The organism is Streptomyces monashensis (assembly GCF_001866665.1).
In the GTDB taxonomy this organism is placed as follows: domain Bacteria; phylum Actinomycetota; class Actinomycetes; order Streptomycetales; family Streptomycetaceae; genus Streptomyces; species Streptomyces monashensis.
In genome coordinates this window covers 1-46,076 of sequence record NZ_MLYO01000077.1, presented here as the reverse complement: position 1 = coordinate 46,076, position 46,076 = coordinate 1, and the positions used below count along the sequence as shown (strand labels likewise).

Annotated in this window: 28 protein-coding genes; 6 read left to right on the top strand and 22 right to left on the bottom strand. The window is 73.9% G+C overall.

Annotated features, from left to right (window positions below; all coding sequences use genetic code 11):
• Nucleotides 1-304 (top strand): adenosylhomocysteinase (locus tag BIV23_RS38275; RefSeq protein ID WP_143079199.1); only part of this gene is annotated, 304 nt, incomplete at its 5' end.
• Nucleotides 305-328: 24 nt separating this feature from the next.
• Here the strand turns inward: BIV23_RS38275 and BIV23_RS38270 are convergent.
• The 11 genes from BIV23_RS38270 to BIV23_RS38220 all read right to left on the bottom strand — a co-directional run bounded on the left by BIV23_RS38270 (nt 329) and on the right by BIV23_RS38220 (nt 19,595).
• Nucleotides 329-1,726, bottom strand: coding sequence for a condensation domain-containing protein (locus BIV23_RS38270; protein ID WP_071385601.1), 1,398 nt, complete (start codon nt 1,724-1,726; stop codon nt 329-331).
• Nucleotides 1,727-1,833: 107 nt separating this feature from the next.
• Nucleotides 1,834-7,122, bottom strand: coding sequence for a non-ribosomal peptide synthetase (locus BIV23_RS38265; protein WP_071385600.1), 5,289 nt, complete (start codon nt 7,120-7,122; stop codon nt 1,834-1,836).
• 104 nt (nt 7,123-7,226) lie between these two features.
• Nucleotides 7,227-7,943 carry a gamma-glutamyl-gamma-aminobutyrate hydrolase family protein gene (locus tag BIV23_RS38260; protein WP_071385599.1) on the bottom strand — a complete coding sequence of 239 codons (717 nt, stop codon included), beginning with the start codon at nt 7,941-7,943 and terminating at the stop codon, nt 7,227-7,229.
• Nucleotides 7,940-9,283 carry a PLP-dependent aminotransferase family protein gene (locus BIV23_RS38255; RefSeq protein WP_071385598.1) on the bottom strand — a complete coding sequence of 448 codons (1,344 nt, stop codon included), beginning with the start codon at nt 9,281-9,283 and terminating at the stop codon, nt 7,940-7,942. The genes BIV23_RS38260 and BIV23_RS38255 overlap by 4 nt, the downstream gene beginning before the upstream one ends.
• Before the next feature lie 37 nt (nt 9,284-9,320).
• Nucleotides 9,321-11,654 (bottom strand): carbamoyltransferase HypF, encoded by a 2,334-nt coding sequence (gene hypF / locus BIV23_RS38250; RefSeq protein WP_071385597.1) that lies wholly within the window; start codon nt 11,652-11,654, stop codon nt 9,321-9,323.
• A gap of 23 nt (nt 11,655-11,677) precedes the next feature.
• On the bottom strand, nt 11,678-12,709 hold the full coding sequence (gene hypE, locus BIV23_RS38245) for a hydrogenase expression/formation protein HypE (protein ID WP_245790841.1): 1,032 nt from the start codon (nt 12,707-12,709) through the stop codon (nt 11,678-11,680).
• A gap of 159 nt (nt 12,710-12,868) precedes the next feature.
• Nucleotides 12,869-13,456, bottom strand: a complete 588-nt coding sequence (locus BIV23_RS38240) for a cysteine hydrolase family protein (RefSeq protein ID WP_071385596.1) — start codon at nt 13,454-13,456, stop codon at nt 12,869-12,871.
• Between the two features lie 88 nt (nt 13,457-13,544).
• Entirely contained in the window at nt 13,545-16,328 is a 2,784-nt protein-coding gene (locus BIV23_RS38235) for a non-ribosomal peptide synthetase (RefSeq protein ID WP_245790840.1), read from the bottom strand.
• 23 nt (nt 16,329-16,351) lie between these two features.
• The gene (locus BIV23_RS38230; RefSeq protein ID WP_071385595.1) at nt 16,352-17,182 is read right to left on the bottom strand and encodes an SDR family oxidoreductase; all 831 of its coding nucleotides are present in this window, start codon (nt 17,180-17,182) and stop codon (nt 16,352-16,354) included.
• The gene (locus BIV23_RS38225; RefSeq protein WP_071385594.1) at nt 17,179-17,886 is read right to left on the bottom strand and encodes a thioesterase II family protein; all 708 of its coding nucleotides are present in this window, start codon (nt 17,884-17,886) and stop codon (nt 17,179-17,181) included. Before BIV23_RS38225 ends, BIV23_RS38230 begins: the two co-directional genes overlap by 4 nt.
• A 53-nt stretch (nt 17,887-17,939) precedes the next feature.
• Nucleotides 17,940-19,595, bottom strand: coding sequence for a condensation domain-containing protein (locus BIV23_RS38220; protein ID WP_071385593.1), 1,656 nt, complete (start codon nt 19,593-19,595; stop codon nt 17,940-17,942).
• A gap of 220 nt (nt 19,596-19,815) precedes the next feature.
• On the opposite strand from BIV23_RS38220, the gene BIV23_RS38215 reads away from it, so the two are divergent.
• From BIV23_RS38215 to BIV23_RS38200, 4 genes are read left to right on the top strand one after another with little or no spacing between them, the layout of a single operon-like run.
• Complete coding sequence (locus BIV23_RS38215; protein WP_245790839.1) at nt 19,816-20,574, top strand: 2OG-Fe dioxygenase family protein; 759 nt, start codon at nt 19,816-19,818, stop codon at nt 20,572-20,574.
• Nucleotides 20,571-23,978 carry a non-ribosomal peptide synthetase gene (locus BIV23_RS38210; RefSeq protein ID WP_071385591.1) on the top strand — a complete coding sequence of 1,136 codons (3,408 nt, stop codon included), beginning with the start codon at nt 20,571-20,573 and terminating at the stop codon, nt 23,976-23,978. Before BIV23_RS38215 ends, BIV23_RS38210 begins: the two co-directional genes overlap by 4 nt.
• A 3-nt stretch (nt 23,979-23,981) precedes the next feature.
• Entirely contained in the window at nt 23,982-25,325 is a 1,344-nt protein-coding gene (locus tag BIV23_RS38205; RefSeq protein WP_071385590.1) for an MFS transporter, read from the top strand.
• A 30-nt stretch (nt 25,326-25,355) separates the two neighbouring features.
• Nucleotides 25,356-27,740 (top strand): M28 family peptidase, encoded by a 2,385-nt coding sequence (locus BIV23_RS38200; protein WP_071385589.1) that lies wholly within the window; start codon nt 25,356-25,358, stop codon nt 27,738-27,740.
• Between the two features lie 96 nt (nt 27,741-27,836).
• Here the strand turns inward: BIV23_RS38200 and BIV23_RS38195 are convergent, their stop codons facing one another.
• From BIV23_RS38195 to BIV23_RS38150, 10 genes are all read right to left on the bottom strand, one after another.
• Nucleotides 27,837-29,126, bottom strand: a complete 1,290-nt coding sequence (locus BIV23_RS38195) for a diaminopimelate decarboxylase (protein WP_071385588.1) — start codon at nt 29,124-29,126, stop codon at nt 27,837-27,839.
• The gene (locus BIV23_RS38190) at nt 29,123-29,872 is read right to left on the bottom strand and encodes a B3/B4 domain-containing protein (protein WP_071385587.1); all 750 of its coding nucleotides are present in this window, start codon (nt 29,870-29,872) and stop codon (nt 29,123-29,125) included. Before BIV23_RS38190 ends, BIV23_RS38195 begins: the two co-directional genes overlap by 4 nt.
• On the bottom strand, nt 29,863-30,885 hold the full coding sequence (locus BIV23_RS38185) for a fatty acid desaturase family protein (protein ID WP_143079198.1): 1,023 nt from the start codon (nt 30,883-30,885) through the stop codon (nt 29,863-29,865). The genes BIV23_RS38190 and BIV23_RS38185 overlap by 10 nt, the downstream gene beginning before the upstream one ends.
• A gap of 26 nt (nt 30,886-30,911) precedes the next feature.
• Nucleotides 30,912-31,853, bottom strand: coding sequence for a GNAT family N-acetyltransferase (locus BIV23_RS38180; protein WP_071385603.1), 942 nt, complete (start codon nt 31,851-31,853; stop codon nt 30,912-30,914).
• A 47-nt stretch (nt 31,854-31,900) separates the two neighbouring features.
• A complete protein-coding gene (locus tag BIV23_RS38175; RefSeq protein ID WP_079173662.1) occupies nt 31,901-32,908 on the bottom strand; it encodes a TauD/TfdA family dioxygenase in 1,008 nt (335 codons plus the stop codon).
• Entirely contained in the window at nt 32,905-33,897 is a 993-nt protein-coding gene (locus BIV23_RS38170; protein WP_071385585.1) for a TauD/TfdA family dioxygenase, read from the bottom strand. Before BIV23_RS38170 ends, BIV23_RS38175 begins: the two co-directional genes overlap by 4 nt.
• A gap of 33 nt (nt 33,898-33,930) precedes the next feature.
• The gene (locus BIV23_RS38165; RefSeq protein WP_071385584.1) at nt 33,931-37,266 is read right to left on the bottom strand and encodes a non-ribosomal peptide synthetase; all 3,336 of its coding nucleotides are present in this window, start codon (nt 37,264-37,266) and stop codon (nt 33,931-33,933) included.
• 34 nt (nt 37,267-37,300) lie between these two features.
• A complete protein-coding gene (locus BIV23_RS38160; protein ID WP_071385583.1) occupies nt 37,301-37,519 on the bottom strand; it encodes an MbtH family protein in 219 nt (72 codons plus the stop codon).
• A gap of 155 nt (nt 37,520-37,674) precedes the next feature.
• Nucleotides 37,675-40,059 carry a LuxR C-terminal-related transcriptional regulator gene (locus BIV23_RS38155; RefSeq protein WP_218161909.1) on the bottom strand — a complete coding sequence of 795 codons (2,385 nt, stop codon included), beginning with the start codon at nt 40,057-40,059 and terminating at the stop codon, nt 37,675-37,677.
• Between the two features lie 253 nt (nt 40,060-40,312).
• Nucleotides 40,313-41,374, bottom strand: a complete 1,062-nt coding sequence (locus BIV23_RS38150) for an aminotransferase class I/II-fold pyridoxal phosphate-dependent enzyme (protein WP_071385581.1) — start codon at nt 41,372-41,374, stop codon at nt 40,313-40,315.
• 256 nt (nt 41,375-41,630) lie between these two features.
• Here BIV23_RS38150 and BIV23_RS38145 point away from each other — a divergent pair, with 256 nt between their 5' ends.
• A complete protein-coding gene (locus BIV23_RS38145; RefSeq protein WP_071385580.1) occupies nt 41,631-42,212 on the top strand; it encodes an HD domain-containing protein in 582 nt (193 codons plus the stop codon).
• 55 nt (nt 42,213-42,267) lie between these two features.
• Here BIV23_RS38145 and BIV23_RS38140 read toward each other — a convergent pair.
• A partial coding sequence (locus BIV23_RS38140) for an SDR family NAD(P)-dependent oxidoreductase (protein WP_143079197.1) occupies nt 42,268-46,076 on the bottom strand: 3,809 nt, incomplete at its 5' end.

Genomic DNA, 46,076 nt, shown 5'->3' with positions numbered 1-46,076 from the left:
CGGCAAGACGATCATCGTGCTGTCCGAGGGCCGTCTGCTGAACCTGGGCAACGCCACCGGTCACCCGTCGTTCGTGATGTCCAACTCCTTCGCGGACCAGACGCTGGCCCAGATCGAGCTGTTCACCAAGCCGGACGCGTACCCGGTCGGTGTGTACACGCTGCCCAAGCACCTGGACGAGAAGGTGGCCCGTCTCCACCTGGACTCCCTCGGTGTGAAGCTGACGACGCTGCGTCCGGAGCAGGCCGCGTACATCGGCGTCGAGGTCGAGGGCCCGTACAAGCCCGACCACTACCGCTACTGACGGCGGCGCGCCCGGCCTCCCGGGTCACGGGATCGCCGGGCGTTCCGGGTGCAGCGCCAGCTCCTCGAAGAGGTCGACGTACTCGCGGAGCAGCTCCGTTATCCGTTCGTCGGAGAAGAGGCCCGAGCGGTACGCGACGATCACGCGGGCGCTCGCGTCGTCGTGGCGCAGGCGGACGCTGAGCGGGCGCGCGACGGTGGTGGCCGTGGGGGAGAACGGCTCGGCGCTCATCGGGCCGAGCCGCTGGGCCGCGCTGACGTCGTGCTCGCGTTCCGCGGTGAACTGCACGTGGAACAGCCGCTCCAGCAGGCCCGGGTCGGCCATGTGCGCGGCCACCAGGTGCGGGGGCACGTCGTGGTGGGCGAAGTCGCGCGCCGTGCTCACCCGCACCTGTTCCACGGTCTCGCCGAGTGTCGTACGGCCCGACAGGTCGGCGCGCACCACCACGTCGTTGGAGAAGTCGGCGACCAGGTCGTGCACGTCGCTGCGGTCGCGGTAGGAGACGGGGGCCCGTACACAGATGTCGCGCTCGCCCGACCGGCGTGCCAGCAGGATCTGGAAGGCGGCGAGCCCGACCACGTAGAAGGTGGTGCGGTGGCGGGCCGCCACCTCGCGCAGGTGGGCGAAGGTGTCGGACGACAGTGAGAAGGAGCGGGTACGGCCCGCGATGTCCGGGGAGCTCGCGGGCGCGCCCGACCGGTCGCACGGCAGTACCGCGGGCTGCGCCCCGGCGAGGCGGTCCACCCAGTACGCGACGGTACGCGCGCCGTGCTCGCCCTCGACCCGGTCCCGGTGCCACTGCGCGAAATCCGCGTACTGGACCGGGAGCCGGGGGAGCGCCGGCCCGGCGCCGGTGACGGTGGCGGCGTAGTGCGCCGTGAGCTCGGCGGTGACCACCTCGAGGGCGCGGGCGTCGCCGATCATGTGGTGCAGGCAGACGACCACGAGATGTTCGCCGGGCGCGCGCCGCAGCACGCGCAGCCGGGCCGCCGGGCCCCGGTCGAAGTCGAAGGGCCGGGCCAGTTCGTCGTCGGCGACGGAGGCGACCCGTGCCCCGTCCGCGTCGGCCGTCTCCATGAGCGGGTCCGCGCACGGCGACACCACCTGGGTGAGCGCGCCGTCCACCACGCGGTAGGCGCTGCGCAGCGTCTCGTGCCGCTCCGCGATCGCCCGCCACGCCTCGCGCAGCGCCCCGGTGTCCAACGGCCCCGACACCCTGAGTCCGCCGACGATGAGTGGCTGGCGGGGCGTCGATGCCAGTGAGGCCCACATGCCCTCCTGGCCGAGCGAGGCGGCGAACCGCCACGGGGATCCGGCCGGGCGGTCCAGCAGTGGCAGCGGCGTGCCGCCCCTGCGCCGGCCGAGCAGCCGCGCCTCCAGGCGGGCCCGCTCGGCGAAGTCGTCCTTGAGCGTCGCGGCCATGGGCCGGTGTTTCCCTTCGTACGTGGACATCGGTTCGTGGGTGAAGACGTCGGCGGCAGCGCGCGCTCGGGCACGCCGGACGCCGGCAGTGTCTGACGCGGGCTCGCTCAGCCCTCCTCCCGGAGCAGGGCGGCCACTTCGGCGTCCGACAGCCCGGACAGCTCGTCGAGAAGGCGGGCCACCTGGTCCGGATCGCTCTGCTCCACCTGGCGTTCCGTCAACAGCTGGGCGGTCTGCTCCACCGTCGGCGCCCCGCTCAGCAGGTCAGTGACGGAGAACGCCACCCCGAACGCCTCGCGCAGTCGCAGCGCGATCCGGGTCGCCTGCAGCGAGTGTCCGCCGAGCACGAAGAAGTCCGTGGTCACCGAGATCTCCTGAAGACCCAGGACTTCGCACCACGCCTCGGCGACCGCCTGCTCGGCCGCGTTGCGAGGCGCCACGTACGCGCCCGTCGAGAGGTCCTCGTCCGGCTCCGGCAGCGCGTCGCGGTCCAGCTTTCCGTTGGCGCTCGTCGGCAGTGCGTCCAGCCACACGTACGCCGTCGGGATCATCGCCGGCGGCAGGCTGTCCGCCAGATGCTCCCGCAGCCGCGCCGACGTCGGCCGTTCGGCGCCGCCCGCGGCCACCAGGTAGGCGGCCAGGTACGTCTCGCCGTTTCGCCGGCGGGGCACGACGGCGGCGCTGCCGACGGCCGGGTGCCGGGCCAGCAGCGTCTCCGACTCGCCGGGCTCCACCCGCTGCCCGCGGATCTTGACCTGGTGGTCGATGCGGCCGAGGTAGTCGAGCGTGCCCTCCTCGGTCCAGGCCGCCCGGTCACCGGTGCGGTACAGCCGCCCGCCGGAGCCGAACGGGTCGGGGACGAAGGCGGCCGCCGTCAGCGCGGGCCGGCCGAAGTAGCCGCGGGCCACCTGGAGGCCGCCGATGTGCAACTCGCCGGGGACGCCCACAGGCTGGGGGTTGCCGCGCTCGTCGAGCACGTACAGGCGGACCCCGGGCACCGGGCGTCCGATCGGAAGCCGCGGTCGGTCGGTCGCGCCGGGCAGGACCGGCTGCGCGGTGACGTCGATGGCGGCCTCGGTCGGACCGTACAGGTTGTGCAGCTCCACTCCCGGCAGCAGCCGGTGGAAGCGGTCCGCCACGTCCGGCGGCAGCGCCTCGCCGCTGCAGACCACGCGCCGCAGGATGCCCGCGGCCGTCGTGGCCGTGGGCTCGTCGAGGAAGGCGCGCAGCATGGACGGCACGAAGTGGCAGGTCGTCACCGCGTGGTCGACGACGGACCGCACCAGATAGCCGGGGTCCTGGTGGCCCCCCGGCCGGGCGAGCGCGATCGTCGCGCCGGAGCGCAGCGGCCACCAGATCTCCCAGCCGGACACGTCGAACCCGATGGGCGTCTTGTGCAGCACACGTTCCCCGGCCGACAGCGGATACATCGCCTGCATCCAGGCCATCCGGTTGGCCACCCCGGCGTGCTGGTTCATCGCGCCCTTGGGGGTGCCCGTCGTCCCGGAGGTGTGCAGGACGTACAGCAGGTTCTCCGGCCGTGCCACCTCCTCGAGGGGGCCGTCAGCAAGACCGTCCAGGGCGGGGTCGTCGACCTCGACGATCGTCAACCCGGACTGGCCGGCGGCGAGTTCGCCCGCGCCGCCGTGCGCGCCCTCGCGCGAGGTCACGAGGAGGGACGGACGTACGTCCGCGAGCTGCAGGGCGAGCCGGGGGCGGGGATGGTCCGGGTCGAGCGGCAGGTAGGCGCCACCCGCCTTGACGACCGCGAGGAGTGCGGTGACCAGTTCGGGCGAGCGCGGCAGGTGTACCGCCACCACCTGGTCGGGGGCCGTGCCGAGGGCGCGCAGCCGTCGGGCCAACCGGTTCGCGCGGGCGTCCAGAGCGGCGTACGACAGCTCGCCCCCGTCCCACACGACGGCCGGTGCGTCGGGGGTGAGCCGGGCCTGCCGCTCGACGGCGGTGTGCACCAGACCGTCGTCGAGCGGGGCGTCCGAGCAGCTGAACTCCCTCACCACACGGTCGAGTTCGGCCGACCGCAGGGTCGGCAGGTCCGTCGCCGCCGCGCCCGGAGGCCCCGGCACGGCTTCGAGGGCCAGCGCCAGCGCCTCCAGGAGGCGGCGCGCGCTCTGTGCGGACAGCAGGTCGGCGGCGTACACGGCGTGGCCCGTCAGGCTGCCGTCGCTCTCCTCCGCCAGATGCAGCGACAGTTCGAACTGGGCGCCCGGTGCGGGCAGTTCGAAGGGTTCGGCGCGCACCTCGCCGGACTGCCAGGGCGCCAGCGGCAGGTTCTGCAGCGCGAGCGCCACCCGCACCAGCGGGGCCCGCCCGTCGGCGCGGTCCGTGCCGGCCAGCCGGACGATCTCCTCCAGCGGGACGTCCTGGTGTGCGTAGGCGGCCAGGCACGAGGAGCGTACCCGGGACAGGAGCTCGCCGAAGGCGGGGGCGCCGGAGGCGTCGATACGCAGCGGCAGTGTGTTGACGAGCAGCCCTATCCGGTCGCCGGTGCCGGGGCGGTGGCGTCCGGCCGCGACGGCGCCGACCACCAGGTCCTGCTGACCGGTCCATCTGCTCAGCACGGCGGACAGCCCGGTGAGGACCACCATGAACAGAGTGGAGCGGCGCACCGCCCCGTAGCGCTTGAGCCGGGCCACCAGGGGCGCCGGCAGAGCGAAGGGCAGGGCGGCGCCGCGGAAGGCGTTCGGGTGCGGGGTGGCGTCCAGCGGCAGCGCCACCGCGTGCGCCCCGGCCAGGGTCTGCCGCCAGAACTCGGTGGCCGCCGCGTCGTCGCCGGCGTGCGGTTGCGCAGCCTCGACGACGGCACGGGACGGGGTGCGCCCCGCGAGGCGTTCGCGGTAGCAGACCCCGAGCTCGCGCAGCAGCAGGCCGAGCGACCAGCCGTCCACGGCGATGTGGTGCGCGGCCAGCGCCAGGGTCCACTCGGTCGCTCCGGCCCGCACGAGGACCGCCCTCAGCAGCGGCCCCGCCGCCAGGTCGAACGCCGCGTCGGCGAGGTCGGCCGCCACGTCACGGGCGTCCCGGTCCGACGTCCGCTCCACCACCGGCAGCTCGAAGCGGCGCGGCGCCAGCGGGGTGCGCAGCAGCGTGCCGTCGGTGTCGGAGGTGAAGCCGCAGTGCAGCGCGGGGTGGCGCGCCACCAGGTCCTCCAGGCTCGCCCGCAGCAGCTCCGGGTCGACGGGGCCGTGCAGGTCGATGCCGCCCGCCACGTGGTAGGCGGCGCCGCCGCCCATGGCGTTCAGGAGCCACATCCACTCCTGCGCGCGGCTCGCGGGTGCGACGGCGGTGGTGTCCGGGCCGGGGACGTCCGGCGCGGCACCGGCGTCCTCCCCGGTGGACGCGGCACGGCCGGCGGCCACGGCGTCCTCGCCCTCGGCGCCGGCCGATCCCCCTCGGGCACCGATCAGCGCGCTGAGACCGGCCACGGTCAGCCCGTCGAGCAACTCGGTGGGGGACACGAGCACCCCGAAGCGTTCGCGCACCGCGTCGGCGAGCCGCACCGCCCGCAGCGAGTCCAGGGCCATGACCACCAGCGGGACGCGCGGCGATATCTGCTCGGCGGACAGGTCGAGTTCGAGGGCGACCGCCTCCACGACCGCCGCTGCCACCGGGGCCGCCTCCGCGCCGTCCCCGGCTGCCTCCGTGTCCGCGCCGCCGGTCGCGACGGCCTCCAGGGCACCGGCCAGCCACCGCTCGCGGCAGGTACTGCGGCGGATCTTGCCGCTCGTGGTGCGCGGGATGGCCCCCGGCCGCACCAGCACCACCTCGTGCAGGGACAGCCCGTGTTCGACCGCCACCGCCTTGCGCACCGCGCTGATCACGGCGGGCGCCTGCTCGGCGTCGAAGCCGCGCACCACCTCGTGGACCAGGACGGCCCGCTCCTCGGTGCCGTCGTCGTACGAGAACACCGCGGCCCGGGTGGGCTGCAGCATCGGGTGGGCGTGCTCGGCGCTCTGCTCGACGTCCTGCGGGTAGTGGTTGCGGCCACGCACCACCAGGAGGTCCTTGGCGCGGCCGGTGACGAACAGCTCCCCGTCCAGGGCGAAACCGAGGTCGCCGGTGCGCAGGAAGTGCCGGCCCGGGTGGGAGTCCAGCGTGGCGTGGAAGACCTCCTCCGTCAGCTCCGGCTTGTTCCAGTAGCCGCCGGTGACGGTCGGGCCGCTCACCCACACCTCGCCCGTCTCGCCGGGCAGGCACGCGCGCCCCTCGGCCGGGTCCACCACCACGACGACGTCGTCGCTGCGCGGGCGGCCGCAGCCGGTCAGCACCGCAGCGGCCGCTTCGCCCGAGGAGGCCAGCGCGGCCTGCCCCAGCTCCAGTTCGCGGCGGTCGGCGCGCAGCACCCGGGGCTCGCCCCGCTCGGGCGCGCCACCGGTGACGAACAGCGTCGCCTCGGCGAGCCCGTAGCAGGGGTGGAAGGCCGACCGGTCGAACCCGCTGTCGGCGAAGGCGCGGGCGAAGGCGTCCAGCGTCGCGGGCCGCACCGGCTCGGCTCCCACCATGGCGTGCTGCCAACTGCTCAGGTCGAGTTCGGCACGCTTGTCCTCGGGGATGCGGCGCACGCACTCGCCGTACGCGAAGTCGGGCGCCGCCGACACCGTGGCCCGGTGCCTGCTGATCGCGTCCAGCCAGCGGTACGGGCTGCGCATGAACCCCATGGGGGAGATCAGGGTGCAGGGGAAACCCGCGTAGAGGGGCTGCAGGATGCCGCCGATCAGTCCCATGTCATGGTACGGCGGCAGCCAGCTCACGCCCCGGCTGTCCGGCCCGACGCCCAGAGCGGTGCTGATGGACGCCGAGTTGTGCACCAGGTTGTCGTGGCGCACCATCACGCCCTTGGGAGTTCCCGTGGACCCGGACGTGTACTGCAGGAACGCGAGGTCGTCCGGGGCCGGGCCCGGGCCCGCCCAGTCGTCGGCCGCCGCGTCCGGGATGTCCTCGGTGATCAGCCACTGGATCAGCCCCGACGTCGTCAGCTCCGGGTAGGAGGCCGCGATCGCCTCCGTCACCTCCCGGCTGCTCAGCGCGAGCACGGTGCCCGCGTCCGCCGCGGTGGCCAGCACCGCGGACAGGCCGCGTCTGCCGGTCGGCACGTACACGGGCACGGCGACGGCGCCCGCGTAGAGGCAGCCGAGGAAGGCGGTCACATAGTCCTCGCCCGGCGGGAAGAGCAGCAGGACACGCTCCCCGCGCAGGCCGCGTTCGGTGAGCGCGGCGGCGACCGCGCGGACCCGGCGGTCCAACGCCGCGTAGCCGAGGGCGTGTTCGCTGCCGTCGTCGAGCACGAACTCCAGGGCGGTGCGGTGCGGAGTGGTGTCCGCCCGGTCGCGCAGGATGCCGACCAGTGTGCCGCCGACGGGACGGACGTGAGTGTGCACGGTTGCCCTCCTGGCAAAGTCCTGCGGTGAGTTCCGGGCCCGCGCCGCGGGCGCGGGCGGGGGTGTACGAAGGCGCTGTCAGATGCCGGTGACGGGGCGTGTCGTCACCGCGATGCGGCACCTTGCAACGACCGGGCGGCGCAGGCCGCGACGAACGCCGCGAACAGCTCCGGGTCGCCCGAGACCTCGGGGTGCCACTGCACACCGAGGACGAACGGCAGGGACGGGTCCTCGGCCGCCTCCACCACGCCGTCGTCGGCCCGCCCGGTCACGTGCAGCGCGCCCGGGTCGAGCACGGCCTGGTGGTGGTGCGAGTTGACGACGGTCCGCTCCCCGTACACCGCGGCCGCCCGGCTGCCGGGAACCAGGTGCACGGGGTGCTCGCCGAAGACGCCCTCGGCCGGGCAGTGGCTGCTGTGCCCGACCAGGTCGGGCAGGTGCTGGTGCAGGGTGCCGCCGTAGGCGAGGGCGAGCAGCTGGAGGCCGCGGCACACCCCGAGGACGGGCAGGCCGGCCGCGAGCGCGGCGTCGAGCAGCAACAGCTCCCCGGCGTCCCGGTCGGCACTCGGGGTGTCGGTGTGCGCATGGCGGGCGGCGCCGTAGCGCGCCGGATCGATGTCGGCGCCGCCGGGCAGCAGGAGCCCGTCGAGGCGGGCCAGCACGTCGGCGTCGGTGTCGTCGGGCGGCAGCACGACGGCGCGTCCGCCCGCCCGGTGCACCCCGTCGACGTAACCCTGCTGCAGCACGGTCGCGTCCGTGTCCCAGATGTTCCAGCGCGCGCGGTCGCGGTAGGAGGCGATGCCGATGACGGGACGGCTCACCGGGCCGCCTCCGTCAGGATGCGCTCCGCGGCCGTGCCGGTGCGCCGCAGGGCGCCCTCGCACAGTTCGAGTGCCGCGGCGAGCAGCGGGCTGCCCTCGGTCGCGCGGGCGCCGTACGGGGTACGCCTGCGCAGCGCGGCGGTGCGCTCGGCGAGCAGGGCGGGCGGCTCGGTGTCGCGCACGGCCGCGACGAAGACGTCGGCGAGCTCGTCGATGTCGTCGCCCGAGAGACCTTCGTACGTCGCCTCGTTGAGGCCGATGCGCACACCCTGCCCGGTGAAGCCCGGCAGCCCGGACATGAAGTTGACCTTGAGGCTGGCGGCGGAGAGCCGGGCGGCCGCGGTCTTCGCCGGGATGCCGTCGGCCTCGGTGTCCAGCCACAGCTGGTGCCCCGCGGAATGGCCGCGGTCGGCGGCGGCCAGGGTCAGGCCACGCTCGGTCAGGAGCCGGCCGAAGCGGCGGGTGTGCTCGAGGACCGCCCGGGTGTAGTCGGGGCCGAAGTCACGGAACTCGAGCAGGGCGATGCCCAGCCCGATGGTGGCGGCGAAGTGGTGGTTGCTGATGAGGAAGTCCTGGGTGTCGCGGATGAGCTGCTCCACGGCCGGGTCCCGGGTCAGCACGACTGCCTTCTGCGGGCCGGGGAACGTCTTGTGGGTCGAACCGCCCCAGCTGTCCGCGCCCTGGTCCAGGGGGTTCGGGAACGCCCCGCCGAGCACCAGCCCGAGCCAGTGGCTGGCGTCCACGTGCACCAGCGTCCCCGGCGAGGCCGCCCGCACCGTGTCCACCAGGGCCTTCACGTCGACGGGGAACAGGCAGTGCGACTGGTCCACGTACACCAGCGAAGGCCTTGTCCGGGCGAGCAGTTCGGCGGCGTGCGCGAGGTCCAGGGTGTGCGGGTCCGGGCCGCGCAGGTACTCCACCCGGAGCCCGAGCCGGCCGGCCACCTTGGGCGTCGCGTAGTGGCCGCCCAGCTCCGGGGCGATGGTGACCACCGTGGAACCCGGATCGCCGCCGAGCGCCGCGAGCACCAGCGTCATCCCGTTCAGACCGCTCAGCGGCCGCACCGAGGCGTACGACGCCCGGCCCAGCTCCCGCAGCAGCGGGACGGTCAGCTCCATCTCCAGGTCGCGGAGCCGCTGGGCGCCGCGGAAGTGCCAGCGGTCGGGGTCGTCGTCCTCGTTGAAGAAGTAGCGGTGGTACGGGTCGAGGAGCATGGGCAGTTTGGCCAGGCCCGACATGGAGGTTTCCGAAGGCACCATGCTCAGGGTCTGCCGTGCGCTCGCCTCGTTCTCACTCAGCAGGCGCACGACCGTGTCCAGGGTCAGATCTGTGGTCCACATCGGGCAGTGCCTCCGTCGTCGGTCGAGCAGGGGTCGGTCATGCGGGCGTCGGGGTGTCGCGCAGCCGGGCGTTGGCCACCATCACCTGGCCGAGCGCGATCCCACCGTCGTTGGTGGGCACCAGCCGGTGAGCGTGGGCGTCGAAGCCCGCCCTGCGCAGCTCTACGAGGCAGTTGACCTGGAGGAACTCGTTGAGGAACACGCCGCCGGAGAGCACCACCTGGCGGATGCCGGTGCGCTCGCGCAGCGCGGTGCACCGCTTGACGACCATGTCGACCACCGCGGAGTGGAAGCGGCGGCTGATGTCCGCCACGGCGGTTCCGCGCGACAGGTCCGCGGCGATGGCCCGCACCACCGGCCTCGGGTCGAGGACGTCGGCGTCGCCGCCCGTGTCGACACCGAAGGCGTACGGCGCGGTCAGGGTGAGGTCGCGGTCGAGCAGTCCCTCCAGTTCGATGGGGCCGTGCGCCTCGTACTCGGCGTAGGCGCAGACGCCGAGCAGGGCGGCCACGCCGTCGAAGAGCCGGCCCATGCTGGACACCGGCGGGGCCTGGATGCCGCGAGCGGCCATCGTGGCGAACACGGTGCGTTTTCGTTCGTCGAGAACCTCCAGGGCGGGGAAGGCGGCGACGGCCCTCTCCGGTGTGTCGAGGGCCTGCAGTGCCAGCGCGTAGCCGGTGCGCACCGGTTCCGCCACGGCCTTGTCGCCGCCGAGCAGCGGGATCGCCCGCAGATGGGCCGCCCGGCGCACCGCGGTGAAGTCACCGACGAGGAACTCGCCACCCCAGATGGTCCCGTCCTCGCCGTAGCCCGCGCCGTCGAAGACGACACCGATGGTGGGGCCCGAGAGCCGGTTCTCGGCCATGCAGGACGCCATGTGGGCATGGTGGTGCTGGACCTCGACGACGTCGTCGGGCCGGTCGGTACCGGCCAGCACCCGGGCCCGGAAGGCGGGGTGCAGGTCGCAGGCGGCGTGCCGGGGTTTCAGCTCGTACAGTTCGCACAGGTGGGCCGCGGCCTCGCGGTGCGAGGCGTAGGTCTCGTCGTTCTTCAGGTCGCCGATGTGCTGGCTGACGTACACCTCGTTGCCGTCGCCGAGGGCGACCGTGGTCTTGAGCTCCGCGCCGTAGGCGATGACCGGTCCGCAGATGTCGTCGACCTTCACCGGGTAGGGGGCGTAGCCGCGCGAGCGCCGCAGGAAGGTGACGACCGGCTCGTCCAGGGCGGGGTGCACGGAGCTGCGCACCACCGAGTCGTCCACGCGGACGTGGATGTCCCGGTCGTGGTGCAGGACAAGGTCGGCGACCTCGAAGAGCTGGGCCAGCGCGTCCTCGTTGCGGTAGGCGATCGGGTGGCCGGAGATGTTCCCGCTGGTCATCACGAGGACGTCCAGCCCGGGCCGGTCGAGCAGCAGATGGTGCAGCGGTGCGGACGGCAGCATCACGCCGAGGTTCGGGTTGCGCGGGGCGACCTCCTCGGGCAGGGCGCCCGGCAGCTTGCGCAGCAGCACGATGGGCCGGGCCGGGGAGCGCAGCAACTCCTGCTCGGCGTCGGTGATCCGGGCGATCCGGGCCGCCTCCGCGAGGCCCGCGGTCATCACCGCGAACGGCTTGGAGTCCCGCTTCTTGCGCGTGCGCAGCCGGGCCACGGCCGCCGCGTCGCGCGCGTTCACCGCGAGGTGGAAGCCGCCGACGCTCTTGACGGCGACGATCTTTCCCTCGGCGAGCGCCCGCGTGGTGCGCGTCAGCGCCTCCTCGGCCCCGGCCAGCACCCCCTCGGGGCCGGAAAGGGTCACCTGGGGACCGCACCGCGGGCAGGCGGTGGGCTGCGCGTGGTAGCGGCGGTCCGCGGGGTCCACGTACTCGGCGCGGCAGTCCTCGCACATGACGAAGACGGCCATCGTGGTCTGCTCCCGGTCGTAGGGCAGCGCCTTGATCAGAGAGTAACGGGGGCCGCAGTGCGTGCAGTTGGAGAACGGATAGCGGTGGCGGCGGTCGGCGGGGTCGAACACCTCGCGCAGGCAGTCGTCGCACACGTGCGAGTCAGGAGCCACGATGGTGTTCGCCCGACCGGTGCGCCGGCTCTCGCGGATCTCGAAGCCCGCCGGCGGCTTCGTGCCGGGCCGGGGTGTCCGCCGCTCCACGCGTACCTCGTCCACACGGGCGAGCAGCGGGGCGCGGTCCTTGAGAGCCGTCGTGAACGCGGCGAGCGTGTCGGGTGCGCCGCACACCTCGGTCTGGACGCCCAACGTGTCGTTGAGGACCCAGCCGGTCAGGTCGAGGGACGTGGCCAGGGTGTGGACGAAGGGCCGGTAGCCCACGCCCTGGACCACGCCGGACACGCGGATCAGCCACTGCTCGATGTCTGCCATGACTCCTCGTCCCACTCGTCAGATCAGCACAGGCGGGGGAGCTCGGCGCCCTGCAGTTCCTCGACCTCGCTGACCCGGCCGTCCTTTCCGGTCAGCTCCACGACGGGATCGGGGCGTTCGGTCACCTCACCGATGACGACGGCGCCCTTGCCGTAGGGGTGGGCGCGCAGCGTGCGCAGGACGTCGTCCGCGTGCTCGGGGGCCACGAACAGCGCCAGGCAGCCCTCGTTGGCGCAGTTGATCGGGTTGATGCCGAGCATGTCCGCGGCCATCGCCGTCTCGAAGCTGATCGGCAGCGCCTCCTCCTCGACGCGCAGCGCATGGCCGACGGCGGACGCGTACTCGTGCAGCACCGCGTTGAGGCCGCCGCGGGTCACGTCACGCATGGAACGCACCGCGGACTCGGGCACCGCGCCGCGCACCGCGTCGATCATGCCGTTCAGCGGGGCGCAGTCGCTGAGCACGTTGGACTCGAAGCCGAGGCCCTCGCGCACCGACAGAAGGTGGATGGTGTGGTCGCCGATCGGCCCGCTGAGCAGGATCTTGTCGCCGACGGTGACGTCCTTCATGCGCTTGGGCGGGGAGGTGAAGACGCCGACGCCCGTGGTGTTGAGGAAGATGCCGTCGGCTTCGCCCGCCCCGACGACCTTGGTGTCACCGGCGACGATCTTGATGCCCGCCTCGCGCGCGGTGTCCCGGACGGACTCCAGGGCCCGGTGCAGCTGCGCGAGGGGAAGCCCGCTCTCCAGGATCATGGCGAGGGTGAGATAGCGGGGCTGGGCACCGGCCACCGCGAGGTCGTTGACGGTGCCGCACACCGCGATCTTGCCGATGTCGCCGTTGCCGAAGAACGGCGGGTCCACCACGAACGAGTCGGTGGTCATGGCGAGCGCGCCGTCCAGCGGCGGGAGGATGGCGCTGTCCTCCATCTCGCCGAGGTAGACGTCTGCGAGCACCTCCACGACGAACTCGACGAGCTCCCGGCTGAGCCGGGCCCCGGTCCCGTGGTCAAGGACGATCTGCTGGTCCAGAAAGGACGTCGTGGCCGTCGGCAACGTGACTCCCGGTGGGGTCGAGGACGTACGCGCGTCACAGGGATCGGGCGTACGCGGATGAGGGGTGAGATGCGGTGCGGGGCGACGCCGGGCGGGCCCGGGGGAGCGGACCCGCCCAGGTCGCGGAGGCCGCCCGGCGAGGGCGGGACGAGCGCGGGCTCAGGGGGTGCGGAACACCTTGCGCGGCAGGTCGCCGTCGGTGTCGAGGATGCGCACGATCTCCTCGGAGGGCGCCACGGTCGCGCAGTAGCCGTCCAGCCAGTCCAGGGCGCGCACCTTGTCGTGCTCGCGGGCCGAGACCACGCAGTCGCTGGGGACCCAGACGTTGTAGCCGCGGAAGAAGGCGTCGGCGGCCGTGGTCTGCACGCAGATCTGCCCCTGCATGCCGGTCACGATGACGGTCTCGACGCCGAGCGCCTGCAGCCGGTCGTGCAGGTCGGTCTCGTAGAACCCGCTGTCCTTGTTCTTCTCGACGAGGATGTCGGTCTCGTCCAGGAAGACGGGCAGGATCTCGGCGCCCTGGGTGCCCTTCTGCGCCGGCAGCCGGCCGCCCTCGTAGCGCTCGGCGACCGGGTCGTCGGGCTTGTTGATCAGCTGCAGGTGGACCACGTGGTGGCCGCGCTCGCGCATGTCCTTGAGGAAGGCCGAGAAGCTGGGCGTGGCCTCCGTCACGGCGTCGATGCGCTCCTGGTTCTTGTTGACCAGGTCGTACTGGAGGTCATTGGTGAGGACCGCGACCTTGCTCATGAACAACTCCTCGGGTCGGTGTCAGGTCTCGAACATCCCGCCGCCGGCGGCGTCCTGGACAGTCGGGCAAAGCCCTTACACGGCTCGGTCAGGCGCTTCTCGCCTGGTCCGCGGGGGCCACGGAGGCGGCTTCGGCCAGCGCGGACGGGGTGCGCAGCCGGTACACGTCGCGCACGTCGACGCGGATGCCCGCGTCGCGCAGCAGGTGCACGACGCGCAGCGCGCGCAGCGAGTTGCCGCCCAGGTCGAAGAAGTTGGCGTCGGGTGTCACCGGTTCCCCGAACGTGACGCGCCAGGCCGCGAGCACGGCGGCCAGCGGTCCCTGCCCGAACTCGCCCTCCACGGCCGCGGGTTCACCCCCGTCGGCCAGGGCACGCGGCTCGGGCAGCGAGGCCACGTCCACCTTGCCGTTGACGGTGAGCGGCAGCTGGGCGAGCGCGGTGACGGTGGCGGGCACCATGTACTCGGGCAGCAGCCGGGCCGCGTGCCGGCGGACCTCGAGCGTCTCCGCCCCGTCCAGGACGACGTACGCGTCGAGGGTGGCGTCCTCGTCCGCGGGCCGCGTCAGCACGACCGCGGCGGCGCGCACCGCCGGGTGGGCCAGCAGCACCGAGCGGATCTCGTCGAGTTCGATGCGGTGGCCGCGCACCTTGATCTGGCTGTCGAGGCGCCCCAGGTGTTCCAGCTGGCCGTCGGGCAGCAGCCGCCCCTTGTCGCCGCTGAGGTAGAGGCGGCCGTCGCCGTCCGGGTCGTCGACGAACCGCTCGGCGGTCAGTTCCGGGCGTCCCAGGTACTCCAGGGCGGGGCCGTCCCCGCCGACGGCTATCTCGCCCGCGCAGCCGGGCGGCAGCAGCCTGCCGCGCGCGTCGAGGACGCGCACGCTCCAGCCGGGCAGCGCGCGGCCCACCGACTGCGCGGCGGCGAGTGCGTCGGCGCGGGTGACGGTGCGGGCCGTCACATGCACCGTGGTCTCGGTGATGCCGAACATGTTGACCATCCGGCAGGTGGACTCGGGGTGCGTGTCGAACCACGGCAGCAGGGCGCGGGTGTCGAGTGTCTCCCCGCCGAAGACGACGATCCGCAGGGCGAGAGGCGCGGGGTCCGCGACCTCCAGGCGCAGCAGCCGGGAGAAGGCCGACGGGGTCTGGTTGAGCACCGTCACCCGTTCCTGGAGCAGCAGGGCGCGGAAGTCCTCGGGGGAGCGGCAGGTCCAGTACGGTACGACGACCAGGCGCCCGCCGGTGCCCAGGCAGCCCCAGATCTCCCAGACGGAGAAGTCGAACGCCGCCGAGTGGAACCACGTCCACACATCCTGCGGGCCGAGGCGGAAGTCGTCGGCGGTGGCGTCGAGGAGGCGGCCCACGTTCCGGTGCGGCACCACGACGCCCTTGGGGCGGCCGGTGGAGCCCGAGGTGTAGATGACGTACGCCGGATCGTCCGGCCCCACCGCCGGTGCGGGCGCCAACGCCCGCTGTGCGGAGGCGAGTTCGCGCAGCCGCGACAGCGTCACGGTGGAGCGGCCGGCGAAGGCGTCGCCGTGCTCGCCGTCGTCCTCGACCACCACCAGGGACAGATCCGCGTCCCGCGCGGTGTAGGCGAGGCGGTCCGCCGGATAGGTGGGGTCCAGCGGCACGTAGGCGGCGCCCGCCGTCATCACCGCGAGCAGCACCGCCACGAGCCGCGCCGAACGGTCCAGGCACACCCCGACCCGGTCGCCCGGGCGCACGCCGAGTTCGTGGAGCGCGGCCGCGAACCGTTCGCCGGTGTCGACGAGTTCGCGGTACGTCCAGGTGGCGGATTCCTGCGGGTCGGTGAGGGCGATGGCGTCCGGGGCCTGCTCGGCGCGCGCCCGGACCAGCTGGTCGATGCGGCGCGGCCCGCTGTCCGTGCCGCGCGGGGTGCGGCCGAGGGCCAGCAGGCGCGCCCGCTCGGCCGGGTCGTGCAGCGTGATCGCGGCCAGCGGAACGTCCTGGTCCCCGGTCAGCAGCTGCCGTGCCACCGTGGTCAGCCGGTGCCGCAGGTCCGCGGCCCGCCCGTCCGGCGGCGTTCCGGGCGCAGTCCAGCACTGCACCTGCGGGGCGCCGTCCGGGCCCCCCGCGGAGACCCGTACGGTGACCGGGCGGCCGGCGTCCAGCGCGGGCACGCGCAGCAGCGCGGGCACCGCCCGCGGCCGCAGGTCCACCTCGAGGGCGAGCCGCGGCCCGGTGCCGCCGGCCGTGGCGAGGGGCCGTGCCAGTTCCTCCCGCACCCACGTCCGGTAGGCGGCCACCGGCTGGTCCTCGTCCAGCGCGTCCGTGCCCAGCGACACCCGGTGCACCCCGTCGGCGGTGTGCACGGCGACGTCCAGGACCGGCTCGTCCTCGTGCGTGCGGGCGGCCACGAGGAGCAGCGCGCCGGCCAGGTCCGCGGCCGTGTCCCCGGCCCCGTCGAGCCCGGGAACCGTCACGGTCCGGCACCGGGGCCACGGCGCGGTGCCGTCCTCGGCCTCGGGCACCCGCACCGCGGGGAAACCGGTGTCCGACCGGGCCGCCGTGCCGCCGAGTACGGCCAGCGCGGCGCGGTCCAGGGTGTCGGGGCCGTCGTCGCCGGGCCCGGTGACGGCCACCAACTCCCGTACGCCGTCGGTGTATTCGAGCAGGGTGAGCCGCACGGCCGGGCCGCTGTGACGGCCGTACAGTTCGCGCTCGCGGCGGCGCAGGGCGGCCGGGCTGCCACAGGCCGCCGGCACCGACTCGGTCCACAGGCGCGGCCGGCCGGGGCCGGACCACGGGTCGGCGGCCAGCGCGGCGCGGCAGTCCTCGGCCGTGTATCCGGCCGCGACCGGATACACGGCCGCGTGCCGGGCGGTGACCGAGGTGGGGTTGGGCGACACGTGCGTCTCCTGACCGGTCCGGGTCAACGGGCGCTGTAGCCGGCGTCGACGGTGATCACGCCCCCGGTGGCGTGGCGGGACTCGTCGGAGGCCAGCCACAGGGCGGCTCCCGCCACGTCGTCCGCCTCCACCAGGGCGTTCATGGGCATCTGTGTGATGAACTCGGCCTCGTGGTCGGCGGGCGCGATCTCCATGCTGCGGCCGATCTCGACCAGCATCCGGCCCTCCCACTCCTCGCTGTCGCGGACCGAGCCGGGACAGACCGCGTTCACCCGCACCCGGTACGGCGCGTAGTCGAGCGCGGCGGCCCTCGTCAGACCGACCAGTCCGTGCTTGGAGGCCACGTAGCCCGCGAAGTTGCGGTATCCGACGAGGCCCGCAGTGGAGGCGACGTTGACGACGGAGCCGGAGCGCTGCGCCACCATCATGGCCCCCACGGCCTTGAGCATCCGCCAGGCGCCGTTCAGGTTGACGTCGATCATCACCGCCCACTCGTCCTCGGTGACCTCGTGCACGATCCGCCCCGAAGGGCCCGCGATCCCGGCGTTGTTGACCAGCACGTCCAGCGAGCCGAAGCGCTCGACGGCATCGGCCGCCACGCGTGCGCACGCGGCCGGGTCGCGCACGTCGGCCTTGACGGTGAGCACGGCGGCTCCCCGCTCGCGGCACAGCTCGGCCGTGTGGTCGAGCTGGCTGGGCGTGGCCGCGGGGTAGGGGACACCGGGAAGGTCACCGGCGATGTCGACGAGGACCAGGTCGGCGCCCTGTGCGGCGAACGCGACGGCGCAGGCCCGCCCGATGCCCCGCCCGGCGCCGGTGACGACCGCCGTCCTGCCCGCGAGCCGTCCGCTCATGACGACGCCCTGGCGGTCGACAGCCGCCCTGCGATGAGGTCGAGCAGCGCGGGCCACTCCTCCACCAGGTACATGTGCGCGCCCGTCAGCTCCGCGACGGTCAGCGGGCCGGAGGTGACCCGCTGCCACTCGGCGAGGTCGGCGGCCGACACCAGGTCGTCGGCGTCGCCGCGCACCGCGAGGACCGGCACGTCGAGGGGCTCGTGCGCGCGGTACACGTAGCCCTCGTGCATCGCCACGTCGGTGCGCAGCGGGGGCAGCACCAGATCGCGCAGCTCGGGCTCGTCGAGGGCCGGGTGGTGGTACCCGGCGATCGACTGGACGCCGGCGATGAACTCCTCGTCGCCCAGGCCGGTGATGCGTCCGCGCCGCTGTGCGCCCGGCCACGTCGCACCGGAGACCACCAGGGTCAGCCCGTCCCGCTCGGCGGCGAGGACCCGGGTCGCCTCGTACGCGAGCAGCCCGCCGAAACTGTGGCCGAAGACGGCGACCTCGTCGAAGGCGGCGGTGGCGGACCGCAGCTCGGGCAGGATCGTGTCCATCAGGGCGCCCAGCTCGGTGCACTCCGGCTCGGAGTACCGCTTCTCCCGTCCGGGCAGTTCCACCGGGAGCACCGTCAGCCCTTCGCGCTGCCCGAGCCACGAGTGGAAGAAGCCCGCGCCCGCGCCGGCGGGCGGGAAGCACACAACCGCCGCACTCAACATGTCTCTCCAAAATCCTTGGGTCCGCTGGGTGGTGGGGAACGGATGCCGTCGGCTCAGGCGCTCGCCTGCTCCTCGTCGGCGGTCATCCGCTGCAGGACGGTCCAGGCGACCGCCTCGACGGTGAAGTCGGCGTACAGGTCACGCGTCGTCAGTTCGACGCCGAACTCGTCGCGCAGCCGGGCCGCGAGTCGCACCGCGATCAGGGACTGGCCGCCGAGGTCGAAGAAGTTGTCGCGCACGCCGACGCGTTCCTTGCCGAGCAGCGCGGACCAGACGGCGGCGACCTCCTCCTCCAGCGGGGTGCGCGGCGCGACGTACGCGGGTGCGGGCGCGGCGGGCCCGCCGGTGTCCGCGGCGCCGGCCCGCACCGTGGGGATCTCCCCGTCCGGGACGGCGGTCGCGAGCAGGTGGTCCAGGGGTGCCTCGGGCCGTGCGCAGACCGCCTCCAGGACCGCGACGAAGTGGCGCGCCATGCGTTCGGCGGTCGCGGCGTCGTACAGCGCGGTGCGGTACTCCAGGACCGCCGCGCAGCCGCCGTCCGCCTCGGGACGCACCTCCAGCACCAGGTCCGACTTGGCGTTCGACGTGTCGGCGGGGATCAGCTCGAAGTCGAGGCCGGCGCTGTGCCAGTGACTCGGCCGGGCGCCCTGCAGCACCAGCATCACCTGCGAGCGCAGGCCCTCGGCGCCGGGCCCGCCGTGCCGGCGCAGCAGCTCGACGGCCTGCTCGAAGGGCAGTTCCTGATGGTCGAACGCGTCCAGGGTGGCGGCGCGGGCCTCGCCGACCAGAGAGGTGAAGCCCGCGGTGCCGGACACCCGGGTGCGCAGCAGCAGGGGATTGACGAAGTAGCCGATCAGCCCCTCCAGTTCGGGGCGGGTGCGACCGGACACGGGGGAGACGATCGTGATGTCGTCCTGCCCGCAGTAGCGCGCGAGCAGCGCGTCGAGACCGGCGAGCAGCACCATGAACAAGGTGGCCCGCTCGGCGCGGGCCAGCTCCTCCAGGCGCGCGGTGAGCCCGGCGGGCAGCGCGAAGTGGTGCACGGCGCCGTGCCCCGCGTCATCGGCGGAGCGCGGCCGGTCCGCGGGCAGCGCGAGCGGTGCGGCGTCCGCCAGGACCCGCGACCAGTGCCCGGTCAGCCGTGCCAGGGCGGAGCCGGCGAGCGCGTCGCGCTGCCACGCCGCGAAGTCCGCGTACTGGATGGGCAGTTCCTCCCACAGCGGGTCCACCTGGGCCAGTTCGGCGGCGTAGGCGTGGGACAGCTCCTGCAGCAGGATCGCCGAGGACGTCCCGTCGGTCACGATGTGGTGCAGCGCCAGGAGCGCGATGTGGTGCTCCGGTTCGAGCCGGAGCAGCTCCAGCCGCAGCAACGGCCCCCGACGCAGGTCGAACGGCGCGAACAGCACGTCGTCGGCGTACGCGTCGAAACGGTCGGGCCCGGCCTCGTGCACCGGAACCGTCAGCGCGCGGACCGGCCCGATCACCTGCACCGGGTCCGCACCCTCCAGTGCGAAGACCGTGCGCAGCACCTCGTGCCGCGCCACCACCGCGTTCAGCGCCCGCTCCAGGGCGGGCACGTCCAGCGGACCGCGCAGCCGGACCGCCGCGGTGATGTTGTACGCGGCGCGCTCGGGGTCCACCTCGTGCTGCAGCCACAGGCTCTGCTGGGCGAACGAGGTCACCACTGTCAGCGAATCGTCGGCCGTCACCGTCCACCCTCCCTGTCCGACTGCCAGGGCAGCCCTTTCTCGGATGGTGGGCCCGTCCGGCGCGCGGGGGCAGTCAGGCAATGTCCTGACTGCCGCACGGGCGCGGGGGCCTGTTGCATCCAAGGACGGCTCGCGGGGCCATACCCAAAAGACGCATGCCGATGCGATCCGACCGTGCCGCCGTGGCACCGGGCCGTCCACCGAAAGGGGACCGGACGCCGTGTCCGACACCACTACGGCCACCTCTCAGGCAGTGACCGCCGCCGTCGACGGCCTGTCCGGGTGGGGTGGCCATCTGCTGACCGCGCCCGAGGTGCGCCGGATGACCGGCACCGGTCCCGAGGACTGGGAGCGCTTCGCCCGCCACTGGGACGACCTCACCCTCGACACCTTCATGAAGGACGGGGGCACCTACCGGTACCGGCGCTACGGGCACTTCCACCTCGACGCCGGGAACGGCCGGCTGACCGGGCAGCCGCACGCCCCCTACTACCAGGACAGCGCCGTCAACCCGCTCAACGGCGGGGTGCGGCGCCACTTCGACCCGCTCACCGAGGCGTTCCTGGCGGACCCGCTGACGTTCGCCGTCGTGCGCCGCCTCGGCGACGTGTTCTCCCGCGTCGAAGGGGTGCGGCACTGGGACGTCAAGCTGCACCCGTTCCGCATCGTGACCAGCCGCGACCAGCTCGGCAGGCCCGCCCCGCAGGGCCGCCACCGCGACGGTTCGACGTACGTCACCTCGCTCCTGGTCTCCCGCGCCAACATCACCGGCGGCGAGAGCTCCCTGTACGACGACGACGGCACCCGGCTGTTCGCCACGACCCTCGGCGAACCCGGCGACCAGCTGCTGGTGGACGACCGTCGGCTGCTGCACGACGTGACACCGCTGACCCCCGTCGACCCGGACCGCCCCAGCCACCGCGACGTACTGATCGTCGACTTCGACCCCGCTCCGGCCGCCGTGGAGGAACAGCGATGACCGAGACCCTCTCCCCGGAGCCCTCCGGCCTGCAGCGCGCCGTGGCCGACCTCAGCCCCGAGCGGCGCGCCCTGCTCGCCCGCCGCCTCGCCCAGGGCCGGGCCGCCTCACACGTCCCCGTCACCGCCGTGCCGCGCACCGGCGGAACCCAGCGTTTCGTGGCCGCCCCGGGCCAGCAGCAGCTCTACTACCAGTACGAACTCGACCCGACCGCGGTGAACTACCTGCTGCCGATCGCGGTCCGGCTGCGCGGCGACCTGGACGCCGGGGCGCTGGAGCGGTCGCTCGCCGCGGTCGTCGCCCGCCACGAGGCGCTGCGCACCGGCTTCGAACTCGACTCGGAACGCGGCGTGATACAGGTCGTCCGCGCCCCTGACGAGGTGGACGTCACCCTCGGCACCGGACGGGCCCGCGCCGACGAGGTGCCCGCGCTCCTCGGCCGGATCGCCCGTCCTTCCTTCGACCTGTCCGCGGCGCCGCTGCTGCGTGCCACGCTGTGGCGGCTGACCGACGATCCCGAGGCCCCCGACGGGCGCTCCTGGCTGCTGACCCTGTGCGTCCACCACATCGTCGTGGACGGCTGGTCGCTCGGAGTCCTCGTCGACGAACTCACCGAGTGCTACGCGGCGCAGGTCGCCTCCCGCCCCGCCGACCTGCCCGAACTGACGGTCAATTTCCCGGAGTTCGCCGCCGCCCAGCACGCCTGGCTGGCCGGCGACGAGGCCGCCCGGCAGCTCGCCCACTGGCGCGAGCGGCTCGACGGGGTGGCTCCCCTGGAGCTCGCGGGCGACCGGCCCCGCCCGGCCAGACCGACCTTCCACGGTGCCGCCGTCCGCATCGACCTGGACGCCCAGCTGGTCGAGCGGGCGGGCCGGTTCGGCCGCAGCGAGAAGGCCACCCCGTTCATGGTGCTGCTCGCCGCCTACGCCGTGGTGCTGCACCGCTGGTCGGCCGCGCGAGACCTGGTCATCGGCACCGCCGTGGCCGGCCGCAACCGGCCCGAGTGGGAGCCGCTCATCGGCTTCTTCGTCAACACCCTCCCGTTGCGTGTGCCCGTCGACGGCGCCGCGTCCTTCCGGGAGCTGCTGCGCGCCGCCCGCGACAGCAGCCTGGACGCCTTCGCCCACCAGGAAGTGCCCTTCCCGCGGATCGTGCGCGAGGCGGGAGGCGAACGCAGCAGCGGCCGCTCGGCCCTGGTGCGCGCCCTGTTCGCGTTGCGCAACGTGCCCCTGAGCCGGCTGGAGCTGCCCGGCGTCCGCACCGAGACGCTCAACCTGCCCAAGACCGGGTCCGACATCGACCTGTCCCTGGAGTTCTCGCCCGCCGAGCAGGGCGGCGGCCTGACCGGCTGGCTGTCGTACTCCTTCGACCTGTTCGACACGGAGACCGCCGAACGCATCGCCCGCGCCGTCCGTCAGGTCCTGGTCGCGGCGCTCGCCGCCGACGGCGACGTCGCCGTGCGCGACCTTCCGGTCATGACCGAGGAGGAGCACACCCGGCTCACCCTGCACTGGTCGGGCCGCGGTGTGCCCGCTGTGGCCGACGGCGGTCTCCTCGACGCCTTCCACGCCCACGCGGCGGCCACACCCGAGGCCACGGCCGCCGTCGCCGACGCCCCGCCGCCCGCCACCGCGCACCACCTCACGTACCGCGAACTGGACGAGCGGGCCAACCGGGTGGCGCACCTGCTGCGTGCCCGCGGCATCGGCCCCGAGGACCGGGTGGCCGTCCTGCTGCCGCGCGGTCTCGACCTGATCGTGTCCGTTCTCGCCGTCCTCAAGGCCGGCGCCGTCCTGCTGCCGTTGGAGAGCGAGCATCCCGCCGGGCGTCTGGCCGGCATCGTCACCGACGCCGTGCCCCGCCTCGCCCTCACGGACACCCGGCTCGCGGCCCGGCTGCCCGAGGGCACCGCGGTGCTCGCCGTCGAGGACCTGCCGGCCCTCACCGCAGACCTGCCGACCCACCGGCCCGACGTGCGCGAACTGCCCGCCGGCGGCGCGTACGTGCTCTACACCTCGGGCTCCACGGGCGCCCCCAAGGGGGTGCTCGTCAGCCGCGCGGGACTCGCGAACCGGCTCGCCGGCATGTGCGCAGACCTCGCCCTCGACGAGGACGAGCGCGTCCTGCACAAGACCCCGCTGAGCGCCGACACCTCGATGTGGGAGCTCCTGGTCGCGCTCTGCTCGGGGGGCCGCGTGGTGCTGGCCGAGCCGGGCAGGGGCAGCGACGCCGACTATCTGTACTCCGTGCTCACCCGGCACTCCGTCACCACCTGCTTCTTCGTGCCCTCGGCGCTGCGCCCCGTCCTCGCCCTCGGCGGCCTGTCCCGCGCGGCGACCGCCCTGAAGCTCGTGATCAGCGCGGGCGAGGAACTCCCCGCCGACCTCGCCGACGAACTGCTCGCCCAGGCACCGCACATCCGCCTGGTCAACTCCTACGGTCCGACCGAGACCACCATCAACATCGCCGAGTACACCGTCACCGCGCCCGCCGAGGCCCCCGTGCCCATCGGACGGCCCGTGCCGGGCAGCGAGCTCTACGTCCTGGACGGCGCCGGCCGGCTGCAGCCCGTCGGCGTTCCCGGCGAACTCCACGCGGGCGGCGTACAGGTGGCGCGCGGCTATCTGGACCGCCCCGGCCAGACCGCGGAGGTCTACGTCCCCCACCCCTTCGTCCCCGGCGCCCGCCTCTACCGCACCGGCGACCGGGCCCGCTGGCGCGGCGACGGGACGCTGGAGTTCCTCGGCCGCGCCGACCACCAGGTCAAGATCCGCGGTTTCCGGGTCGAACCCGCCGAGGTGGAGAGTGCGTTGCGCGCCCACCCCCAGGTCGCCGAGGCGGTGGTCCTCGCCGCCGCGGCGCCCGACGGCGGCACCCGCCTCGTCGGCTACGTCACCGTGCCGCCCGGACCGGACGCGCCGGACACCGCGGTGCTCCGTGCCCACCTGCGCGCCCTGCTGCCCTCGCCGATGGTCCCGGATCTCTTCGTCGTGCTCGACGCCCTCCCGCTCACCCCCTACGGCAAGGTCGACCGCGCCGCGCTGCCCGAGCCCGGCCCCGTCGCCGCCCCGGAGCGCCGGGCACCCGCCGACGACCTCCAGCACGTCCTGGCCGGCATCTGGGAGCAGACGCTGGAGATCACCGACGTCTCGGTCGACGACGACTTCTTCGAACGCGGCGGCCACTCGGTGCTCGCCACCATCGTCGTCTCCCGGATCCGCGAGCTGTTCCGGCTCGAACTGCCCCTGCACTTCTTCGTCGAGGCACCCACCCTCGCCACCCTCGCGACGCTGATGCGCGCTGAGGGCGCCGAGGCGGGCATCGACGTGGACCGGGTGGCCGCCCTGGTGCGGCAGGTGCAGGCCATGTCGCACAGCGAGGTCCGGCAGAAGCTGGAGGGCTGACCCGTGGGGCTGCTCAGGTCGCGCTTCGCGTACGGGTACGGGCGGCTGTGGGCGGCCACCACCGCCTCCGGGGTCGGCGACGGCACGCGCACCGCGGCGCTCGCCCTGTACGCGGCCACCCTCACCCACGACCCGTTCGCGGTCGCGCTGGTGGCGGTGGCGGGGAAGCTGCCGTGGACGTGTGTGGGCCCGTTCGCCGGCGCCCTGGTCGACCGGCTCGACCGGTGGCGCACCCTGTGGATCTGCGATGTGGCCCGAGCCCTCGTCACCGGTTCGCTGGTGCTGGTGATCCTCACCGGCCAGGCGGGTGTCACCGTGCTCGCCGTCGTCTCGTTCGTGCTCACCTCGATCACGACGCTCGCCGAGAACCTGTCGCAGGCCGTCGTGTCCGACGTGGTGGGCGACGGCTCCCTGGAGTCGGCCAACAGCCGCCTGATGGGCGGCCAGTTGGTGAGCAGCGAGTTCCTGGGGGCTCCGCTGGGCACCGCGCTGTTCGCGCTCGGCCACCCGGTTCCGTTCGCCCTGGACACCCTGTCCTTCGCCGTCTCGGCGGTCCTGGTGTGCAGCGTCCGGCTGCCCGGCGCCCGACCCGCGACGCCCGGGGACGGCGGGCTGACCGCGCGCGCCGTGGTGTCCGAGACGGCCGAGGGCATCCGCTGGCTGTGGCGTCATCGGGTGCTGCGTACGGTGTGCGTGCTGGTCGGCGCGCTCAACTTCGCCGTCGTCGCCGTTCTCGGCATCGCCGTCCTGTACGCGCTGAACGTGCTGCACATCAGCCAGCGCGCGTACGGCATGCTCCTGGTCGTCCTCGCGGTGGGCGGCCTCGCCGGGGCGCTGCTCGCCCCCCTCGTCACCCGGGCCCTGGGCCGCGCCCGCACCCTCCAACTGGCCCTCGCCCTGTGCCCGTTGCCGTTCCTGATCGCCGGCACCACCTCGCACCCGCTGCTCGCCGCGGGAGCCCTGGCCTTCGTCGGTGCCGCCATCTCGCTGGCGACGGTGGTGACCACCTCGCTGCGGCAGGCGCTGGTGCCCGCCGACCTGTTCGGCCGGGTCAACGGCGGCTACCGGTTCGTCGTCAACGGGGTGTCGCCGCTGGGCGGCCTGGCCGGCGGCGCGCTCGCCGGGGTGGCGGGGCTGCGCGCGCCGTTCCTGTTCGCCGCTGCCCTGCTCGCCGCGGCCACCGTGACGGCGCTGCTGCGGCTGTCCCCGGCCGCCCTCGACGCGGCAGGGCAGGACGCGGGAGACGAGCGCGGCGAGCACACCGTCACACGGCCGCCGCGCGCCGCGCACGCCACGCGCGCCGACGCGGCGGCGGGCGAGCGGACCGAAGCGCCGGAACGGACGTGAGTGTCCCCATGACAAGGAAGCAGTCGACCGATGGCCGATACCCGTACTGACCCGGCGGACCTCACCGCCCTCCGGGCCCCGCGACCGTCCGTGCCCGGCCCGCACAGCCCGGCACGGACGGTGCGGGTTCTCGCCCGTCTCCTGGTGCCGGTACTCGCCCTGGCCGCCGCCCTCGGCGGCGTGCTGTGGACGAGCCTGACACCTGCCCCGGCGCCGACGTCCGCGCCGGTGGACTCCTTCTCCGCGGCGCGCGCCTACGTACACGTCGCCGCCGTGGCGGGCAGCCCGCACGCCACCGGCACGGCGGAACACGACCGGGTACGCGACGAACTGCTGCGCCGGCTCCGACAGGTGGGGCTCGACGCCCGGATCGAGCCGGGCACCAGCAGCGCCACGGGGCACGGCGCGGCCGTCGCCGCCTGGACGCAGAACATCAGCGCCACCCTGCACGGCACCCACCCCAGCGGCCGGTTGCTGATCGTCGCCCACTACGACTCGGAGAAGAACAGCCACGGCGCGTCCGACGACGGCATCGGCTTCGCCACCCTCCTGGAGGTGGCCCGCGCCCTGAAGGCGGGCCCGGCACCCCGCAACGACATCACCTTCCTCATCACCGACGGCGAGGAGCCCGGCCTGCTCGGGTCCCGCGCCTTCGTGGCCCGCGACACGGCAGCGGCGGCCTCCACCGTCGTACTCAACCTGGAGGCCCGCGGCACCTCGGGCCGGACGGTGATGTTCGAGTCGGGAACCGGGAACGCCGCTCTGGTCCCGGCACTCGGTGACCGTCCTGCGGTGGCCACCTCGCTGTCCGACGAGGTGTACCGGATGCTGCCCAACGACACCGACTTCACCGTGCTGCGCAAGGCCGGTATGACCGGTATGAACTTCGCGGTGATCGGCACCTCCGCGAACTACCACACCCCGCAGGACGACCTCGCCAACTTCAGCCGCGCGAGCCTGCAGGACATGGGCGACACCGTCCTGGCCGCGGCCCGCCGGCTGGACGGCGCCGACCTGCGCAGCGCCCGGCACGCGGGCCGGGCGACGTACTTCACCCTGGGACCGGTCCTCGTCCGCTACCCGATGGGTCTGGTGCTGCCCGGCGCGGGCCTCGCCGTCGTCGTCCTGGGCGCCGCCCTCCGGTACGCGGTCCGACGCGGCGCCCTGCGGCCCGCGAGGACCGCGACGAGCGCGGCCGCGCTGGCCCTCGCCCTGCTGGGCACGGCCGGCGCGGTGAGCCTGGTGTGGCCCGTCGCGACGTGGCTGCGGCCGCAGTGGACCGGGTTCGCGCTGGGCAGCCCCTACCGGCCCGGACCGCTCCATCTGGCGGCCGTCCTGCTGACGGCGACCGCCCTGTGGGTGTGGGCGGTGGTGCTGCGCCGCCGGGCGACCGCCCTGGAGGTGAGCGCCGCGGCGACCGTGTCGCTGACCCTGTGCGCGGTGCTGACCGCCGTGTGGCTGCCGGGTGCCTCGTACCTGTTCCTGTGGCCCGCGGTCACCGGGGCGGCGGGCCTCGCGGCCGCGGCCCGCGCCGGCTCCGGCTCGGTGTGGCGCGGTGCCCTCGCCACGGCGCCCCTGGTGCCGTGCGCGGCGCTGCTGGTGCCGGTGGGCGTGCTGCTCTTCGACACCGTGCCCGTCGCCCTCGCCGCCGCCCCGGCGCTCCTGCTCGCCCTCGCGTTCGCCCCCGCGCTGCCCGCCGTGCCCGGCCGGACCCGGCGCCGGTGGGCCGTCGGTGCCACCGCGCTCGGTACGGCCGGTGCCCTGTCCGCGCTCGGCGTGGCGGTGCTGTCCGGCGCGCCCACCGCCTCCCGGCCCGCGCAGGTGAGCCTCGTCTACGCCCTGGACGCCGACACCGGCCAGGCCCGTTGGGCCTCCAGCGGTGCGGGCAGCTCCAGCTGGCTGGACCACTACGTCGGCACCGCCAGGGGCTCCGTGGAGGACGTCTTCCCGTCGCTGGACCAGCCGGCTCGCTGGCGCACCGGCTCCGCGCCCGCCGCGACCGTCCCCGTCCCCGTGGTGAAGGTCGTCGCCGCCACACGCACGGGCGACGTCCGCCGCATCACGCTCTCCGTGGCCGCCACGGGCCCGCGGGCCGCCGAGATCGACCTGTACGCGGACGCCGGCGGCGCCACCGTGGTGCGGGCCACGGCCGCCGGGCAGCGCATCCCCGGCGGCGTCAACCGGCCTTTCGCGCACGGCGGTTGGTGCTGGGGGCTGCTGCTGGCGGCGCCGCCCGCCGGGCCGGGCACCCAGGTGCAGCTGGAGGTCCGCGGCACGCAGCCGTTGCGGCTGCGCGCCGTCACCCAGACGCCTGGGCTGCCCGAGGGCACCCTGAGCGTGCCGCGCCCGGCCGCGGTGACCTGGGCCGCGGACAACGCGGGACTGACCCTGGTGTCCCGCCGCTACGTGCTGTGAACGGCGGCGGCGCGGCCTCGACCGCGCCGCCGCCGGGCATGAGGAAGGCCCCGGATCACCCACTCCGGGGCCTTCCTCATGCCGCTGCCCGGTCCGTCACAGGCCCTCGGGGATGCGCTCGTTCACGATGACCTGCTCGATGCTCTGGCGGGCCCGGATCAGGTCGAAGCTGCCGTCGGCGCGGCGCAGCACCTCGGCGGCCTCCGGGTAGGAGTTGAAGTTCTTCATCGACATCGAGGAGCAGTAGCTGCCCGCCCGCTCGACGACCACGTAGTCGCCGATCTCGGTGCGCCCCAGCGCAACCGGCGCCAGCTGCTCCTGCTTCGCGGTGAGAATGTCACCGGCGATGCAGCAGTGGCCGACCACGTTGAACTCCTCGGCGTCGTCGGCCGGCCGCTCGACGTCGCCCGTGGCGGGGACGGACACGATGGGGTGCTGCACGCCGTAGTACGACGGGCGGGCGATCTCCGTCAGACCGCTGTTGATCTTGAGGAAGGAGTTGCCGTTCGCGCCGGTGTCCGTCTTGTCGATCACCTTGGTGACGAGCGAACCGGCCAGCGCCGTCAGGTAGGTGCCGGGCTCCACCTCCGTGTGCAGCCGCCGGCCGGTCTCCTCGGCGAACTGCTTGAGCTCGTCGGCGACGACCCGTGCCCACTCGGTGTGGTCGTAGACCGGGTCGCTCCGCAGGGCCGAGACCCGGTAGCCGCCGCCGAGGTCCAGGGTGTGCACGTCCTGGAAGTCACGGGCGAAGGACAGCATCGTGCGCACGGCGTCGACGAGGATGTCCCAGTGGTGACCGGAGCCGATGTGCGACTGGAGCCGCACCAGGCGCAGACCGTACTGCTCCACGATCTGCTTGACCTCGGGCAGCTGCTCGTGCCAGATGCCGAAACTCGACTGCGGGCCACCGCTGTTGAGGCGTCCGACCAGGCCCGAGCCGAAGCCCGGGTTGATGCGGATCGCGACCTCGCCGCCCGGGTAGGCGCGACCGTACTCCTCCAGCTGGTGCAGCGAACCGGCGTCGAACTGCAGGCCCTGGTCGATGAGTTCGCGCAGGTTCTCGTCGAACACCGCCTCCTGCGCGGTCATCGAGATCCGCTCCGGACCCACCCCGGCCAGCACCGCACGGCGGGCCTCCCACACCGAGCTGGCGTCGAAGGAGAATCCCTGGCGGTCGAAGAGCCGGATGATCGCCTGGCTGGGGCACGCCTTGAGGGAGTAGCGCACCGTCAGGCCGAAGGCGTTGGGGAGGGTGGACATCGTGGTGGCGGAGGCACGCACGGTGGCCTCGTCGTACACGAAGACCGGCGTGCCGAACTGCGCGGCGACGGCGCGCACGTCCTCCGGCTCAAGAAACTTCAGCTGCTCCATTGCGACCTCGCTCATGTCAGGCTCATTCCTCGAAGGTGGGTCAGAACAGGGGTCAGGGGCGTGCGTGCCTCGATCACGGCGCGCGAGACCTCGCGCGCGTGCGGGGTCACGAGCGCGGCAAGGTCGTCCTGGGCGCGGACCATGAGGGCGTCGGGGACCGCCGCGCGCGAGACGCGCTCGAGCAGGAAGACGACGTCCCGGGAGTCCTCGGTGACCTTGCTGATGTCGGAGTCACGGTGGTTCCAGTGCCGGGTCAGCACCTGGCTGCCCTGGGCGTACACCACCTCGCCGGGACCCGGGTGCTCCGCGCCGTCCGTGCCGTCCGCGCCGAGCGGCACGAACACGTCGCCGTCGACCGCGTGACGGATCGTCACGGGGCCGCTGAGGCGGGCGAGGTCGAAGGCCCCGGCCGGCAGCGCGTGGCGCACCGAGACCAGGTTGTACGCGTCGACGGCCGGGTTGATCCGGGGCAGGCGCCCCGTGCGCCGCAGCCGTCGGATCAGCGCGTCCACGCTGGGGCGGCTGCGGCGCGGGTTGGTGCCGAAGGCGCGGTACGCGGTGAACCAGGAGGCGATCGCCGGGTGCTGCTCGTCGGGCAGGTCGTGGAGGCCGGCGGACACCTGCTGCTCCAGCGCCGCCGTCTCCCGTGCGGCGTCCGGCCAGGGCACGTCGCCCGCGAGGCCGCGGGCGACGACGAACCGCACCTGTGCCTCCGGGTGGGCGGCCAGGACGTCCGGGTCGAGCGCGAAGGTCACGTCCATGGTGTGCTCCCGGGCGGCGTGAGGGGGGAGGGCTCGGCCACGATCCGGCGCCGGATGCGCAGCCGCCCGGCGAAGCCCTGTGGGTCGTCGGCCGTCAACTTGTCGTGCAACAGCCGAAGTTGGTGGTGCGGAGCGCCGGGCCACAGGTGGTGGACCGTGTGGTAGCCGTCGCTGTGCGGGTGGATGAGCCGGCGCTGCAGCGGACCGAGGTTGGTGACAGTGGAGTCGAAGACGGTGTCCGCGTCGTGGTAGCTGTGCTCGCTCGACTCCCCGATGAACCGCAGCACGGGGAGCACCAGCGCGAACCCGGCCAGCCACACCGCGGCGGCCGTCACCGCCGCACCCGTTCCCCACAGCAGGGCCGCGGGGAGCACCGCCACCGCCGCCGCCCAGGCGACCGGGAGCAGCAGCGCCGGCAGATCCGTGGACGTGGACCGGTACCAGCTGCGCTGGTGGGCCGCGAGCCGCACGAGCAGCGAACGGGCGTACCGCGTACGGCTCGTGCGGTCCAGGCCCGTGATGTCCAGCTCCGCGTAGCGCCGCAGGTCGGGGTCGTCGTCGGTGCCGAGCCTGCTGTGGTGCAGCAGGTGCTCGGCCCGGTAGCGGGCGATGCGGATGCCGGTGGGCAGCCCCGCGAGGACCGTCGCGCACCGGTCGTTGGCCCTGCGGTGGTGGCGGCTCCAGTTGAAGTGGCTGGCCTCGTGGACCAGACATTCCAGCGCCCGTATCTGGCGGCCCGACAGCACCAGGGCGGCAAGGACCACCAGGGTCCCGGCGGCGGCCCGCGCGGGACCCGCCCACCAGCCGGGCCAGGCCGCCGCCAACACCCCCGCGATCAGCACGAGTTGGTCACCGGCGGCGACAGCCGCCGTGACGGCGAGGCGGGTGCGGTGGGCCGCGCGCACCGCGGGGCGCACGGCGGCGGGCGCCCGGTAGCCGCGGGCGTAGGGCCGGCCCGCGGGCCCTGGGGGGCCCGGGCGCGCCCTGCGTGGCGAGGCGACGGTCTGCGTCATGATGTGCTCCAAGAGGACACAGCGGATCAGTCGGCCGGGGCCGAGAAGAGCATCCGGATCTGGGTGTTGCGGTAACCGGCACGGGCGAAGGCCGCCGCCATCGGCGCGTTTCCGGTGTCCGTGGTGGCCGTGATCAGCTCGGCGCCGCGCTCCGCGTGGCTCCGGGTGATCTCGGCGAGCAGCTCGTCGACGTGGCCTCGGCCGCGCAGTTCGGGAACGACTCCCAGGTAGCCGACGTTCGGGCCGTACGGAGTGGCCGAGGGGATCGCGAACCCGGCGACGGCGCCGTCGCCGGTGCGCGCCAGGCGCCACCAGGAGCGCTCGCCGGGGCAGCCGAGGTAGAACTCCAGCTCCTTGCGGGCGGTTGCCGCCGGGCCGTGCGCCGCGAGGTTCTTGCGGGTCTCGGCGTCCAGACTGCCCTCGGCGACCCGGCGGAACACGTCGAGGAACGCCTCGTCCGGCGCCTCCTCGAAGACGAGCCGCCCCGCGGCGGCGGGCACCCCGATCTCCGGCGTCCACTCCAGGCGCAGCCGTTCCACCTCCTCGGTCAGCCCGGCGGCGAGGGCCGCCTCACGGCGCCAGGCCAGCGCGGCCGACACCTCGGCGTCGTCGCGCCAGCCGTTGGGCAGCGTCAGGTTGTACAGCGGCGGCTGCGCGGCGCCCGCCTCGGCGAAGGCCCGGTGCCCGGCGCGCAGCAACTCGGTGGCCAGGCCGACCCGGTCGTCCACCGACGGCGCCACGTGCAGGCAGTCCAGGGCGACCGGATGCTCGCTCGTGGCCTGGCCCCACCACAGTGCCCGCGCCACGATCTCGCCGTCCGCCTCGGCGATCCACGACCACTGCGGCCGGTACATGCCCTGGGCGAGCTCGTCCCGGTAGCGGTCGGCGGGGATCCAGCTGATCGGATCCTCGACGGTGAAGGCGGTGACGCGCTCGAGGTCGGCGTCGGTGGTGGGGCGTGGCTGCATGGTTCCTCCGGTGGTGCGGATGGTGCGGTGACGGCCGGCGGCAGCCGTCATCGACCGGCCGGCGACTCGGTGTACAGGTCGGACATGGCGACGAGGATGCGGCGGTCCCCGCGGAACGGCTCCCGGGCGTGGGTGGCGAGGAAGTTGTCCACGACGAGCACGTCGCCGCGCCGCCATGTGAAGGACACGGCGGCCTCCCGGTACAGCGATCGGATCAGCTCGGCGACCTCGTCCTCGATAGGCGCGCCGTCACCGTAGTAGGCGTTGCGGGGCAGACCCTCCTCGCCGTACTCCTCGACGAGGATCTCGGCCACCTCCGGCTCCACGTTGGAGAGGTGGAACAGATGCGCGTGGTTGAACCACACCGTCTCGGCGGTCCGCGGATGCCGTGCCACGGCCTGCCGCACCGACGTGGTGCGCAGCCCGTCGCCGCCGGTCCACTCGAAGTCGGTGCCCGACTGGCGGCAGTACGCCTCCACCTCGGCCCGGTCGGTCGTCTGGAAGGCCTCCTGCCAGGACTCGTTGACGTCCGGGCCGTAGTTGCGCACGTACCGCACCCCGTGCCGGGTGAAGCGCTCCCGCACCTCGGCGGGGATCAGCGGGAACACCCTGCGCTCACTGGCCACCGGTGTGGCACCGCCCACCGGTGCGGGCAGATCGCCGTAGAAGTACAGCAGGCTGGGCCAGTTGTGGGAGTACGACATCTCGTGGTGGAACGGGATCCACTGGTCCTCGCCCAGCTCCGTCGAGGTGAACACCTTGTCGGCGACCTCGGTGCGGGTCGCCGCCCGCTCCAGGTAGCCGAGCAGTTCGGGGGAGAAGGCGCGGGCCGCCCGCCCGAACTCCTGCGGGTCCGCCACGTCGAAGCCGCGCAGCAGCACGGCGCCGCACCGGTCCAGGGCCGTCCGCAGCTCCTCGCGCCGGCCGGCCACCCACCCCGGCAGGGCGAGGCCGGGCTCGCGCGCCTCGATCTCGAGCAGGAACGGCTCCTCGTGCAGCGGACGGACGGTGACCGCCGCGTCGGACAGTGCCGAGGTCACATCGGTGAGCGTCATGCGGGCACCTCGTCGGCGTCGATGGCGTCGGCCATGGCGGTCAGGATCCGTCGCGGGCCTTCGAACGGCTCCCGGGCATGCGCGACCAGCATGTTCTCCACGACGAGGACGTCACCCGGCTCCCAGTCGAAGCCCGTCGTCTCCGCCGTGTAGGCGGCCCGCAGCTCGGCGAGTGTCTCGGCCTCGATCGGGGAGCCGTCCCCGTAGTACGTGTTGTAGGGCAGGTCCTCCTCGTCCAGCGCCTCCAGGAGGCCCGCACTGACCTCCTCGTCCAGCGACGTCACGTGGAAGAACAGCGCGTGGTTGAACCAGCTGCGCTCCCCGGTGACCGGATGCCTGCGCACCGCGGGCCGGGTCTGCACGGTCCGCAGATGGTCCTCGTCCACCCACTCGGGGGTGATGTCGGCGCGCGCGCAGTAGTCGGCGACGTCCTCGGCCCGGTCCGTCTGGAACGCCTCCTGCCACGGCAGGCTGATGCCGGGCAGGTAGTTGCGCACGTACCGCACGCCCAGGCGCTCGAACCTGGCGACGGTCTCCGGGCGCAGCCGCGCCAGGATCCTGCGCGAGTCGGCGAGCGGGGTGCGGCCGCCCCTGGTCGCCGCCCGCTCGCAGAAGAAGACGATCCGCGTCGGCCACCTCGAGGTGTACGACTGCTCGTTGTGCAGCAGGATCGGCTGGTCCGCCGGGTACTCGGTGGACGTGTAGACGCCGTCGGAGACCTGGCTGCGCGGTGAGGACCGCTCCCCGTACGCGAGGACCTGCGGCGACAGGGCGTCCATCACGGCCCGGAAGTCGTCGGCGCCGCGCACGGCGAAGCCGCGGAAGAGGACGGCCCCGGCCCGCCGGGCCAGCGCGTCGACCTCCTCGCGGTGTTCGGCCACCCATGCCGACAGCGACGTGTCGGGGCGTGCGCAGCGCACCAGCGCCGGCAGCGAACGGCCCTCCCATGCCTGGCTGACGGCCACGCCGTCGCGCAGTTCAACGGTCATGCTGAAATCTCCCTCACGATGGGTGGCGGCCGGTCAGCGGCGCAGCGCGCCGCGGTCGATCTTCGGGATCGAGGCCTGCTCGGCCGGCTTCCCCGGCGCGGCCGCCCGCTTCGCCTCGACGGCGTCGGCGAGGCCCGCGAGCGTCGGAGCCTTGAAGAACTGGCCGATCTGCAGCCCCACCCCGAACTCCTTGCGGATGCGGGAGATCGCCCGGATCGCGAGCAGCGAGTGCCCGCCCAGGGTGAAGAACGAGTCCGTCAGACCGACCCGCTCCACCTCCAGCAGCTCCGCGCACAGCGCGGCCAGCCGGATCTGCACATCGGTGACGGGCGCCACGAACTCCGCTGCCGCGGCGGGTCGTTCGTCCGAGGGCCGCGGCAGCGCCGCCACGTCGACCTTCCCGTGCGCGCCGGTCGGCCACTGCCGCAGCACGAACACCTGGGCCGGGACCATCGCGTCGGGCACCCGGTCGCGCAGGAAGTCCCGCAGCTCGGCCGCCGGCGCCCCGGCGTTCGCGGCGCCGTCCGCGTGCTCCGCGTCCGCCGTGACGTAGCCGATCAGACGCGGGCCGGCACCGGTACGGTCCACGGTGACAAGACTGCCCGTCACCCACGGGTGCTCGCGCAGCACCGCCGCGACCTCCGCCGGCTCGACCCGGTTGCCGCGGATCTTGACCTGGTCGTCGGCGCGGCCGAGGAACTCCACGGAGCCGTCCGCCAGCAGGCGGGCCCGGTCCCCGGTGGCGTAGAGCCGCCGTCCGTGCGCGAAGGGATGCGGCACGAACCGTTCGGCGGTCAGCGCCGCGCGGCCCGCGTACCCGCGTGCCACCTGCACCCCGCCGAGGTACAACTCACCTGCCACGCCCAGTGGTTGGGGCCGCAGGCGCGAGTCGAGGACGTACACCTCGGCGCCGGGCACCGGACGCCCGATCGGTACGCGCCGCGGCACGGGCCGGGCGACCCGCCCGGAGGTGACGTCGATGACGGCCTCGGTCGGCCCGTACTGGTTGACGAACTCGGCGTGGGCGAACCGGTCCAGGACACGGTCCGCGAGCCCGGCCGACAACTCCTCGCCGCCGCTGAGCAGCAGCCGGAGCGAGGGATGCGCACCCGCCGGGGCGTTCGCGAACTCCTCGAGGAGGGACGGCACGAAGTGGCAGACGGTCACCTCGCGGCGGTCGATCAGCTCCCGCAGGTACTCCAGGTCACGATGCCCGCCCTCGCGGCACGCCACCACCGTGGCGCCTGTGACCAGCGGCAGCAGCAGCTCCCACACCGCCACGTCGAACCCGAGCGGCGCCTTGCGCAGCACCCGGTCGCCCACGCCCACGGACAGCTGCCGCTCCATGCCCGAGAGCCGGTTGACCAGACCCGCACGCGTGGTGAGCACGCCCTTGGGACGGCCCGACGTGCCGGACGTGAACAGCAGATGAGCACCGGCGTCCGGCAGATCGGCGACGGCGGGCGGCCGGTGCCCGGGACGGGCCGCGACCTCCTCGCCCGTCACGTCCACCACGGCGGCGCCCGGCAGCAGCCGCCCCAGCTCGTCGGTGGTCAGGACCAGCCGCGGTGCCCCGTCCTCGATCAGCTGCGTGAGCCGCGCCGGCGGATAGCCCGGGTCGAGCGGCAGCACCACCGCGCCGGCCTTCAGCACCCCGAGCACGGCGGCCGCGAGCGCGCCGCCCCGCGCGCACAGCACCCCCACCCGGTCCTCGGCGCCGACGCCGCGTGCGGCCAGCAGGTGTGCGACCCGGTTGGAGAACACGTCGAGCTCGCCGTACGTCAACGACTCGCCGTCGTCCTCGACGACCGCGACCGCGTCGGGGCGGGCATCGGCCTGCGCGGCGAACCGCTCCGGCACCCACGGGCCGGTCAGCGCGTCGGTCGCCGCACCCGACAGGTCGCGCACGAGGTGCTCGCGCGCCGCGTCCGTCAGCACCTCCAGCTCGTCCAGCGGGCGGTCCGGAGCGTACGCCGCCGAGGCGAGGAGCGTCTCGAACGCCGACGCCAGAGCCGTCGCGGTGGAGCGGTCGAACAGCTCCGTGGAGAATTCCAGACGGCCGCTGAGGCCGCCGTGCCCGTCCGGCGCCAGCTGCACCGACAGGTCGCAGCGCACCGTGCCGATCAGTGCGGGCAGCGCCTCGCAGTCGAGGCCCGGCATCGTCAGATCGGGTGCGGGCGTGTTGTGCAGCGCCAGCCAGTGCCGGGCGATCGCCGTCTGCCCGGACGCGTCGCGCCCCGACTGCAGCTCCGCCACGATCCGTTCGAACGGCACGTCCTGATGCGCGTACGCCTCGGTGCACACCTCGCGGGTGCGCCGCAGCAGTGTACGGAAGGTGTCGCCGTCCTCGATGCGCACCCGCAGCGGCAGCGTGTTCACGAAGAACCCGACGACGTCCTCCAGCTCGGCGCGCCTGCGCCCCGCCACCGGAGTGCCCACCACCACGTCACGCCGGCCCGCGAACCGGCCGAGCACACTTGCCCAGGCCGCGGTCAGCGCCATGAACAGCGTCGCCTGCCCGCTGTCCGTCAGCGCCCGGACAGCCTCGGTCAGCGGCCGGGCCAGCGAGAGCGGCACCGTGTCGCCCGCGTAGCTCCGCTCCGCGGGACGCGGCCGGTCGGTGGGGATCTCGGTCGCCTCGATCCCCGCCAACTGCTCTTTCCAGTAGGTCAGTTGCTCGGCGATGACGCCCTGTTCCAGCCAGCCGCGCTGCCAGGCCGCGAAATCCGCGTAGGTCAGGGGAAGTTCGGGCAGGGAGGGCTCCTGTCCCTGTACCAACGCGGAGTACAGCACGCCCAGTTCGCCCATCAGCAGCCCGAGGGACCAGCCGTCGACGGCGATGTGGTGCACGGACAGCACCAGTACCCACTCCGGCCCGGCCGCGTCGGAGATCTCGAGCAGCGCCGCGCGCAGCAACGGCGGCGTCGACAGGTCGAAGCCCTCGGCGGCCGCCTCCCGCACCCGGTCCGCCACGGCGCCGGAGGGAGTGGACCGCACCGGCACCTCCACCTGGACCGTCCCGGCCCCGTGGATGCGCTGCTCCAGGACGTCGCCGTCCTCCACCACACCGGTGCGCAGTACCTCGTGCCGGTCCACGAGCAGCGCGACCGCGCGGCGCAGCACCGCCACGTCGAGGGCGCCGCGCAGCCTGAGCGCCCCGGAGCCCACGTACATCGGCGACCCCGGCCGCAGCTTGTCCACGAAGTACAGCCGCTCCTGCCCGAACGACAGGGGCGCCCGGGACAGGTCGCCGGTGCGCCGCGTCACCTGGCCCGCGTTCCTGCCGATGCCGTCCGCGTCCAGCAGCTGGTCGAGCAGTCGCCGCTGTTCGGCCGAGAGCTGAGCTCCCTGGGGAAGCTGGGTCTGCATGAGTCCTCCAGATGTCGATGAGGCGTCGGCGGCCTCAGTTGCCGCTCGCCTGCTCCATCGCGCGCCGCAGGCTCAGCGGCCGCATGTCCGTCCACACCTCGTCGATCCGGGCCAGGCACTCCTCGCGCGGCCCCGTGGTGCCCTCGGCACGCCACCCCGGCGGCAGGTCGGCGTCGGCACGCCAGATCGAGTACTGCTGCTCGTCGTTGACGACCACCGCGTACGCGACGGCGGCGCTGTCCTGGTCGCTCATGTGCTTCCTCCGTGGTGATGGGGAGGCCCAAGCCATGACCGCCCCTCCCGTGTCCGGACCGTCCCAACCTGAACCATCCGGCCCCTGCTTGTGGTGTCGGGAGATTTCCCGACCCCGGTCCGCGCGGGGACCACCGTCCGCCGGACGGCCCCCGCTCAGGAGCCCACGGCCACACCGAGCCGGTCCGAACGGCCCACCATGGCCGCCACTTCGGCCCGCGACTGGACCTGCAGCTTCTGGAATATCCGCCCCAGGTACGTCTCCACGGTCTTGTGGCTCAGCTCCAGGACGCGAGCGATCTGCTGATTGGTGCGGCCCGCGCTGACCAGGAGCGCCACCTCCTTCTCCCGCCGGCTCAGCCCCTCCAGCGCCACCGTGGTGCCGCCCGCCGCGTCGTCCGCCGGCCGCCGCCGGCCGGGCAGCGCGGCGCCGCCCGCTCCCGCGGCGGTCTCCCGGCGCAGCCGCAGCGCCTGCTCCCGCAGGTGCTCGCTGTCCGTCGCCGCCGCGACGGCCTCGGCGCACGCGGCGTGCCGCGCGGCTCCCGCCTCGTCGCCGGTGTGCCGCTGCAGGGCGCTGAGCGCCATCGCGAACAGCGGCACATGAGGGGTGAGGCGGCGCGTCTCGGCGATGCGCAGCCCCCGCTCGTAGTGGGTGCACGCGGCGCCGGGCCGCCCCAGGGCCGCCTCGGCGGTCGCCAGCCAGTACAGGCCCTCCAGTTCCCCGGCGACCTCGCAGTCCGGCGCCGCGTCCAGCAACTGCCGGGCAGAGAGCGCGCGTTGCTCGGCGGGACCCTGCTGGTCGCCCCGGACGGCCGCCACCGCGAGCTGGGCCAGCAGCCTGCCGCGCAACGCGGCGGGTGCCCCCGCGGGTATCGCCGGTTCGCCCTCGTCCTCGCCCGCTCCCTCGCCGGTCGACGGCACCGGGCGGCGGGTGTGCAGGGTCAGCTCGATCACCGCATGCCGCACCTCGTCCCGCAGCACGCTCCCCGGCGCCAACTCGCCCAACAGGGAGTCCAGTTCGGCGTGCGCGCGGTCGGGGCGGCCGAGCAGCCGGTACGCCCGCGCCCGCCACTGTGCCGCCTCCACCCGCAGCCCTGTCTCCTCCGCGCCGCTCTCGCACAGCGGCCCCAGCGTGGTGAGCGACGCGGTGAGCCGGCCGGCGAGCGCCAGCGACTTGCCGAGCAGCAGCTGCTCGCGCGGCTCGGTCCCGCCGCCCGCCCGCGACGCCTGCGCCGCCCTTATCCAGGAGACGGCCTGCGCAGGGTCCTGCCACAGCCGCCGCGCCGCCGCGTCCCAGAGCACCCGTGCGCCGCTCTCGTCCCGCAGCGCGGCGCCGCGCTCCAGGTGCCGCGCCAGGTGCGCGGACGAAGAGCCGGGCCGGTCCAGCATCCGTGCCGCCTGCGCGTGCGCCCCCAGCAGCCAGCCGGGGCCCGCCGACTGGTAGGCGGCCACCCGCAGCAGCGGATTGGCGAATCGCAACTGCCAGGCCAGCTCGTCCGGGCGCAGCAGTTCCTCGTGCATCAGCTCGTCGAGGGCCCGCCACAGTGGCGCGTCGTCGACCTGGGCGATCTCCTTGAGGTCGTCGGGGGCGAACGGCTCGTGCAGCACGGCGGCGGCGCGCACCACCTGCCAGCCTTCCGCACTCAACGAGCGGAAGTCGCGCAGGACGTCGGCGAGCAGGTCCGGCGGCAGCGGCGGGACCCAGGCGCCGGTGAGTCCGGGCACTTGGCGCAGTCTGGCGAAGGCGCGCAGCAGCCCCGGGTTCCCGCGGGACTCGTCGAGGAGTGTCTCGCAGTGCACCCGGCTCAGGTCCTCCGGGAGCAGGGCGATCGCCTCCTCCTCGGTGAGCGGCGCGGGCCGCACCCGCAGCACACCGCCGCGGGCGGAGCGCCGGGCGGGCATGTCGTGCAGGGTGGGATCAGCGGGCCGGTCCCGGCTCGTGAGGGCGATCACGACCGGACCGTCGACGGGGTGTTCCCGCAGGTGGCCGAGGAGTTGCAGCGACGCCCTGTCCGCCTGGTGCACGTCGTCCAGGGCCAGCAGCAGGGGTCCGTCGGCGGCGAGCGTCCTCAGCAGGGCCCGCATCGAGCGCCAGATCCGGTACGTGTCCGCAGGCACGGGAGGAACGACGTCGCGTGCGGTGGCGGCCAGCACCGGGAACAGCGGCGCGAGCCAGGCGGCCTGGCCGGAGCCGTGGCCGTCGAGCCGGTCGGGGTCCAGGTGCTCGACCAGGTCCTCGAGGGCCTCGACGAACAGCCCGAACGGGGCCTGGGCCGTTGCAGGCGAGGCCGCGCTCGCCGCGACCGTCCAGCCGTGGCCCGCCGCGGCCGAGCACAGGCCCTCGAGCAGGGTGGTCTTGCCGGACCAGCGGTCGCCGGTGATCTCCACGACGTGCCCGCCGGCCGCTCCGGCCGCGTCGAGGCCGAGCGCTGTGACGATCTCCTTGGCGCTGCGGGCCGGAAGCGGTGAGGTACGAGTAGGGGACGGGGACGTCCGTTGCGAGCTGAGTTCCATGAAGACCGCTTCCAGCGTTTCTGCCACAGAGGCGACGGGCGATCAGGGTGATCAGGCGGGGAAGGAGCGCACGCGTGACCGATCCACGGATGCTAGCCACGGCACGCGGCCCGACCCGGAAAGCTCCGGCGGATCTCAAGGAGGCCTGGGTCCGCGGTGCAGCGACACCGGCCGGGCACCGCGGTCGGCTGTACCGGGATTCAAGTGATGCTTGGCCGGGCGGCGCCACTCTGATCCCGGACGGCCCGCCCTCCTCCGCCCCCCGTCAGGAGGGCGGGCATCACGCGGTGAAGCCGTGCAGCGACGCCTCGAGACGGGCCAGCTCCTGGGCGCCGGGGGCGAGAACGCGCAGACCCCGCACGCGGCCCGGCTCATCGTCGAGCAGCAGACGGGTCGCGATCCCGTCGGCCAGCAGATGGGCGTGCAGACGCTCGGGCCGCTCGTCGTGGACGAAGCGGTAGTGGACCGGCACGCCGGTGACGACCGCGTCCCCGAAGTGCCCCACCAGAACCGCCTCGAGGCGGCGGGCGTCCTCGCGGGCACCCGCGAGCGCCCCGTCGATCCAGCCGGTGTCACCCAGCGCCGCACAAGCCACGTGGGCGTCGTACGCGGACAGCGGCCACTCGGGCAGCCGCCGCGCGACCAGCTCGCGCAGCGTCTCGTCGGCCGACCACAGCGCGCCGGTGCGGGTACCGGCGATGCCCAGCGGCTTGCCGGGCGAGGCGAGGACGGCCAGGTTGCGGTGGGGGAGCGTCATCGCGGACTGCCGACGGTCACCCAGGTAGTCGACGTACGCCTCGTCGACGATCAGCGTGCAGTGCGGGTGCCGGGTCAGCAGCTCGGCGAGCGCGTCGCGCGGCACGGTCAGGCCGAGCGGATTGTTCGGGTTGGAGAAGACCACGAACGCGTACCGGCGCATGGCCGAGTCCAGGCGCCGCACCCGCAGCTCGACGGTGTCCCGCTCGCCGACCGGCGGCGGCAGCTGACGGGACCACCTGCGGATGGTGCCCGTGTAGTCCGGGGTCAGTGCCGCCGAACGGTCCGCCGGAAGCAGCGAGGCGAGCACCGACAGCGGCTCACTGATCCCACGGGTGATCACCAGCTGACGCGGGTCCGTACCCAGATACGCGGCGTAGGCCGCACGGAAGCGGTCCTCGACGCCGTACGGATGGACGGTGAGGGACGCCGGGTCGAAGGCGGCCGCGGCCGCGCGCGCCGCGGGCGAAGGCCCGGAGCGGGTGACGCACGTGCTCAGGTCCAGCACCCCGTCGAGCCCGGACGGCAGATACCGCAGATCCCCGCCCGAGTGCTGGGACGCCTCGGCATACGTGAGCGTGGTCAAGAGAGCCTCCTGCTGAACCGATGCGGTACGGCAGGCCGTCGCACCTGCCCGGGAAGCGCCCTGGCCCGGAAGCCGCGGGCCGGCCGGGACCGGGTCCACGGCGCGAGTGGGAGCGTCCTACCCCCGACTCGAGCTGCGCTCGGGCGCGCGTGGGAAGACATCAAATACCCAACGGAAGACGCCCGTTCTGGAAGGAGGCTGGGATCCGGCTCGAACCGGCGCGCGGCTCGGCCGCCCGCGCGCCATACTCCCCGCCATGCGACTCCCCGACACACCCGTCTGCGTGGCCGCTCTCGACGTGGCGTCCTCCTACTGCTCGCCCGCGCTGCTCAACCACTGCGTGCGGTCCTACATCTGGGCGGCCGCCCACGGCACCGCCCGGGGCGTCCGGTTCGACCCCGAACTCCTGTTTGTGGGCGCCATGTTCCACGACATCGCCCTGGTGCCCGAGTTCGACAGCCACACGGTCGGCTTCGACCACGCCAGTGCCCACGTGGCCCGGGTCTTCGCCCTGGGCGCGGGCTGGCCGCCGCCCCGCCGCGAGCGTCTCGCGGAGGTCGTCCTGAGCCACATGCTGGACGAGGTCGACGTGACGGTGGACCCCGAGGGCCATCTCCTGGAGCGTTCCACGAGCCTGGACATCTCCGGTCGCTACCTCGACGACTTCTCCGCCGCCTTCAGGTCCGAGGTCCTCGGCCGCCATCCGCGCGCCGGCATCGCTGAGGAGTTCCTCGCCTGCTTCCGCGCCCAGGCCGAGCGCAAACCGGACAGCTCACCCGCCGCGGCCCTGCGCGACGGCATCGCCGACCGGATCCTCGGCAACGAGCTGGACCGCTAGACCCGCGTTCCGGCCGTGGCGGCCGTCGCCGATCGGCGACGGCCGCCACGTGCACTCATGCGTCGAGCGTGAGCCCGCCGGAGAAGGCCGCGGCCGCCAGCTCCAGGGCCATGGCCGCCGGGTTCTCGATCGGTGCCGAATGCGCGCCCTCGATGCTCCGCATCACGAACGTCCCCCGGGTCAGCGCGGACCAGCTCTCCATCGTGCCCGCGGGCAGCACGGGGTCGGCCGTGCCCGACACCGCCGTGATCGGGATGTCCAGCGGACCCCTGCGGTCGGCACGCAGCATGAGCTGATGCCGGTTCCACATCTCGGAATCGTTCCGCAGGTTCTCCAGGTAGCGGCCGAAGACCTCCTCGCTGGCGAGGATCTCGTCGGGCAGCACACCCCGGAACACCTCGAGCAGGGTCTCGGGCGCCTCCGTGTCCCACCGTGTCGACACCTCCTGGAACCGCTTGAGCGGCTCCGGCACCTCGCTGAACGGCGGCAGCGCACAGGCGACCACGAGGGACAGTTCCGGTGCCCCCACCCTGCTGCTCAGCCGGTGGGCGAGTTCCCATACTCCGTACGCGCCCTGGCTGTGTCCGTACAGGACGGTCGGCGCGTCGAGACGGTCCGACATCTCGGCCACGACCCGGTCGACGAGGATGTTCACATCGGTCACCGGGGACTCCCCGCTGTGTCCCTCACGGCCGGGAACCCGGATGCCGAGCAGTTCCACGTCCTCGGGAAGGTGCGCGATGAGCGGCACATGGGCGCTGGTCGTGCCCCCCATTCCCGCCAGGCACAGGATCCGCGCCCTGGGGCGTGGCGCCGGCTTGAGCACCCGCACCAACGGGTCGTGCGCGGCCTCGGCGACGGGCCCTCGCCGCCCGGTGAGTTCGCCGACCAGGTGTTCCGCGACGGCCGCGCAACTGCCGTGCCGGAACAGCACGTCGGTGGCGAGCGGCAGTCCGGTTCGCCTGGCCAGTTTGCCGCGCAGGCCGACCGCCGTCAGCGAGTCCATCCCGAGCTGCTGGAGAGGCTGTTCGGCCGGGATGCCGGCCACCCCGAGAGCGGCGGCGGCCTCGAGGCGGACCAGCTCCAGCACCGTACCGAGCTGCTCGTCCCGGCCCATGCCCGCCAGCCGCTCCGCGAGCCCGCTCTCCCGGCGCCTGCCGGACATCTCGGCGCGCGCCTGCGGGATGCCCAGCAGCAGCGGACGCCGCCTGGCGACACAGAACGCGGGGGTGAAGCGGGACCAGTCGATGTCGGCCACCCCCAGCGCCACCCGGTCCGTGCCGAGCACCAGGTCCAGTGCACGCAGTGCGCGGTCCGGGGGCATCATCCGCAGACCCCGTGCCCGGAGCTGCTCCTCGGCTTCCGCCGTGACCATGCCGCCGTCGGCCCAGCCGCCCCAGTGCACCACGGTGGCCGTGCGACCGCTCGCCACCCGGTGCCGGGCGAGGGCGTCCAGCGCGGCGTTGCCGGCCGCGTAGGTCGCCCCGCCGCCCGCCCCCCACAGGCTGGCGCCGCTGCCGTAGAGCAGGAACGCGTCCAGCGACCGGTCGCCGAGCAGTTCGTGCAGGTGCCAGGCGCCGGACACCTTCGCGGAGAGTTCCTCGACGACCTGCTCCCCGGCGAGCTGTGCCAGGAGCGCCGTCCGGGAGAACCCCGCGAGGTGTGCGACGACCGTCAGCGGCGGGCCGTCCGCGTCGATACGGTCGATCAGTTCGGCCACCTGCCTCCTGTCACCGACGTCGCAGGCGGCCGTCACGACCTCGGCCCCGGTCGCCTCCAGTTCCTCGCGGCATTGGGCGGAGACCTCGCCGGAGCGGGAAGCGAGCACGACGCGCCGCGTCCCGCGTTCCGCCAGCCAGCGGGCGAGCCGCTGACCGAGGGCACCGGTACCACCGGTGATCAGAGCGGTGCCGCTGGTCGCCCACCGCGGTCGCGGTGCGGGTGTGGCACGACGCAGCCTGCGCACGTACCGGCCGTCGGCGCGGAGCGCGATCTGGTCCTCGTCGTCACCGGCGAGAACGGCGCGGACGAGTTGCCCCGCCCAGTCCGGGTGCGGCTGTTCGGGCAGGTCCGCGGTGCCGCCCCAGCCTTCGGGGCGTTCCAGTGCCGCGACCCGGCCCAGTCCGTTGACCAGGGCCTGCTCGGGACGCGTGACCGGATCGGCCTCGTCCACGCCGACAGCACCCCTGGTGACCAGCCACACCGGGGTCCGCGGATGACGTGCTCCGAGTTCCTGCAGCAGTCGCACGGTGCGCAGGAAGCCCTGCCGGCTGCCGTCCTCGTCCAGTGGCGTCAGGATGATCACGCCCTGCGTCGCCGCAGGCAGGGAGGCCAGGTCGGTCGGATCCGGGCCGGCCCGGTGCGTGCCGGCACCTGCCTCGCGCAGGGCCGTCACCAGCTCCGTGGCCGGTGACCCGGGGTCCCCGAGGACGGCCCATACTCCGTGTGCCGGTGCCGGTGCCGGTGCCGGTGCCGGCTCGGCGAGCTGCCAGGTTTCCTCGTACAGCCAGTCGGCGATCTCGGCATGCTCGTCGCGGCCCTCGTGCCAGCGCCGCAGCAGCGGGAGCAGGTCCACGACACTGTCCCTGTGCTGCCCGGACGCGCCGAGCAACTCGGCGATCCGGTCCGCCTCGCCCGCTCCGACGGCATCCCAGAACCGTTGGTCGGTCGTGCCGCGGCGCGCGGGTTCCTTCCAGTAGCGCTGCCGCTGGAACGCGTAGCCGGGCAGGCCGGCCAGGCGTCCGTCGGGGACGGCCGCCGACCAGTCGATCGCGACGCCGTGCGCGTGCAGGGCACCCAGGGTGCGCTGCAGCCGGTCCAGGCCGCCGTGGTCGCGTTCCATGGCCGACAGGACCACCACGTCCTGGGCGGCGCCGCCGTCGGCCAGCGGCATCGCCAGCACGGGGTGCGGACTGACCTCGACGAACACGGTGTACCCATCGGCGATCAGCTCGTGCTGTGCGAGGTCGAGCCGGACGGGTTCGCGCAGGTTCCGGCACCAGTAGGCGGCGTCCAGCTCCTCGCCCGCGGCGCGGCGGCCCAGCACCGTCGAGTACAGCGGGATCCCGGACGGGCGGGGACGCAGCGAGGCGAGCTTCTCCCGCAGACCGGGCAGCAGCGAGTCCATCTGCGAACTGTGCGACGCGCAGGCGGCGTTCAGCTTCCCGCACATCACATCCTGGTCGTCCCAGGCGTAGAGCAGCTCTTCCACGGTCGCGCGATCGCCCGAGACGACCGTGGATCCCGGGGTGTTCACCGCGGCGACCGAGACGGCGTCGCCGTAGGGGGCGAGTGCCGCCTCCACCTCGGACACCGGGAGTTCCACCGTCGCCATCTCGCCGTCGCAGGACAACGCGGCCAGGGCCATGGCGCGTTCGGCCACGATCCGGGCGCCCTCCTCCAGGGTGAGGGCTCCGGCGACCACGGCGGCGGGAATCTCGCCCTGGCTGTGTCCGACCACGGCCTGCGCTTCCAGGCCCAGATCCCGCATGGCCGCCGCCAGGCCGAGGTACATGGTGAACAGCACCGGCTGGGCGACATCCAGACGGTCCCACGCGATGCGGTCCTCGTCCTGGAGCAGTGCGAGGACCGACCAGCCGGTCCAGGGGCGCAGGGCCTCGTCGCAGCGGGCGACGGTGTCGGCGAAGGCCGGGCTCTCGGTGAGCAGACGCCGGGCCATGCCCGGCCACTGCGAACCCTGGCCGGGGAAGACGAACACGACCTTGCCCGGCCGTGCCGTGGCAACGGTGACCGACGCGTCCGGCCGGTCACCGGCGATGGCGGTCAGGCCTTCGACGACAGCGGACAGACCAGGTCCGGACACCGACGCGCGTTCGGCGAAGTGCTGGCGGTGGCGGGTGGTGG

Coding starts and splice junctions, on each gene's coding strand:
- BIV23_RS38270 (WP_071385601.1), bottom strand. CDS start 1,726: ATGGCCGCGACGCTCAAGGACGACTTCGCCGAGCGGGCCCGCCTGGAG.
- BIV23_RS38255 (WP_071385598.1), bottom strand. CDS start 9,283: ATGTGGACCACAGATCTGACCCTGGACACGGTCGTGCGCCTGCTGAGT.
- hypF (WP_071385597.1), bottom strand. CDS start 11,654: ATGGCAGACATCGAGCAGTGGCTGATCCGCGTGTCCGGCGTGGTCCAG.
- BIV23_RS38240 (WP_071385596.1), bottom strand. CDS start 13,456: ATGAGCAAGGTCGCGGTCCTCACCAATGACCTCCAGTACGACCTGGTC.
- BIV23_RS38230 (WP_071385595.1), bottom strand. CDS start 17,182: ATGAGCGGACGGCTCGCGGGCAGGACGGCGGTCGTCACCGGCGCCGGG.
- BIV23_RS38225 (WP_071385594.1), bottom strand. CDS start 17,886: ATGTTGAGTGCGGCGGTTGTGTGCTTCCCGCCCGCCGGCGCGGGCGCG.
- BIV23_RS38210 (WP_071385591.1), top strand. CDS start 20,571: ATGACCGAGACCCTCTCCCCGGAGCCCTCCGGCCTGCAGCGCGCCGTG.
- BIV23_RS38200 (WP_071385589.1), top strand. CDS start 25,356: ATGGCCGATACCCGTACTGACCCGGCGGACCTCACCGCCCTCCGGGCC.
- BIV23_RS38195 (WP_071385588.1), bottom strand. CDS start 29,126: ATGAGCGAGGTCGCAATGGAGCAGCTGAAGTTTCTTGAGCCGGAGGAC.
- BIV23_RS38190 (WP_071385587.1), bottom strand. CDS start 29,872: ATGGACGTGACCTTCGCGCTCGACCCGGACGTCCTGGCCGCCCACCCG.
- BIV23_RS38185 (WP_143079198.1), bottom strand. CDS start 30,885: ATGACGCAGACCGTCGCCTCGCCACGCAGGGCGCGCCCGGGCCCCCCA.
- BIV23_RS38180 (WP_071385603.1), bottom strand. CDS start 31,853: ATGCAGCCACGCCCCACCACCGACGCCGACCTCGAGCGCGTCACCGCC.
- BIV23_RS38175 (WP_079173662.1), bottom strand. CDS start 32,908: ATGACGCTCACCGATGTGACCTCGGCACTGTCCGACGCGGCGGTCACC.
- BIV23_RS38170 (WP_071385585.1), bottom strand. CDS start 33,897: ATGACCGTTGAACTGCGCGACGGCGTGGCCGTCAGCCAGGCATGGGAG.
- BIV23_RS38165 (WP_071385584.1), bottom strand. CDS start 37,266: ATGCAGACCCAGCTTCCCCAGGGAGCTCAGCTCTCGGCCGAACAGCGG.
- BIV23_RS38160 (WP_071385583.1), bottom strand. CDS start 37,519: ATGAGCGACCAGGACAGCGCCGCCGTCGCGTACGCGGTGGTCGTCAAC.
- BIV23_RS38145 (WP_071385580.1), top strand. CDS start 41,631: ATGCGACTCCCCGACACACCCGTCTGCGTGGCCGCTCTCGACGTGGCG.